Origin of the sequence: Streptomyces sp. NPDC029674, from assembly GCF_044903205.1 — a bacterium.
In the GTDB taxonomy this organism is placed as follows: Bacteria; Actinomycetota; Actinomycetes; order Streptomycetales; family Streptomycetaceae; genus Streptomyces.
In genome coordinates this window covers 502,601-559,600 of record NZ_JBJDPY010000003.1, presented here as the reverse complement: position 1 = coordinate 559,600, position 57,000 = coordinate 502,601, and the positions used below count along the sequence as shown (strand labels likewise).

Below are 57,000 nucleotides of genomic sequence, written 5' to 3'. Positions count from 1 at the left end.
GGCCAGGAACTCCGTGACGCCCAGGTCCCCGCGCCACCGGAGGGCGTCGGCGAAGCGCGGGTCGTCGACCGTCGCGAGCCGCGCCAGCTCCGCCTCGCTCCACTCGGTGGGGACCTCGACGGTCTGGGCGACGCTCAGGACGCGGGCGGCCGGATGATTTCCGAAGCGGTGCCGGTCGTACGCCTCGTCCCGCATCGTCGCCAGGACCAGGACGCGGTCATGGATGAGCCGGGAGAGGACGCCGGGCGTGCCGGGCTCCGCGAGGTGGCCGTCGAGGTCGTCCAGCCACACCACGTGGGTGCGTGTGGCCTCCCGGCCCCGGAGCTGCTCCGGGAGGTCGCTCAGGTTCGCTCCGGCGCCCGCGACGAAGACCCGCGTGTCGTCGGGCACGCTCGCCCGCAGGGCCGCCCACGCCGTCGAGGTCTTTCCGGACAGGGGGCCGCCCGTGACGATGACGAGGCCGCCGTAGTGCGCGGCCTGCCTCAGGAGGACGGACAGCTCGTCGTCGCAGTCCCTGATGGCGTAGGGCGGCAGGGCCGTCGCACCGGGGAACCGGCGGGTGGGGCGCACGCCGAGGCCGAGGCGGCGGAGCCCGTCGATGCGGGGCCAGCCGTCGGCGGCGGCGTGCTGGGGCGCGGGCGGCGCGTTGACGGTGACCGAGCCGATGGAGTCCGCCTGTACGACGGCGGCCTGGGTGCCGCCGGTGACGGAGTTCCGCGCGGCGGGGCCGGCCTGCGCCTCGGCCTCCTTCACGCCCTCGGGCTGGGCGGCGGTGTACCAGGGTGTGAAGTCGGTGGCGAAGTCCCCGGTGGCGTCGGCAGTGTCGACCGCAGCGCCGGGAGCGAAGCCGGCCACGATCTGACGGAGGCGTTCCGTCAGGGGCGGGCCACCGGCTCTGAGGTGGTGGCTCAGCGCAGCAGTCCAGAGCTGCCGCAGTTGGGCCGAGGCGGCAGACCTCCTGCGCGCCCGAAGCCTGTCGAGGGTGAGGTCGAGCTCGGCCCGGCTCTCTCTGTCAGACGAATCCCGGAAGAACTCCGTGAACCCATGCCGAACCGACCGCCATCGAGCCTCGTCCGCCCACATCGCCCCCACGAGGAGATCGGCCGCCTCGGCGGCCAGCTCCTCCAACTCCGTTGCCACGCAAGCCCCCACGCCCATCGAACCGCCTGGAGGGGCAACGGTACTAAGCGCCGACCCCTTCGGCCGCCCGCACCGCGTCCCGATAGGCCCGCGCGGCCACGCGCAGAGCCGCCTCCGGGTCGACGCCCGCCGCCTCGGCGCGCAGGGCCAGCGCGAGGAGTTCGTAGCCGACGCCCTCCCCGGTGGGCACCGCCACCTCGAGGCCTGCCGTCCGCACCCGGGACGCCAGCTTCGCGGCGAGCGCGAGGCCGGGCTGGCCGAGGGGGATGCCCTCGGTCACCGATGTGCGCCGCTTCTCCTCCGCCTTCGTGCGGAGCCAGTGCGCCTTCACGTCCTCCGGCGTGTCCGCCGAGTCGTCACCGAAGACGTGCGGGTGGCGGTGGATGAGCTTGTCGACGATGCCGCCCGCGACGTCGTCGATGGAGAACGGGGCGTCGCCCGGATCGCCGGAGGCCTCCTCGGCGATCCGCGCGTGGAAGACGACCTGGAGCAGGACGTCGCCGAGCTCCTCGCGCAGCTCCTCCCTGTCGCCCTCCTCGATCGCCTCGACGAGCTCGTACGCCTCCTCGATCGCGTACTTCGCGAGGCCCTTGTGCGTCTGCTGCGAGGACCACGGGCACTCCTCGCGGATCCGGTCCATGACCTGGACCAGGTCGAGCAGGCGCGCGCCCGGCAGGTCGTACGAGGCGGGCAGGAGCTCCAGGTCCGGCATGGCGACGCGGCCGGAGCCCGCGAGCCGGGCCAGGCCGTCCGTGAGTGCCGGGTCGCCCTCGGCGGTGGCGACGACGAGCACCGTGCGGCCGCCCGCGCAGGCGTCGACCAGTTCCTCCGCGGTGGGCACGGCCTGCTCGACGCGCACGCCGGCCTCGCGCAGATACGGCAGCTGCGGGTGGCCGGCGTCGGCGCACAGCACCTCGTCGGCGCCGTGCAGCGCCTGCCAGGCGGGCCAGGACAGGAGGCCGGGCGCGACCCGGTGGCTGGTGGTCAGCAGGATGACGCGGCCGGCGGGCGCGTCGGCGGGGTCGGCCGGGGGCGGGGTCTCGGTCTCGTTCACCCGTCGAACGTAACCCAGCCCGGTCCGGCCCACGGCCAGTCCCCCGCCGTCCCCTCCTGTACCGCTACTGCCGCTACTGCCCCTACGCCGGTTGTTCCTCCGGCGACGCGCCCGCGTCGGTGACCTCGCGCACCCACGGCGTCTTCGCGTCCGCGCGCTTGTTCTTCTCGACGTCCCATGCGCCGTAGCGCGGGTTCAGGTCGATGTCGAGCTTCTTGGAGGCGGCCGTCAGGGCCTTCCAGAAGACGGCCTGGCCCTCGGGCGACTGCATGTCCGCGTTCAGCTTCTTCGCGAGCTTCTGCGCCTCGATCTCCGTGCGCAGGCTGTCGTCGAGGCGGGACGGGGCGACGCCGTACTGCTGCAGCCAGGACTGCTCCAGGGCCTTCCTGCCGCCCTCCTGCTGCTCCATGGCGGCCCGCATGGTCTGGATGTCGCGGCGTGTGACGCTCACTCCGGCGTCGGTGGCCGCGCGGTGCAGGACCTTGTCCAGGACCATCGTGTGCAGGGTGCTGCGGGTGAGGCCGCCGGACTTGGCGATGGCCTGCGAGTACTGCGCGTCGTCGGGGATGGCGGCCCGCTGCGCCTCGCGCACCTCGTTCACCCGTCCCTCCAGCTGGGCGACCGTGATGCGGTCGCCGCCGACGACGGCCGCGGCGCCTGGGTGCGCGTCGCTGCCGCAGGCGGTGAGGAGGGGCGCCGCGGCGAGCGCGGCGGCGGAGAGGATGAGCGCGGTGCGGCGGCTGTTGCGGCGGTGCAAGGTGGGGCCTCCCTGCTACGAGTTTGTGCGTCGGTGCACAAAGTCCGGCAGTGATCGATGGTAGGCAGTGGCCGTCTTCTCGGCCAGCCATTCGACCAACGATTCGGCGGGAGTTCGGGCACCCGGCACCACTCCACCGCCCGTCGCTAGGGCGTGTCTTTCGGATCAGCCCGGGCCCGCGACGCCTGGCACGGCGCCTCGCGGCGTTGTCGCATCACCCACGGACACCCAGTCCGCGGGCGATGCTCCGCCTTGCGATGCACCGCACCAGACGCCGCGGGCTGACCGGACCGATCCAAAAGACACGCCCTAGCCGCGCACCTGTCCGAGCCACTGCAGCGTGCGCCGGATCTCCGCCGGGAACGGGTGGCCGGGTCCGTGCAGCAGCTCCGCGTCGTGCAACAGCCGGACCAGCGTGTCGTGGGCGGCGTGCCGGTCGCCGAGGGCGAGGAGCAGCTGGCCGATGCGGCGGCGGATCTCCAGGGACTGGTGGCGGTCCTCCGTCGCGTACTGGTTCTCGTAATAGGGGAGCAGCGCGCGGTACTCGGCGAGGGCCGCGGCCGGTTCGCCGAGCTGCTCCAGGCACTGAGCGGCCTCGTAGCGGAACTGGAGGGAGTGCGGGTCGGCCTGGCCGGACTCGGCGGCGCGCTCGTCGGCGAGGCGCCGCAGCTCGGGCAGGGCGCGGCGGTACTGGCCGTCGTCCATGAGCGTGGCGGCGTACTGCTTGCGCAGGGTGCGGACGACGGGTGAGTGCTCGCCGTGCTTGGCGGCGGCGGCCGGGAGGATCGCGCCGAGGATGTCGACGGCCTGGGTGATGCGGCCCTCGCCGAGGAGCCGCTTGACGTCCTCGACGGCTTGGGCGACGTCTTGCTGGGGCGGGGCGCCGGGCGGCTGCGAGGGCATGTCGGGGGTGGCGGCGGGCGTCGCGACGCGGTCCGGCCAGGGGGCGTGCGGGCGCAGGAAGGGGCGGGTGGGGTCGAGGGGCCGGCCGGAGGGGGTGCCGCGGCCGGGCAGCAGCGGTGCCAGCTCCGCGTAGACCTCCTGGGCGCTGCCGTGCCGGTGCTGGGGGTCCTTGGCGAGCAGCCGCAGGACGAGGGCTTCCAGGGCCTCCGGCACCTCGGGGCGGAGCCGGCGGACCGGCAGCGGCGGTTCGTAGAGGTGGCGGTGGAGGACGCCGAGCGCGGTGGAGCCGGAGAACGGCACATCGCCGCTGAGGAGTTCGTGCAGCAGCACGCCGAGCGCGTAGAGGTCGGTGTACGGGCCGACCGCGCCGCCCATGGCCTGTTCGGGGGCCATGTAGGCGGGGCTGCCGATGGGTGATCCGGTGTGGGTGAGGCGGGTGGTGTCGGTGTCCATGACCGAGGCGATGCCGAGGTCGAGGATGGAGACGGTGCCGTCCTGTTTCACCATGACGTTCCGCGGCTTGAGGTCGCGGTGGACGATCGGCACGGCGTGCACCGCGGAGAGCACGGCGCACAGCTGGGCGGCGACGGCGACGGCCCACTGCCAGGGGTAGGGGTCGTGCTCGGCGAGGTGGTCGCCGAGGTCCGCGCCGTCGACGTACTGCATGACGAGGTAGAGGTCCTCGCCCTCGCTGCCCGCGTCGTGGACGGTGACGAGGCCGGGGTGGTCGACCTGCGCGGTGACGCGGCACTCGCGCACGAAGCGGCGGCGCAGCTCCTCCGCCTCGGCGCCGGCGACCCGGTCGGGCCGCAGCAGCTTGACGGCGACGCGCCGGTCGAGGCGCTGGTCGTACGCCGTCCAGACCTGGCCCATGCCGCCCTGGCCGATGAGCGTGGAGAGTTCGTACCGCCCCGCGACGACCCGCACGGTCAGCTGCCGCCTTCCTGCTTGCGCAGGTAGTCACTCAGCTCGTCGAGCTCGGCCCTGACCTGGTGGATGCGGGCGGGGGCGGGACGCGCGGGCGGCGGGGTCTGCTGATACGGCGCCGGGGCGGCGGCCTGCGGATATCCGTAGGAGGCCTGCGGCTGGGGCAGGGGCTGCGGTTGGGGCATGGGCTGCGGCTGGGGCTGCGGCGGTACGTAGCCGGTGAACTGCGGCTGCCGGTACGGGCTGAAGTGCCGGATGTCCGCGAACAGGTAGTAGGCGACGGCGGCGACCATCGTGGAGAGCATGACGATCATGCCGGCGCTGCCGGGGCCCTGGAACTTCTCCTCGCCCGGGTCGACTCCGATGAGCACGAGGGCGAGGATGTCGAGCGCCGTCACGAGTCCGAGGACGACCCAGTCGTACGACTTGCGGGTCACGAGGGCGAGCCGGAGCATCGCGGCCCACGAGAGCAGGCCGCACGTCAGTACCGCGAGCACCACGAACAGCACGCGCAGCGTCACATGCGTCCCCCTGGAGGGCAGCTGCGGTTGCTGCGGCGCGTAGCCCTGGCCGTGCATGGCTGCTCCTGGTGCCTGATGAACGAACGAGTGAGGGTTCGAGCGTATAGGCCTACCGGTACGACCGGTCCCGGGTGTACCGAACCGTTGCCGTACTGGTCAGTCGTGCTTGTCGTACTGGTCGGTCGTACTGGTCACGCGGTCCCGGGCGGAAGGGTTCCCTCCGTCAGACCGTCGTGCATGCCGCGCACCAGCCTGTCGCCGAGCCGGGCCGCGTGGCGCAGCGCGTCCTCGAAGTCGGCGAGCCGCCGGAAGCGTTCGCTGTAGCCGTGCTGTCCGGCGAGCGGCAGCCGGGGCAGCTGGAGGCGGCGGACGTCGAGCCGGGCGGCGGTCGACGCGTAGCTGCTCGCCTGGCGGTGGTTGGCGGTGCCGCGCAGGAACCCGGCGAGGAACCACGGGTCGAGCGCGGCCGGGTCGGGGCGGAGCAGGGTCAGGCCGCGGCCGAGGGCGGCGCCCGCGGTGGCCTCGTCGATCACGCGGGCCGCGGCGCCGCCGCCGAAGACGGGCACGACGACGTCGCCGGGTTCGGTGCGCACGGGGTCGTCGTCCGCCGTGCTCTCGTGGGCGGTGCCGGAGGGCGGGCCGCCGGTGAGCACGTCGTGGTCGGTGAGCACGGGGGTGCCGGCGGCGCCCGCGCCGGTGCCGGTGTGCAGGGACAGGGCGCCGGCGCGGGCCAGTTCGCCGACGGTGGTGAGCGGCGGGCGGGCGGTGCCGGCGGCGGACGGGGTGAGGTCGTCCGGCGGCGGCGCGAGGTCGGCGGCCCGGCGCAGCGCCTCGCCCAGGCCCTGTCGTACGGTCGCGAGCTCCGTGCCGCCGTCGGCCGCGGCGGGCGGCGGGAGGCGGCGCGCGGGCGCCAGGTCGACCTCGTCGTCGAGGAGTTCGAGCACGGGCACGCAGCGGGCGGTGCCGGGGCGTTCGTCGAGGGTGCCGTGCCGCTCGACGTGCTGCCAGGCATCGAGCACGGCGTCCTGGACGGCGGGCCAGGACTGCCGGTCGCGGCCGTCGGCGGCGAGGAGGCCCGCCGTCTCCACGAGCAGCAGCTCGGGCGCGGGCCGCGCCGCGGGGTCGGGCCTGCGCAGCACCCATACGTGCAAGGGCAGGTTGTACGGGGGCGCCGCGCCGGCCGGCAGGGCGATGACGGCGCGGAGCGCGCCGCGGCGCAGCAGGTCGGCGCGGATGCGGCGGCCCGAGCGGCGGGACGCGGCGGCGGGCGGCATCAGCAGGACGGCCGTGCCGCTGTCGGTGAGGCGGGCCAACGCGTGCTGGACCCAGGCGAGTTCGGACTCGGCGCGGGCCGGGAAGCCGTACTCCCAGCGGGTGTCGTAGGCCAGCTCGTCGTGGCCCCAGTTGCGTTCGTTGAACGGCGGGTGGCAGAGCACGGCGTCGGCCTTGTGGCCCTCGTAGGCGTCGGCGCGCAGGGTGTCGGCGGCCATGGTGCGCACGGTCGCGTCGGAGTGCAGGGCGAGCCGGAGCGCGGTGAGTGCGGCGAGCTCCGGGGCGCTGTCCTGGCCGTACAGGTACTGGTCGGGGCGGGGCGGGACGGCGCGCAGCAGGGCGCCGGTGCCGCAGGCGGGGTCGAGGACGGTGCGGGCGGGGGCCCGGCTCTCGGCGATCCGGGCCATCAGTTCGGCGGGCCCTGTCGGGGTGAGCGTGTACTGGCGCGGGTTGGCGTCAATGTGCCGGCCGAGCAGGAACTCGTACGTCTGCTTCGCGCCCAGCTCGGCGGCGAGCTCGGCGACGCCGCGCAACAGCGGGGCGGACGGCAGGAGTTCGGCGGGTTCGGGGACGCGGACGGCGCGCCTGCGCCGCACCCCGAACCGCATCGCCACCACCTCGTCGAGCTCGTCCGGCAGGAGCTGCGCCATCCGCTCGTCGGAGACGGCGCTCACCGAGAGCCAGGCGGGCGGCTTGTCACGGATGAGGAGCAGGACGCAGCCCACGTGCAGGAGGGCGGTGACGGGGCCCGCGGGGTGGCCTGCGAGCTGCTGCCAGACGCGTTCGCGGAGCGGGACCTCGACGAGTTTGCCCTGGCCGCGCAGCCACCGTTCGACCTCGGTGAGCGCGAAGGAGGGGCTGGTCTCGGTGCCGCCGACGGGTTTGGGGAAGTCGCCGTGGCGCCGGCGCCAGTTGCTGACGGCGGCGCGGCCCACCCCGGCGAGCCGGGCGATTCCGGCGGCGGTCACTTCGGTCGCGTCGTCCCGCGGCGTCATCTGGCAGCTCCCCTCGGCGCGCGGGGTCAGTCGCGCGCCGGGTCGAGCATACCCAGGGAGATCACCGGCACGGCCCGATTCACGGCGTTAACCAAAGATCCATCAATTCTCGTGTTGACTCGGTTCACAGAATCCTGCTCTGATGTCCCCACCGAACGACTTCCCTGGGGGGATCTCCATGCGCCACCACCGCCGCCACCTGCGCCGTACCGCCGCCCTCACGGCCTGCCTCGTCGCCGCGACCGTGGGCCTCACCGCCTGCGGCTCCGAGAAGGACGACAAGCCGAAGGAGCCCTTCGCGGGCATGTCCGGCACCGAGATCGTCGACAAGGCCGTCAAGGCGACGAAGGGCGCCGAATCGCTGAAGCTGGCGGGTGAGGTCTCCGACGACGAGGAGAGCGGCCCGATGAAGATGAACCTGGCCCTCGACACCTCGGGCAAGTGCGCGGGCAAGCTGGCGGTCGGCGACGAGGGCTCGTTCGACCTGATCGTCCCCGGCGACAAGACGGTCTACGTGAAGTACGACGAGAAGTTCCTGCGCGCCCAGAGCAAGGGGCAGCCGAAGGACGAGACGGACGCCGTGGTCGACATGCTCGCGGGCCACTGGGCGAAGACGAAGGCGACGGGTGCCGACGCGAAGGACATCGCCGGCATGTGCGACCTCGACACGCTGCTCGAGGACTTCGGCGACGTCAACTCCGGGGCGCGCAGGGGTGCGACGACCACCCTCGACGGCACCCCCGCCATCAAGATCAACGCGCATGACGCCAAGGACAAGTACACGCTCTACGTCGCCACCGAGGGCAAGCCGTACCTGCTGAAGATCATCGACAGGGGCGTCGCCGAGCCGGAGCACCTGACGTTCAGCGACTACGACAAGCCGGTGAAGACGGCGCCGCCCGCGGGCAAGGTCCTCGACATCGACAAGCTGGGCAGCTGACGCCACCCCCCGCGGACGGAACACCCGCTCAGAGCGTGTGCCGCACCCACACGTTCGGCTCGACGTACACGCCGTAGCCGCGCGCCGGTTCGCAGTGCACCGGCACGAGCGCGCCCGGCACCTCCACCGGACCCTCCTCGTCGAACGGCAGCCCGGTCCACTCCCGCCACTGCGCGGTCGAACCGGACACCGTCATGGAGGCGTGCGCGACCTTCTCGATGACGCCGCCCGCCCGCACGTGCACCCGCAGCCACGGGTCGTGCGGCAGGCCGTCCTCGCGGGTGCGGTACGCGTACTCGTCGATCCGCGCGGCCGGTTCGAGGTGCTTGGCGTTGGGGCGTACGGGGGCGACGACCTCGGTGAATCCGTGGGCCCGGGCGTTCTCCCGCATGGCCGCGAGCATCATCCCGGAGACGCCCTTGCCGCGCGCCGCCTCGTCGACGGTTATCTCGATGGCGCTCACGGTGTCGGGCGTCTTGCCGTGCCGCAGGTCGGAGAACGCCCACAGCAGGACCTGGTCCCAGCCGCCGTCGGGCAGTGCGCCGTCGCCGCGGGAGCGGAGGGCGAACGGCACGCTGAAGGCGCGGGCGACGACCTTGCCGTCGGCGTCGCCGTCGGTGGCGACCAGGACGTACTCCGGGAGTTCCTTGACGATCCGGCCGATCAGCGACCAGCCGACCGGGTCATGGAGGATGAACTCCGGCCAGTCCTCGGCCATGTGCCAGAGCGGGTCGCCGAGCTCCGGACGCTCGGCGAGGGTCGTGATCTTGAGGTCCATGCGGCGCAGGGTACGCATCCTGCGGGGGCGGGCGGTATCGGTTTTCCCTGCGGCACGTGACGGGTGACGGGGCGCCCCGTCACGGCGCGCCCCGTCAGGGGCGCGGGGAACTGCGCGAGCGGGCCAAGGCGACCCGCAGCCGCCGATGAGCCCGCCGTGGGCAGACGCGTATGCGGGCCTGCGGCGCGACACGGACGACCGGGCCCCGTCAGGGGCGCGGGGAACTGCGCGACCAGCCACCGACGGCCTGCGGCGGCCAACGGCCGGAGCCCCGCAGACGCGTCTGCCCGCAGTGGGTTCGTCGGCGTCTGCGGGCCGCCCTGGGCTGGTCGCGCAGTTCCCCGCGCCCCTGAAAGGCCCCTTCGGGGCCTTACCGGGCGCTGAAGCGGGGCGGCGCCTCCGTCGGGGAGCCGCCCGACGGGAGCTTCTCGGCGGGGCACCCGCCCAGCACCTTCCTCATCGCGTCCCGTTCCGCCGCGGTCACCCACACCCCGTACTTCTTCTTGACCGCGACCTGCGCGGCCACATACGTGCAGCGGTAGGACTTGTTCGGCGGCAGCCAGGTCGCCGTATCGCCGTCGCTCTTGCCCCGGTTGGTGCCCGCGTCGACGGCCAGGAGATTGAGCGGGTCGTTGGCGAACGCTATGCGCTTGCTCGGCTCCCAGCGGAACGCGCCCTTCTGCCAGGCGTCCGAGAGCGCCACGAGGTGGTCGATGTCGACCTGGCTGCGGCCGCGCCGGAACGTCACTTCCCTGCCGGTGTACGGGTCGGGCGCGAGCTTCCCGGCGACCACCCGGCACTCGCCGCCCTGGTACCGGACCTCCTTCAGGTCCCGCTTGAGGATGTCGTCCCGGGTCGGGCAGTGGTTGGAGTCGGTGTCGGCCCACGCGCTGCCGAACCGGTCGCGGTCGTAACCGGTCTTGGGCGCGCGGCCCTTGACGGTGAGCGTGTCGACGGCGGCGAGCGCGGACCCGGCCGCGGCGTCGGCCCCCGCGCCGCCGCCCGCCTTGTCCTCGGTACCGGTCTCGCAGCCGGTGAGCAGCGCGGGGACGGCGACCAGCGCGAGCAGGGCCGAGGTGGTACGACGGTTCACCGGACCACCACCGTGTCGCCGAGGGCGACTCCGGCGGGCGTCACGACGTCCGTGTGGATGCCGATGCACATGCCGCGGACGGCGGTGAGGGTCTTGAGGACGCGGTTGTCCACGGGGAGGCCGGGCTGGGCCTGAGTGACCATCACGCACCGCTTGACGCGCTTGATCCCGCGCAGCCGCAGCGGCTCCGCCCCTTGCCCGCCGCCGATGACGATCTCGCGGCCGAGCCAGCTCTCCTCGACCCAGGGTTCGTCGGTCTCCACGACGATGTTCTTGCGCAGCCGCCGTACGTCGACGGGGTCGGCGTCGCCGAGCAGGTCGCCGAGCGCGCGCAGCGAGGCGGTGCCGACGAGGGAGACGGCGGAGACGTCTTTGTGGCCTTCCGGCTGGACTTCCGCCTGGCCTTCCGGCCGGTCTTCCGGCCGGCCGTCCGGCCCCTCCCGGACCAGCTCGACGCCCTCGCCGAAGCGTTCGGGGACGCGGGGGTCGCCGGGTCGCAGCGTGACGCCGTCCGGCGCGGTGACGACGGGCAGACCGTCCTCGTCGTACGCCGCGAAATGCTCGAGCAGTCCGGGGATGCGGCGGAAGCGGGCGTGGTTCTTCCCGCTGGCCAGCTTGCCGTCGGGGAACCGCAGGGCCCACAGCCGGTCACCCACGGCACCGCGCTCGTGGAACTCCAGCCGGTCGTGCTCCTCGCCGAGCATCGACTTCACCGGAAAACGGCGCAGACCCACGACCTTGAGCGTCACTGCGCTCTCCCCTCCCCTGGGCGGACTCTCACGTCCACCACCGTAACGGCCGTGAGAATATCTCCTGTTCACGCCCGTATCGGGAGAATCATGCACCGAAGACCCATGCACCCGGAGACCCATGCACCAGCGCTCGCCCCGGCTCGTCCTCCTGTTCGCCGCAGTCGCCCTCACCGCCACGGCGTGCGGCTCGCCCGGCGACTCGTCCAGCGACTCCTCCTCGCCTTCCGCTCCTTCCGCGAGTACGTCGCCGTCGGCGAGCGCGTCCGCCGTCCCGGAGGGGCGCGGGCTGCAAGGGCCGGCAGCGGCCTTCTTCCTGAGGAGCCTGCGGAAGAACTATCCGGACCTAGACCGGATCAGTGACGACGCGCTCGTGGCCGAGGGCGACGCGTTGTGCACCATCCGGGGCGCCGCGCTCGGCGAGCAGTTCACGAAGTCGATGCGGCGGCTCGGCACCACCAAGAAGCAGACGTCCCGCATCCTGGGCACCGCCCACGGCCTGTGCCGGGACAGGGAGGACCAGTTGTACCGGGACTGACCCGATTACCTCCGCGGTAATCGACCGTTCTCCCCCTCCCCGGCAGGATCGGACTCATCAGCCGCGAGCGCCGACCCCAAGGAGAGTCCCATGAGCACGGAGACCACTGACATCGCCGTCCACACCCGCTCCGTCGTCCAGGAGTTCCTCCGGGCCCGCCTCGCCGGGGACACCGAGCGCATGGTGGAGCTCTTCGCCGACGACGTCGACTGGCTGCTCGCCGAGAACCCAGCCGTCCCGTGGATCCGGCCGCGCTCCACCGGCGCGGAGTGCGCGGCCCAGTCCGCGGAGCTGGCGGAGCACACCGTCGCCGAGGACGCCCGCGCCTCCCTGGACACCTTCCTCGTCGACGGCACCGACGCGGTCCTGTTCGGCCACGTCTCGGGCACCGTCCGCGCCACCGGCAAGTCCTTCGAGGGCCCCTTCGCCCTGCGCCTCACGGTGGAGAACGGCCGGATCACGCGCCACCACCTCTACGAGAACAGCCTCTCGATCGCCGAGGCGTGCACGGCAGCGTGAACGCGGCCCTCTCTCCCCTCCCCCTCACTCGTAACGGGGCAGCCCCTCCGTGGAGATGGTCCACTCGGCGATGGTGACGTCCTCGCCGTAGAGGAAGTCCTTGCGGGTGGCGTAGCGCGGCCCGTCGGGCGTGGAGTGAATGTCGGAGAGGACGGCTCCGGAGCCGGTGCGCGGGTCGAAGATCGCGTACACGGGAATGCCGAGGAGCGGATAGTCGCGGGTCTTGCCGACCCAGTCGTTGTCGGGGTTCGAACGGGAGACGATCTCAATGGCGGCGATGAGGGTGCGGGGGTTGAAGGAACCCTGGCCTTCCATGTCCACCTGGGCGATCACGATGATGTCCGGGAGCCGCATGATGTTCTCCGGCTCGTCCTCGACATCGGGCGCCCCCGTATGTGCCAGGAGCTCGTCCGGCATGACCCGCTCCAGACGGCGGCTGATCTGAGCCGAAGTGAATTCGTGGAGCCGGTTCGGCGCCATCATGTCGTGGACGATCCCTTGCTTGGTGATCTCGAATTTGCCGGGAAGGGTGTCGTCCATCGACTGAACGAAGTCCCGCATGGCGCGATAGACGTGATGGGACGCGGCCCGCCGGGCGTCACCTGAGGCGATGGTCATGGCGTGCGCTCCTCGTCTGTGCCCAGGGGCAAGGGTCGTCACGTTCATGCTAGGCGGCCCGCCGCAGGCCGGGGCGGCAGTCGCGGCACCGCCCGGGCGTCGGGGCCCGGAAGGCCCGGTCGCATCCCTCGCAGTTCTGGAGCGGATCGGGACGGGCCGGGGCGGCTCCGGCCGGCCCCGCGGGCAGGGGCGGTGGCAGCAGCGCGGTGAGCCGGTGGGCGAGGAGGGCGGCCGGGTGCCGCAGATCGTCGGGGAGCGCGGCCGCGAGAGTACGGCGTACGGCATCGGGGGCGGCCCCGCGCTCCAGCCAGGCGGCGGCCGCGGGGGTGAGACGGCGGACGTCCCGCTCGGCGAGGAGCAGGCGGGGGTCGTGGTGGCGCAGGCCGGAGAGGAGTTCGGTGGCGGCCCGGTGCCGGTCGAGGTCGGGGGTGTCGGGCTCGGGGAGGGGCTCGCGGGGAGGCGGCACGCGGTCGGCCCGTGCGGGCTGCTCCGGAGCGGGAGCGGGAACGAGTGCCGGCTCGGCGTCGGGCCGCGTACCGGGCTGGTTGTACGACACCGTCCGGGTGACGACCTCACCCCCGGGCAGCCGCTCCCGCGTCCGGGCGAGATATCCGTGCCGCTCCAGCTCACGCAGGGCCCCGGCGATGCGGTGCTCGCTCTCCGGGAACCGGGCGGCGAGGAACTTGATGCCGATGCGGGCCCCGGCGGGCAGCGACTGGATGTGCACGGCGAGCCCGATCGCGAGGAGGGAGAGCTCGCGGTGCTGGGCGAGGTGGTTGCCGACGACCGTGTAGCGGGCCGTGTGCCGGGCGTTGACGTGAACGACACCGGATCGGGGGGTGTCGGCGGGTACGGAGGACTTGGCGCGCGAGGGCGCGCTAGGGTGCTGGAAAGCCATCAGGAAGGGGCTTACTTCCTAGTTGGTCAGGCCCTCGGTCGGGATGCCAGTCCCGCCGGGGGCCGTCGCATGTCTGTGGTTGTCGCGGCGAGCATATGCCCGCGAACAGGCAGGAAAGCCAGCTCAGTTGGTGAATGTCACCCGCGTGAGTGACGGGCGCCGATGCGTCGACGGGTGGTTTGGTGGGGAGGTATTTCCCCAAAGGCTTTCAAGCTTTTATGTCGTGGCGCACCGGTTCACGGTCGACCGGGTCGCGGACGTCCGCGACCCGGTCGGCTTCTGCCCCTCACCCGCCGGGCCGGTCCACCGGCTCGGGGTGTCGTACGAGCCACTCCTGGAACTCGCGGTGGCGGAACTGGTACGCGATGCCGGAGGTCCGCATCAGTCCCGCGGTCACCGTCCAGTCGAGGAACCGCGCCAGTCGGAAGCGGAGTTGGTGGTGTGAGGCGAGGAAAACGAGGTAGCCCACCCAGTCCCGCTGCAGCGCGAGGAGTCCCACCAGGAGCAGGCTGCCCATCACCGCGTCCGCGGTCTGGGCGCCGCCGGTGGTCACCGCGCCGGTGACCGGAACGCCCACGCACAGAACGAAGGTCCACCAGCCCGCTCTGACAGGGCCGGCCGGTCCGACCGCCGTGCTGTCCAACTGGCCCGCGGACGACCATGTCAGCACCGCCAGGCAGAGCCAGCCGAGCAGCAGCAGGAACAGCGGGTTGCCACCACCGCCACCCACCGCCTCGGGAAGCGCCTGCCAGGCGCCGGCCGCCAGGAGCGCTCCCGCGATGTAAGGCGGGATCCTGCGAGCACTCGTCCGGAAGAACCGTCGCATCCCCAGCCGCCAGAGCGGACTGCCCAAGGACGGCATCGCGATCTCCGCGGTCATCGACACCGCGTTCCTGCCGCGCGTCTCCTCGATCAGCGAGCCGGCCACCACCGCGAGCGTGAACGCGGACATCAGCATCATGTCGACGTCGGACCACGGCAATGACCGTGCGAGCACCAGGGCCGGGGGTACGGCGGCCAGTGCCAGGCCCGCGCAGACCACGGCGCGTACCCGGCGCGTCGGCAGCCGTTCCCCGAGCCGGTGCAGCACCAGGTCGGTCTCGGCCGCGCTGCCCGTGCCCAGCAGAACGGCCAGCCGGTGCAGGCGGAGGTGGATGTCGTACGGCCGGTAGCGGTCGGGTGCTCTGGGCGCGCTGCTCACCGACGCCTCGATGAACCGGCCCAGGAGCAGATCCGCGATCTCGCCCACGGTCGCGGCGGGCACCATCTCTCCCGGATCGCCGTAGCGTTCGTACACCACACTGGCCAGGGTCAGCCGCCACGGCGTCGACAGCGCCGTCGCCAGCACGCCCTGCGGCGCCGCCCCGAGCTCGTCCAGGACCGGCTGCCACGGGCCGGGCCGCCGCGCCGCGCCGCGCTGCCCGAGGAAGCGGATCGCCTGCTCCGGCGTCACCGGGTCGATGTCGATGCGGGCGGCGTCGAGGATATGGCTGCCGTCGGACTCCAAGTCGTCGTACCTGTGCGTGCGGCACGTCAGGACGAGCGGGGCGGGATCAGTGCCGTACTGGTAGGTGGCGAGTGCCTCCAGGGCCCGGCGCGCCCTGGACTCCGTCACGGTCACGTCGTCCGCGTCCATCTCGTCCAGGCCGTCGAGCACCGGGAGGACCATCCGCCCGGCCATGACCGCCCGGGCGGACCTCGGCGGCAGTCCGAAGTCCCGCTCCAGATGGCGGACGACCCAGTCGGACAGCAGCTCGTCCCCGTCCCAGTCGGCGAGCGCGATGAGCACGGCGACCGGTTCGTCCTCCGCCCGCGTCCGGTTGAGCTCCATGACCAGCTTCCTGGCCAGGACGGTCTTGCCCGCTCCCGCCGCCCCCGTGACGACCAGGCGGCGCGGCCGCAGCGCGCGGTAGTCCTCGACCACCCGCTCCAGCTGCCCGGCCGGGGTGGCCGGCAGCTCCGCCGCGCGGGCGTGGGCGTAGGGGCGGAAGGTGAACGTCACGTCGATGGCCGCGAGGTCGCCGCCGAGGCTGTGCGTCCACTGCGGTTCGCCGACCGAGTGGACTTCCCTGGCGAGTCTGGCGACCGCGGCCGCCTGGTCCTCGCGCGCCCCCGGCCTCGCCCACAGCAGCGCGACCAGCGCGACGACGAGGCCCGGCAGACCGACGACCATGGAGACCAGGCCGCTGCGGTCGGACACGCCCAGGGGATCGTGCTCCGGAACCAGTACGTAGACCAGTGCCCCAGCGACCAGGAAAGCGGTCGCCCCCACCCAGACCATTCCCGTCCCGCGCCCCCCGGCTGCCATGGTGGACATAGTGCCGCAGGACGCGGGAGGCGAACCCTAAGATCCCAGGATCGACGTCAGGAACTCCCCGACCCAGCCAAGCAGTTCCCGCCCGACCAGCGGCTTGCCGCCGACCTTCGCCGTCTTGGGGCGGGGGACCAGGATCTGGTTCGCGGTCGGCTTGATGACCGTGCCGGGGTAGAGGCGCTTCAGCCTCAGCTCCTGCGACTCCCGCAGATCGACCGGCGCGAAGCGGATGTTGTTGCCCTGGAGGACGATCTCGCCGACGCCGCAAGCTCGGGAGAGCATGCGGAGGCCCGCCACCAGGAGGAGGTTCTCCACCGGCTCCGGCAACTTGCCGTAGCGGTCGGTGAGTTCCTCGCGTACCGCCTTGATGTCCTCCTCCGTGTTGGCGGAGGCGATGGCGCGGTAGGCCTGGAGGCGCAGGCGCTCGCCGGGCGCGTAGTCGTGCGGGACGTGCGCGTCGACCGGGAGCTCGATCTTGACCTCCAGGGGCGGCTCCTCCTCCACGCCCCCTTCCAGGGACGCCCGGTAGTCGGCCACGGCCTCGCCGACCATGCGGACGTAGAGGTCGAAGCCGACGCCCGCGATGTGGCCCGACTGCTCGCCGCCGAGGAGGTTGCCCGCGCCGCGGATCTCCAGGTCCTTCATCGCCACGTACATGCCCGCGCCCATCTCCGTGTGCTGGGCGATGGTCGCGAGGCGTTCGTGGGCCGTTTCCGTCAGAGGCTTCTCCGGGGGGTACAAGAAGTACGCGTAGCCTCGCTCGCGGCCTCGGCCCACTCGGCCGCGCAGCTGGTGGAGTTGGGAGAGGCCGAAGTTGTCGCCTCGCTCCACGATCAGCGTGTTCGCGTTGGAGATGTCGATGCCCGATTCGACGATCGTCGTCGAGACGAGCACGTCGAACTTCTTCTCCCAGAAGTCGACGACCACCTGCTCCAGGGCCTGTTCCGACATCTGGCCGTGGGCCGTGGCGATGCGGGCCTCGGGGACGATGTCGCGGAGGCGGGCCGCCGCGCGGTCGATCGATTCGACGCGGTTGTGGATGTAGAAGACCTGGCCCTCGCGGAGCAGCTCGCGGCGGACCGCCGCGCCGATCTGCTTCTCCTCGTACGGGCCGACGAAGGTCAGGACCGGGTGGCGCTCCTCGGGCGGCGTGGTGATCGTGGACATCTCGCGGATGCCGGTGACCGCCATTTCGAGCGTACGGGGAATGGGGGTCGCCGACATGGTGAGGACGTCGACGTTTGCGCGGAGCTTCTTCAGCTGCTCCTTGTGCTCGACGCCGAAGCGCTGCTCCTCGTCGACGATGACCAGGCCCAGGTCCTTGAACTTGGTCTCGGAGGAGAAGAGGCGGTGCGTGCCGATGACGATGTCCACCGAGCCGTCGCGCAGGCCCTCCAGCGTCGCCTTCGACTCCGTCTCCGTCTGGAAGCGGCTCAGCGCCTTCACGTTGACCGGGAACTGCGAGTACCGCTCGGAGAACGTGCCGAAGTGCTGCTGGACGAGGAGGGTCGTGGGGACCAGGACCGCTACCTGCTTGCCGTCCTGCACCGCCTTGAACGCGGCGCGGACCGCGATCTCCGTCTTGCCGTAGCCGACGTCGCCGCAGATCAGGCGGTCCATCGGGACCGTCTTCTCCATGTCCTCCTTGACCTCGGCGATGGTGGTGAGCTGGTCAGGCGTCTCCACGTAGGGGAAGGCGTCCTCCAGTTCGCGCTGCCAGGGGGTGTCGGGGGCGAAGGAGTGGCCGGGGGCCGCCATGCGCGCCGAGTACAGCTTGATGAGGTCGGCGGCGATCTCCTTGACCGCCTTCTTCGCGCGCGCCTTCGTCTTCGTCCAGTCGGCGCCGCCGAGCCGGTGCAGCGTCGGGGCCTCGCCGCCGACGTACTTGGTGATCTGCTCCAGCTGGTCGGTGGGGATGTAGAGCCGGTCGCCGGGCTGGCCGCGCTTGGCGGGGGCGTACTCCACGACGAGGTACTCGCGCGTCGCGCCCTGGACGGTGCGCTGCACCATCTCGATGTAGCGACCGACGCCGTGCTGCTCGTGGACGATGTAGTCGCCGGTCTCCAGGGTCAGCGGGTCGATCGTCTTGCGGCGGCGGGCCGGCATGCGCTGGCCGTCCTTGCCGGCCGCCTTCTGGCCGGTCAGGTCGGTCTCGGTGAGGACGGCGAGCTTGAGGGCCGGGTCGATGAAGCCGTAGTCGATGGAGCCGCAGGAGACGTGCACCAGCGAGGGCGTCAGTTCGCCGAGGTCGCCGTCGAGGCGGGCCGCGATGCCCTCGCCGCCGAGGACCTCGACGGTGCGGGCTGCGGGGCCGTGTCCCTCGGTCACGTAGACGGTGCGCCAGCCGTCGGCGAGCCAGCCCTTGGTGTCCGCGAGGGCCTTCGCGGTGTCGCCGCGGTACGTCTCGGGGGCGTGCATGCCCAGCTTGAGGGTGTCCGCGCCCAGGTCTTCATCGGCGGCGAAGGGGCTCACCGACCACCACATCATGCCGAGGTCGCGCGCGTGGTCCCGGACGTCCGCGATGCCCCACAGCGACGCCGCGTCCACGTCGATGGGCGCCTCGCCGCCACCGGCCGTCGCCGCCCAGGACGCCTGGAGGAACTCCTGCGACGTCGCCACCAGGTCGGCCGCACGCGTCCGCACCCGCTCCGGGTCGCAGACCACGGCCATGGAACCCTCGGGCAGCACGTCGAGCAGCAGCTCCATGTCGTCCACCAGGACGGGGGCCAGCGACTCCATCCCCTCGACCGCGATGCCCTCGGCGATCTTCCCGAGCAGCTCACCGAGCTCCGGGTGGAGCTCCGCGAGGGCGGCGGCCTTCTCCCGTACCTCGTCGGTGAGGAGCAGCTCGCGGCAGGGCGGCGCCCACAGGCCGTGCTCGGCGACTTCGAGGGAGCGCTGGTCGGCGACCTTGAAGTACCGGATCTCCTCGACGTCGTCGCCCCAGAACTCCACGCGCAGCGGGTGCTCCTCGGTGGGCGGGAAGACGTCGAGGATGCCGCCGCGCACGGCGAACTCGCCGCGCTTCTCGACCAGCTCCACCCGGGAGTACGCGGCTGCCGCCAGCGCCTCCACGACCTGGTTCAGGTCGGTGCTCTCACCGCTGCGCAGCGCCACGGGCTCCAGGTCGCCGAGCCCCTTGACCTGCGGCTGGAGGACGGAGCGGACCGGCGCGACGACCACCGAGACCGGGCCGGTCTCCGGGTCGTCCGTGCGGGGGTGGGCAAGGCGGCGCAGCACGGCGAGGCGGCGGCCGACCGTGTCGGAGCGGGGCGAGAGGCGCTCGTGCGGCAGCGTCTCCCACGACGGGTACTCGGCGACGCCGTCCGGCGGCAGGATGGTGCGGAGCGCCGCGGCCAGGTCCTCCGCCTCGCGGCCGGTGGCCGTCACGGCGAGGACGGTGCGGCCGGACTCGCGGGCCAGCGCCGCCACCGCGAAGGGCCGGGCCGCGGGCGGTCCGACCAGGTCGATGTGCGTGCGGTGGCCGTCGGTCGCGGCCTTGACCGCTTCGGCGAGTGCCGAGTCCTTGACGACAGCGTCGAGCAGACCGTGCAGGCTCATTGAAGGCTTTCCGTCCAAGTACCGGGGTGAGCCGGAGTGGGTGGGCAACGCGAACCGCCCGGCACGTCGCACGGGCCGGGGGTCTCCAGCGTACGACTCCGGGGTGATCGGCGCGGCATGGTACCGGCGGGCCCGGCGTGCCCCGGCGGTCCTGGCCGCGCGCTCCCTCCCGCACAATGACCGGAACCGCGCCGGAAACCACCGCACGGAATTCTTTCCCCGCCACGTAAACCGGACGCGTGCCCCAGGCGTACTTCCTTCGAGGACCACGCACCGCACGCACCAGGAGACCACTTGACCGACGAGGAGTTCGAGGCGTTCTACGCGCACTCCGTGCGACCCCTGGTCGGGCAGGTGTATCTGATGACGGGCGACCTCCACGAGGCGCAGGACGTCGTCCAGGAGGCCTTCGTCCGCGCCTGGGCGCGCCGCGCACGCCTCGAGCGGGACGCCGGGCCCGAGGCGTGGATCAGGACCGTCGCCTGGCGGCTCGCCGTCAGCCGGTGGCGGCGGCGCGGGCGGACCGCGGACGCCTGGCGGCGCCACCACGGGGAGCGGGCCGCCACCGTGCCGGAGCCGGAGCCGGGCACGGTCGCGCTGGTCACCGCGTTGCGGCGGCTCTCCGAGCGGCAGCGGCGGGTGGCGGTCCTGCACTACGTGTGCGACCTCAGCGTGCAGCAGGTCGCCGCGGAGACCGGGATCGCGGCCGGGACCGTGAAGTCCCATCTGTCCCGTGCCAGGGCGGCCCTCGCGCCGCATCTCGACGACGCGCCCGCCGACGCCGCGCCCACCTCGGAGGAGCACCGTGCCTGAGCCCCACTCCCCGGCCGACGACGGCCTCGCCGTCGCGCTGAAGCGGGCCGCCGCGTCGGGCGGCAGGCTCGCCTCGCCGGTCCCCGCCGGACAGGTCTCCGCGCGCGGTGCCCGCCGCAGGCGCCGGACCTACGCGGCGGGCGCGGCGCTCGCCGTCTGCCTGGTGTCCGGGGGCGCGGCGGTCGCCGCGCTGCAGCTGGGCCGCGGGGGCGAACCGGTAGGGCCCGCGGTGCCGCCGAGCCCGACGAAGTCCGCCTCCCTCCCGGAGTCGTCCTCCTTCCCCGACCGGTCGTCCTCCTTCGCCGACCGGTCACCCTCGCCCGGACGGGACTCGCCTCCGCCGACGGGTACGCCGTCGACCTCCCTGCCGCCGCTTGATTCCGCGACGCCGACCACACCGACCACCGCTCCGTCGGGGGACTGACTTCTTTGATGCGCACCACCACTGCACGGGGCTCCGCCCCGGACCCCGCTCCTCAAACGCCGGAGGGGCTGGATCACTCCGCCTCCCACGACCTCATACCGGAGCGGAACCGGACCGCACCCGCCCCCGACAGGGCGAGACGTCTCTGGGACCGCGCCCCCTACCTGCTCGCCGCCGGCCTGTTCGCCGCGTACGCCGTCGTGTCCGTCAGCCGGTTCCGGCGGCTTGAGACGCGCTCCTGGGACCTGGGGATCTTCGAGCAGGCGGTGCGCGCGTACGCGCACCTCCAGGTGCCGGTGGCCGACCTCAAGGGGCCCGGCGCCAACATCCTCGGTGATCACTTCAGCCCCGTCACCGCCCTCCTCGCGCCCGCCTACCGGGTCTTCCCCTCGCCGGTCACGCTGCTCGTCGCGCAGGCGCTGCTCGTCGCCGTCTCCACCGTGCCCGTGACCTGGGCGGCGACCCGGCTCCTGGGGCGCGGTCCGGGGCTCGCGATCGGGGTCGCGTACGGGCTGTCGTGGGGGCTCCAGCGCGCCGTCGACTTCGACTTCCACGAGATCTGCTTCGCCCTGCCGCTGATCGCGTTCTCCCTGGAGGCGCTGCTGCGGCGGCGGTGGCGGGCCGCCCTGCTCTGGGCGCTGCCGCTCGTCCTCGTCAAGGAGGACCTGGGTGTGACGCTCGCGGCGATCGCCGTGGTCGTGGCGGTCCGGTGCCGCCGAACGGACCCGAAGGCCCTGCCGTACGCCCTCGGTGTCGCCGCGTTCGGCGCGGTCGCCGCCCTGGTCACGCTCACCCTGGTCATTCCCGCGTTCAACACGGTCGGCGGGTACGACTACTGGGACAAGGTCGGCGACGCGGGCGGCGCCGCCGGGGTCCTCGACGGGGCCGGCACCAAGCTGCGCACCCTCGCCTGGCTGCTGATCCCCACCACCGGGCTGCTCGCCCTGCGCTCGCCGCTGCTCCTGGTCGCGCTGCCCACCCTCGGCTGGCGGTTCCTCTCCGCCGACGACCACTACTGGGGCACCGACTGGCACTACAGCGCCGTCCTGATGCCCGTCGTGATGCTCGCCCTGGTCGACGCCGTGGACACCGCGCGCCGCAGCGCGAAACCGTGGCTGCGCCGGTACGCGGACCTGTTGCCGGCCTGCGCCGCCACCGCCGCGCTGGCCCTCACGACGTCCCTGCCCCTGGCGGGCGTCACCGAGCCGGGGACGTACGCGAAGAGCAAGGAGGTCGCCGCCGTCGAGCGGGTCCTCGACCGCGTCCCCGACGGCGCGACCGTCGAGGCGAACATCGGGCCGATCAGCAGGCTGACCTCGCGGGCCCGTGTCTTCTGGGTGGGCGCGGCCGACCCGGTCGTGCCCGAGTACATCGCGCTCGACGTCCGCTCCGGCTGGACGAAGGACCCGGTCGCGTACGCGGGCAAGCTGCATCCGGGCGCGAAGTACGTCGCCGAGGACGCCGCGTACGGGTACGTGCTGCTGCGCAGGGACGGATGACGCCGCCGGCCCCGGCGGGTGCGCGATGCGCGCCCGCCGGGGCCGGTCTCCCCCGCACCCCCGTGGCGGTGGCTACTCGGTGGCGATGGCGTTGAGGACGTTCATCCGGCCGGCCCGGAAGGCCGGGACCAGGGCCGCGAAGAGCCCCACGAACGCCGAGCCGATGAAGACCGCGATGATCGTCGGCCACGGGATCTCCAGGACCTTCAGGCCCTCCAGGGCCAGAAGCTTCTGGGCCGTGGCCCCCCAGCCCATGCCCAGGCCGAGGCCGAGGAGGGCGCCGAAGAGGGCGATGACCACCGACTCCAGGCGGATCATGCGGCGCAGCTGGCGGCGCGAGAGGCCGATGGCCCGCATCAGGCCGATCTCGCGGGTGCGCTCGACCACGGAGAGGGCCAGGGTGTTCACGACGCCGAGGATCGCGACGATGATCGCCAGGCCCAGCAGGCCGTAGACCATGTTCAGGAGCTGGCCGACCTGGTCCTTCAGCGTCTGCTTGAAGTCGGTCTGGTCCATCACCTTGTACTGCGGGTACGCGTCCAGGGACTTCTTCAGCGAGGCGTACGCGGCGTCCTCCTGGCCCTTGGTGGCCGAGGCGAACATGATGTCGTTCTGCGGCATCCGGTCCGCCGGTACGTACTGCTCCAGGGTCGTGATGTTCAGGTACATCGCGCCGTTGTCGACGGTGCCGTCGTCCTTGGTGATGGCCGCGAGCCGCAGCTCGGCCGTCTTCCCGTGCTCGAAGGCGACCTTCAGCTCGTCGCCGACCTTCAGGCCGTGCTTGTCGGCGAACTCGTCGCCGACCGACATGGCGTTCTTCCCGTACGCGGCGGACAGTTCACCGGCGACCGTCTCGCGGCGCAGGTCCTTGGCGTACGTCGGGTCGGCGGCGCTCAGCCCGACGCCGTCCACGGCCTTGCCGTCGGGCGTGGTCAGGTCCGCCTCGATCTGCTTGTAGCGGGTGATGTGCCCGATGTGGTCGGCCTTCCCCAGGGCCTCGGCGGCCTTCGGCGTGATGGAGATGCCGGGCTGCGTGGGCTGGACGATGAAGTCCGCGCCGACCGACTTGTCGAGCTCGTCCGTGGCCGAGGCGACCATCGAGGAGCCGACGACGGAGAGGCAGGCGACCAGCGCGAGGCCGATCATCAGGGCCGCGCCGGTGGCGCCGGTGCGGCGCGGGTTGCGCAGGGCGTTGCGCTCCGCCATGCGGCCGACCGGGCCGAACACCCGCAGCAGCACCGCGCTGAGGACGCGGACGACGCCGGAGGCGAGCACCGGGCCGATGACGACGAAGCCGATGAGGGTGAGGACGACACCGCCGCCCAGGAAGAGGGAGCCTTCCTTGGCCTTGTCGGCCTGCGAGGCGGTGTAGAGGGCGAAGACGCCGGTGCCGGTGAGGACCAGGCCGATGACGGCGCGCAGCGCGCTCGCCCTGCCGTCGGCGGGGGTGCCCGCGTCGCGCAGCGCGGCCATCGGTGAGACCTTGCCGGCCCGTCGTGCGGGGAGGTAAGCGGCGAGGACGGTGACGACGATGCCGAGGACCATGCCGACGACGGGTGTCGTCCAGCTGACGGTGAGGTCGCTGGTGGAGAGTTCCATGCCGATGCCGGCCATGAGCTTCATGAGGCCGACGGCGAGGCCGATGCCCGCGCCGACGCCGAGGACCGAGCCGAAGACACCGAGCAGCAGCGCCTCGACGAGCACCGAGCGGTTGACCTGCTTGCGGCTGGAGCCGATGGCGCGCATCAGGCCGATCTCGCGGGTGCGCTGGGCGACCAGCATCGAGAAGGTGTTGATGATGAGGAAGATGCCGACGAGGAAGGCGATTCCGGCGAAGCCGAGCATCGCGTACTTCATGACGTCCAGGAAGCTGCCGACGTCCTTGCGGTTGTCGTCCGCGGTCTCCTTCTGCGTCTTGATGTCGTACGCGGCCTTGTCCAGGGCGGTCGCGACCTTCGCCTTCAGCGCGGTGTCGCTGACGCCCGCGTCGGCGGTGAGGTTGACGTGGGTGAACCGGCCGGTGGTGCCGAGGAGTTCGCGCTGCGCGGTCGCCGTGTCGAAGTAGACGATCGCGGCGCCGGGGTTGGTCACCTTGAAGGTGGCGATGCCGGAGATCTTCGCGGTGTGGTCGCCGGTGGCGGCGATGGTGCGCAGCTCGTCGCCGATCTCGAGGCCGTGCTTGTCGGCGGTGTCGGCGTCGACCATCACCTCGGTGGGGCCGCGCGGGGCGTGGCCGGAGGTGATGTCCATCGAACGCAGGTCGTTCCGGGTCCAGTTGCCCGCGATGGTCGGGCCGCCGTTGGTGGGGCCCATGTTCTTGTTCTTCGCGTTGACGACGGTCACGCTCTGGCTGCTGACGGAGCCTTCGGCGGCCTTGACGCCCGCGACCTTCCCGGCCTCCTTGACGACGGAGGCGGGCATCGACTCGGGCCTGCCGCTGCGCGGCGTCTCGCCCGCGTCCTTCGCGGACTTGGGGGTGACGGTGACGTCGGCGGAGGTCGCCGCGAAGAGCTTGTCGAAGGTGGTGCTCATCGTGTCGGAGAAGACGAGCGTGCCGCAGACGAACGCCACCGACAGGACCACGGCCACCGCGGAGAGCGCCATGCGTCCCTTGTGCGCGAAGAAGTTGCGCATCGAGGTCTTGAGGACGGTCATGAGGTGCGCCCCCGCGCGTCGAAGGACTTCATGCGGTCGAGGACCTGGTCGGCGGTCGGGTGGTGCATCTCGTCGACGATCCGGCCGTCGGCGAGGTACAGGACGCGGTCCGCGTACGAGGCGGCGACCGGGTCGTGCGTGACCATCACGATGGTCTGGCCGAGGTCGGTCACCGAGCGGCGCAGGAAGCCGAGGACCTCCGCTCCGGCGCGGGAGTCGAGGTTTCCGGTCGGCTCGTCGCCGAAGATGATCTCCGGTCGCGAGGCGAGGGCGCGGGCCACGGCGACGCGCTGCTGCTGGCCGCCGGAGAGCTCGGTCGGGCGGTGCTTGAGGCGCCCGGCGAGGCCCACGGTCTCCACGACCTGGTCGAGCCAGGCCCGGTCGGGCTTGCGGCCCGCTATGTCCATCGGGAGCGTGATGTTCTCGAGGGCGTTCAGCGTCGGGAGGAGGTTGAACGCCTGGAAGATGAAGCCGATCCGGTCCCGGCGCAGCTGCGTGAGCTTCTTGTCCTTGAGGCCGGTGATCTCGGTCTCGTCGAGGTAGATCTGCCCCTCGCTGACCGTGTCGAGGCCCGCGAGGCAGTGCATGAGGGTGGACTTGCCGGAGCCGGAGGGCCCCATGATCGCGGTGAACTGCCCGCGTGCGATGTCCACGTCGATGCGGTCGAGCGCGACGACGCGGGTCTCCCCGCTGCCGTACGCCTTCACGACCTGGCGCGCCCGTGCCGCCACGGCCGTACGCCCTCCAGTGCCCCCGTGCCTGGGTGTGGTCACAGCCGTTGTCACGGTAATTCTCCTATGTCGGTCATGCGGTGAGTCGGGCGCGTTCGCCGTGCGAACAAGTCTGGTGTCGCGAGGGGGTCCGGCGCGCTGGTGCTCAGCGCAGTCTTTTCCGGGGGAAAACCCCACCCCCGCCGGTGCGGTGCGCCGTAAAGCCAATCTAAGGACCGGCCGGGGCCCGCTCATCCTCCAGCGGGACGAACGCTCCCCAGTCCGTTGTACGGAGGTTCCCCTAGGGGATCTCCACCCGTCGGTGGAGATCGACTCAGGGTCGCCGTCACCCTGCCCCGCACCCTCGCCGGGTGAGAAAGTGGCCCGCAGCAACCGCGTGCAGGGGGAAGGAAGTTACGTGGGCACCAAGGAAGCGATACGGGGCAGGGGCGCGGTCGTCGCCGCGCTGATGCTCGCCATGGCGCTGGTCGCCGTCGACTCCACGATCGTGTCGACCGCCGTCCCGCAGATCGTCGGCACGCTCGGCGGCTTCTCGATCTTCTCCTGGCTCTTCTCCGGCTACCTCCTCGCGGCCACCGTCACCCTGCCCGTCTACGGCAAGCTCTCCGACACCTTCGGCCGCAAGCCCGTCCTCATCACGGGCTGCGTGCTGTTCCTGCTCGGCTCCGGGCTCTGCGCGCTCGCCTGGAACATGGAGTCGCTCATCGCCTTCCGCGTCGTGCAGGGCCTCGGCGGCGGCGCCGTCCAGGGAACCGTGCAGACCCTCGCCGCCGACCTCTACCCGCTCAAGGAACGCCCCAAGATCCAGGCGAAGTTGTCCACCGTGTGGGCCACCTCCGCCGTCGCCGGACCCGCGATCGGCGGCCTGATCACCTCCTACACGGACTGGCGCTGGATCTTCCTGATCAATCTGCCCATCGGCGCGGTCGCGCTCTGGCTGATCGTGCGCCACCTCCACGAACCCGCGCGCGAGACCGTCCCGCGCGGCCGCGTCGACTGGCCCGGCGCGCTCGCCGTCTTCGCCTGCGGCGGCACGCTCCTCACCGCGCTCGTGCAGGGCGGCGTCGCCTGGGACTGGCTGTCGGCACCCTCCCTCGCCCTCTTCGCCACCGGCCTCGCACTCGTCGCCGTCGTCGTCCTGGTCGAACGCCGGGCCGCGGAGCCGATCATCCCCGGCTGGGTCTGGCGCAGGCGCACCATCGCCGCGGTGAACCTCGCCCTCGGCGCGCTCGGCCTCCTGATGGTCGCGCCGACCGTCTTCCTGCCCACGTACGCCCAGTCCGTGCTCGGACTCGCCCCCGTCGCCGCCGGCTTCGTGCTCTCCGTGATGACGCTGAGCTGGCCGGTCTCCGCCGCGCTCAGCCAGCACGTGTACCGCAGGATCGGCTTCCGCAACACCGCGGTCACCGGCATCTCCGCGGCCGCGCTGATCCTCTTCGCGTTCCCGCTGCTGCCCTACCCCGGCACCGCCTGGCAGCCCGCCCTGCTCATGCTGCTGCTCGGCGCGGCCCTCGGCATCTTCCAGCTGCCGCTGATCGTCGGCGTCCAGTCCACCGTCGGCTGGGCCGAGCGCGGCACGGCCACCGCGTCGGTCCTCTTCTGCCGCCAGGTCGGCCAGACACTGGGCGCGGCCCTCTTCGGCGCGGTCGCCAACGGAGTGCTGAGCGCGCGCCTCGACGGGGCCGGGTCGCTCGACTCGGTGGCCCGCATCCTGGACGACCCGGGATCGGTGGCCGACCCCGAGCCACTGCGGCGGGCCGTCGACTCCGCCGTCGACGCGGTGTACCTCGGGGCGGGCTGCGCCGCCGTACTCGCCCTTCTCGTACTCCTCTTCCTGGCCCCGCGCCGCTTCCCGGTCCTCCAGGAGGCACAACTGGCGCCCCAGCAGGATCAGTTGGCATCCACACAAAAGACCGACTGACTTGGTTCCCCGAAAACCCCGCACACCACCCTTACTTACAAGTAACGTCTCGGCTCCTCTCGCTCCCTGCGGTCCGCACCACCGGACCGGAAGCCGCGCAAGGAGAACCGGGATGACCCACCCTCCGTACGATCCGCAGCACCCGCACCTCACCTACCCATGGCAGCCCCCACCCCCACCGCCCCCGCCGCCCGCGCCCCGCCTCCCCCGCCACCCCGCGCCCGGCCGCCACAGCGACCTGCGCAAGCTGCGCGGCGCCTACCGGCGGCAGCGCAGGATCGCCACCCTCACCGCGCTGGGCTACTTCACGCTCTTCCTCGTCCTGTCCGCCTTCGCGCCGTCCCTGCTGACCGGCACCGTCACCGGCGGCCTGACCACCGGACTCCTGCTCGGCCTCGGCCAGCTCCCCGTCACCTGTGTCGCCCTCCTCGTGTACGAGCGCACGGCACGCCGCCGCCTCGACCCGCTGTCCCGGCGACTGCGCGCACAAGCGGGCGGGGGCCCCGCATGAGCGACCAGGCGCAGACCATGTCCCTGGTCGCCTTCACCGTCGTCGTCACCCTCACGCTGCTGCTCTGCGTCCTGACCGGACCCGACCGCGACGACCTCGACGAGTTCTACACCGGCTTCGGCGCGCTCTCCCCGATGCGCAACGGCCTCGCCATCGCGGGCGACTACATCTCCGCCGCCACCGTCCTCGGCACCACCGGCGTCATCGCCCTCCTCGGCCACGACGGCGTGGTCCTCGCCCTCGGCACGGCACTCTCCCTCACCCTCCTGATGTTCCTGCTCGCCGAACCCCTTCGCAACGCGGGCCGGTTCACCATGGGCGACGTCGTGGCGCGCCGCATGCCGGGCCGCGCCGTGCGGATCGCCGTGTGCGCGGCCACCCTGGCGGCGCTGCTCCCGCTCATGCTGGTCCAACTGGCGGGCGCGGGCGACCTCCTGGCCTTCCTCCTCGGCTTCACCGACGACGGCCTGAAGACCGGCTGCATCGTCGCGCTCGGCGCGCTGATGATCAGCTACGCGGCGATCGGCGGCATGAAGGGCACCGCCCTCATCCAAATCATCAAGATGGTGATGCTGCTCGGCTCCGGCGCGGTGGTCGCCGCACTGATCCTGCGCCGCTTCGACTGGGACCCGGGCGCCCTGCTGGCCGCCGCGCAGCGCGGCAGCGGAGCGGGCCCGGCCTACCTCCGCTCCGGCCTGCAATTCGCTCAGAGCCCCAACCCCCGCCTGGACATGATCAGTTCCGAGCTGACGGTCGTCCTCGGCGGCGCGGCGCTCCCCCACGTCACCATGCGCATGTACACAGCGCGCGACGCCCGCGAGATACGCCGCTCCATGTCCTGGGCGGTCTCCTCGGTCTCCCTCTTCGTCCTCGTCATCACCGTCGTCGGGTTCGGCGCGACCGCGCTGATCGGCGGCGCGGCGCTCGCGAAGGACGACCCGCAGGGCAACACCGCCTACCTGCTCGGCTCCCGCGCGGCGTTCGGCGCCCACACCTCGACCGCCGAGACGCTGCTCTTCACGACGGTCACCACGGCACTGTTCCTGACGCTGCTCGCCTCCGTGGCCGGCATGATCCTCGCCTGCGCCAACTCCCTCGCCCACGACGTCTTCGCGCACGGCCGCGCCTGCTCGCCCCGCCGCGAGATGACGCTGGCCCGCGCCTCCGCGCTGGCCGTCGGCGCCCTCGCGATCGTCCTCGCGGTCCTCGTCAAGGACCACAGCCTCCAGCCCCTGGCCACCCTCTCCTTCTGCCTGGGCGCCTCCGCCCTCGCCCCCGCCCTGGTCTACAGCCTCTTCTGGCGCCGCTACACCCGCACGGGCCTGCTCTGCACGCTCCTCGGCGGCACGCTCGGCGCGACGATCCTGATGACGGGCACCAACCTGGTCTCCGGCAGCCCCGGCGCCGCCTTCCCGAACCACGACTTCACCTGGTTCCCCTTCACCACGACCGGCATCGCCTCCATCCCCCTGGGCTTCCTCCTCGGCTGGCTCGGCACCCGCCTCTCGGACCGCGACGAGTCGCAGGACCACCGCAAGCGGTACGAGGAGGTGGAGGGCTGGATCCTGGCGGGGGCGCTCCGAAGAGGGAGGTGACGGTGCCGGAACCGGTGCCTAGGGCGTCTCCTCCGCCGGTGCCCGGCCCGTCAGGGCGGCGAGGCTGCTGCGTACGTGGTTCATGTGGGCCCGGACCTCGTCCCACTGCTCGCCGTGTTCGCGCAGCAGCCGTTCCGTGTCGCGGGCCAGGCGTTCCTCGACCAGGACGGCCTCCGCGACCAGCTCCGCGCCGCGGGCCTCCGCGTCCTCCTGGCGGTGCCGCGCGGACTCCTCCGCCTCGGCGAACGCGCGCTTGGCCTCGGAGAGGCGGGCCTCCGCGGCGGCCACCCGCTCCGCGTCCCGCGCGTCCGACGCCGCCTCCCGCTCCGCGATCTCCCGCTCGGCGGCCTCCCACCGCTCGCCCTGTTCCTTCTGCTGCTCGGCGAAGAGCCCCTCGCACCGCTCCCGCATCTCCCGCAGCGCGGCCAGCGCCTCACCGCGCCACGCCTTCACGTCCCGCCGGGCGGAGATCCGCGCCTCGTCGGCCGTCGCCCGGTCCGCGAGGAGCCGCTGCCTTACCCGCTCGTCCGTCTCGGCCCCGACCTTCTCGGCGTGCTCGCGCGCGGCCTCCCGCGCCTCCCGCGCCTCGGCCTCGGCCGTCTCGCGCAGGTGCTGCGCCTCGGCCTCCGCGGCCTCACGCAGGGCGGCGGCCTCCGCCTCGGCGAGCGTCAGGATCTGCCGGGCGCGCTCCCCGAGCGTCTCGTACGTCTGGGGAGCGAGGCGCGACACCGCGTCCCGCAGATGCTCGGCCTCCGCCTCCATGTCCTTGGCGAGAACGGTCAGCCGAGCCGCCCGCTCCCACGCCCCGTCCCGCTCCCGCGAAAGACCCGCGGCGTACGCCTCCACCTGCTCGGGACGGTAGCCGCGCCCCCGCACGGTGACGAAGCCGTGCGGCGACGACGGTGCACCGCTGCTGCTCATCCTTGGACCACCTCTCCGACGTACGCCCACCCCACCCGGTCAAGGATGCGGCAAATGGCGCCAGAAGTCGGAATCGGGGCGACATTCCCGCCGCCCACGCCCCGAATGGACGAGGCGCCCGCCCCGGACTCCGGAGCGGGCACCTCGTACGGCGGAGGGCTACAGCAGCCCGTCCCACATCTGCTCGAGCAGCACCGACCACCAGCTCTCCGGCGACGCGAGCGCCGCCGGGTCGAGGGCGGCCAGCTGGTTCTGGAAGTCGACGGTCCAGCGGCCCGCCTGCTCCTGGTTGAGCCCGAACCGCAGCCGCCACATCCGGCCGAGCAGCGCCATGCAGCGCGCGAACTCGGGCAGCCCCGTGTTCACGAACTGCGGCGGCACGGGCGCCCCGCCCGGACCCGCCTCCACCGGCACCGCCACGATGTTCGCCGTGCCGTACTGCACGCACAGCGCACGCCCGAAGTCACTGCCCATCACCAGGTACGAGCCCGCGTCGGACGCCGGCTGCACACCCCGCTCCTGCGCCAGCTCAGCCAGCGTCGGCACGGGACGCCCCGGCTGGGCCTGCGCCCAGAAGAACGGCCCGAAGTCGACGGGCAGACCCGCCACCACGAGGGTGTGCGCCACGATGTCCGGCACGCCCTGCCGGGACACGGCCCGCTGGTCGAACCGGAAGATGCCAGGACCGAAGGCCGCGGCCAGCTCCTGCGCGACGCCCTCCGGCGGGATCGGCGGGGCGGGCGGCAGCTGCTGCAACGGGGCCCGCACGGGTGCCGGGCGCGCCGGGCCGTCCGCGACCTGGTGCAGCTCGCCCTGGTGCGCGAGGAGCTGCTGCATGCCCTGGCGGCGGGACGCGTGGTCCTTCCCGTACGGGGCGATCGACGTGATCCGCGCCTGCGGCCAGGTCTCCCGGATCATGCGGGCGCAGTACGCGCCCGGCAGCTCGCAGGACTCCAGCTCCGTGTGGAGTTCGAGCACCTGCTGCGGCGGCACGTTCATGCCGCGCAGCTCGTGCAGGATCTGCCACTCCGGGTGCGGGGTGCCGGGCGCCGAACGACGGATGAGCTGCTGCTCGGATCCGTCGGCCGCGCGGTACCGCAGCACGGCCTGGTAGCCGGGTCCGACGGTCGGCTGCCCGGTGGGCTGCTGCGGATAGCCGTACGGCTGACCACCGGGTACGCCGGGAGCGCCGGGACCGGGGCCGGGGTGGCCCGGCGCGGGCGGCGGCATACCGGGCGCACCCGGACCGCCGACCGCGGGACCGGCCAGCATCGTCGCGGCGTGGTGGACGCCGCCGCCGGGGGGCGGCGGGGTGCCGGGGGCGCCCGGAGCACCGGGGGCGCCGGGCGGACCGGGGGGCTGCGGGGCGCCCGGAGCGCCAGGGGCACCCGGCGGCTTCAGCCCGCCGGGACCGCCCATGCTCGGATCGGCCAGCATCGTCGCCGCGTGGTGCACGGCACCCGGAGGCGTACCGGGAGCACCGGGCGGCCCGGGAGGTCCAGGCTGACCGGGCTGGCCGAGAGCACCGGGCGGACCGGGGGGCTGCGGCGCACCCGGAGCACCCGGAGCGCCAGGGGCACCCGGCGGCTTCAGCCCGCCGGGGCCACCCATGCTCGGATCGGCCAGCATCGTCGCCGCGTGGTGCACACCGCCCGGGGGCGTACCCGGAGCGCCGGGGGCGTTCGGAGCGGCCGGCGGCTGAGGTCCGTCCGGGCCGAGCGAGGAGACGAGCTGCGTCGGTACGTAGCCACCGGCGGGGGTGCCGGGAGCGCCGGGTCCCGAAGGCGGCGGCGTGCCGCCACCGGGCGCGCCCGGCGGGGCGGGAGGCGGCGGCGTACCCGCTCCGGGCCCCTCCGCCTTGCTGGTGGCGGCGGACGCGATGTCCCCGGCGTTCGGGGCGGACGGCTGAGGCGGACCGGCCGGCGGCCCGGCAGGAGCGGCGGGTCCCTGCGGGTACGCGTACGCGGGAGCGCCGGGGGCGCTCGGCGGCGGGGGCGTCGGCGAACCGGCGGGAGCGGCCGGCCCCGGGGCGGCGGGACCCTGCGGATACGCATACCCGGAGGCATCGGCAGCGCTCGGCGGCGGGGGCGTCGAACCAGCAGGCGGCTGCGGCGCGTTGGCGGACGACGGACCGGCAGGAGCGCCCGGCCCGGAAGCAGCGGGACCCTGCGGATACGCGTACCCGGGGGCGCTCGGCGGCGGGGGCGTCGGCGAACCGGCGGACGGCGCACCGGCAGGAGCGGCCGGCCCGGAACCGGCCGGACCCTGCGGATACGCGTACCCGGAGGCACCGGGAGCGCTCGGCGGCGGGGGCGTCGAACCAGCAGGCGGCTGCGGCGAGTTGGCGGACGACGGACCGGCAGGAGCGCCCGGCCCGGAGGCGGCGGGGCCCTGCGGATACGCGTACCCGGAGGCACCGGCAGCGCTCGGCGGCGGAGGTGCCGACGAACCGGCGGGGCCCTGCGGGTACCCGTACGCGGAGGCACCCGCCGCGCTCGGCGGCGGAGGCGTCGGCGAACCGGCGGGCGGCTGCGGCGAGTTGGAGGGCGGACCGCCGGGGGCGGACTGGGCCGGTGCGGCCGGGGCCGCGGGCGTGCCCGGTGCCGGGGTGTCCAGGGCCGGAGCGATCGCCGTCGCCGGAAGCTGGCTGCCCCCGTGCATCAGGGCGGTCTTGGCGTCCGGCGCGGCACCCTGCGACGGGGCGTCGCTGTCGTCCAGGCCGGTCAGCGGCGGCGCGAACACCGTCGCGGGCAGCGGCACCGAATGGTCGTCGCCCGTATCGGCGTTGGTGTCCGTACCGGCCCACGGAGTCGCCCCCGCGGGCACGCCCGGCGAGGTCGCGGGCAGGCTGTCGTCGCGCTCGGGCACGTCGTCCTCGACGGAGTCGGCGGCCGCGGGCCACGACGTACCGCCACCCGGAGGGGCGGGCGCGGCAGGCGTCTCCGGAACCGCGGACGCCTCCGACTCCGGCGAAGCCCCCGCCCCCGTCCCGGAACTCCCCTTCTCTGCCCGCCGGTCCGGAATGCCCAGCTTGTCCGCCGCCTCCTGGAGCCACTCCGGAGGCGTGAGCAGGAACGACGTCTGGTTCAGGTCGACCCGCTCCGGGGGCGCCGGCACCGCGTCCTGCGGCGCCGCGTCCGGGAGGCCGTACTCCTCCTCGTACCGGCGAATCACCTCGCCCACGGGAAGCCCGGGCCAGAGCGTGGCGTCGCCGCTGTCCCGTGCGATGACGAGCCGCTGCCCGCCGCCGTCGGACACCGGGCCGTTCTCCCGGTCCTCGGCCCACACCACGAACCCGAGGTCGAACTCCCGGACCCGCACCTCACGGTGCTGATAGCCCGGTACGTCGCCGTTGATCCACTCCTCGGCGCGCTCCTGCGCCTGCGCGAAAGTCACCATTGTCGCGTCACTCCCCACCCGGCACGGAGACGGCGTGCGCGAAGCCGCCGTCCACCATCAGGTTCGCCACGGTCTCCAGCTCCGGCGGGTTGCCCGCGAGCCGGGACAGGAATACGTCGAAGTCGTCGCCGCACGGCAGCAGCAGCCGCCGCACGCGCTCGGCCGGCGGCCACCCGGCCGCCTCCGAGACGTCCCGCGCGTCGTCGTACGCGCAGAACCACACCGAACCGATCCGGTCACCCTTGACCTTCACGGCGAGCAGGCCGCCCTGCACGAAACCGACCCCCAGGTAGTCCTTGGTCAGGTGGTCGCGCAGGCACTTGTTGACGTACACCAGGTCGTTGACCGCGGCCTCGTCCCGCACCGTGAAGAACGGCTGGTCGACGAGGAGTCCGAGCTCGGCGTCGAGCGCGGCGCCGACCGGCGCGCAGCCGCCCGCCGCCTTCAGGAAGGAGCGGTAGGCGCCCGGCAGCCGGTACCCCAGGTCCTCCTCCACGCCCTGCACCTGCTGCTCGGTCACCGCGACGGAGGCCTTCGGCAGACCGAAGTGCGCGGGACGCGTCTCCTGGAGCGGGCGCGTGCCCCTCTTCTCCTGGTCCACGGCCGTCGTCGCGATCCCGCCGTGGTGCCGAAGGAGCGCCTTCACCTCGACGGGGACCAGCTCCAGACGGCGGCTGTTCGGCGCGTGGTGCCAGGTCCAGCCGTGCGGGGTCGCCACCGCGGGGATGGTGTCCCACAGTTCGTGGCCCGCCGCCGCCATCGCCGCGTTCGCCGACACGTAGTCCGTCAGGCGCAGTTCGTCGACACCGAAGCCCTCCGGCGGTTCCGCGATCTCCGCGGTCGCACGCGCATACGACGAGAAGTCCGGGAAGCCGTGCTCGTCCACCCGCACACCTCTGGGGTGGCGGGCGGCACGGACCGGGTCCGGGAAGTGCACGACCTGCCCGGCGTAGGCCGCGTTCGGCGGCGCGGACTGCTGCCCCAGCCGACCTGTCGTCATGGCGGTTGCCCCCTGCGGCACTGTGGAAGGTTCTGGTTCTGGTCCTGCGATGTCGACACAGCCTATGCGCAAGAACGGCACCGGTCACCGGGCCTCCGGTTCCATGACCACCAGCCACCGGAGGGTCACCGGACGGTCACCGTGCGACGGATCCAGACGGAAAGCCAGGCGTGTCGCAGTGCCCCAGCTTCCGCACCACCCGCCCCATTTGGCAGGCTGTCCCCCGCAACGCGGGGGCGTGGCACACGCGGTGACCCCGCGAGCAGGGGGAGGGAAGAGCGCAATGCAGACGGCACAGAGCGGCATGTCCGGCCACACGCTGTCCACGACGGCGGCCACGACGACGAACGACACCACCGCACGGGGGCACGGTCCGGCCACCGTCCCGACCCCGGGGGACGCACGCGCAGGCGACCCGCGTACGGGGACCCCACGCGCGGACGACCCACGTGCGGGCGCCCCACGTGGGGATGACTCGCGTACGGGTGCTTCACGCACAGGAGACCCGCGCGGGGGCGATCCCCGCGCAGGAGACCCGCGCGTCGGCTGGAGCGCCACCACCGCCACCACCGCCCACGCGCCCATCCTGCGCCAGCGCCGCGACGGCATCCTGCCCACCGTCGCCGCCGCCCTCTCCGTACGCGGCCAGACCACCCTCACCTGCACCGCGCGCCGCGGCGACGAGCCACCCACGCTCCACCCGCTCGTCCAGGACTTCCTCGACGCCCTCACCAGCGGCCAGCGCGAACGCTTCACCGGCCGCTGCGCCGAGGCCATCCTGATCTCCCGGCACCTCACGGCGGCCGACGCGAGCCGCTCCAAGCGCGCCTCGCGCAAGCCCATGACCAACGGCGAGGCCCGCAAGGCGCTCAAACACGCCAAACTCACCACCCGCCGCATCCGTGAGGACGGTGACCCGCTGCACGGCGCCTTCGCCCAGCCCTGCCGCTCCTGCACCGCCCTCACCGCGCACTTCGGCGTCCGGGTCGTCGACCCCACGACGAGCGAGGCCTGACCGCCGCCCGGCCGACCACCCACCACGACCGCCCGCACCACCGCCCCCACGACCGAACGAGGGCCACCCGATGCACCCCGAACACCCCGCCACGGCCACGTCCGCCGCCGGCGGCAGCACACGCTTCCCCGTCCCCGTCGACGCCGCCCTGCGCGCGGCCGGCTGGCGCCCCGGGCGCTGGGACATAAAGCAGGCCGAGATCTGGGCCGACGCCCTGCGCCGCCACACCTCACCGGCCGGCCACCGGCACACCGTCTTCCCCGCGGCCGTCGAGGCGTGGGCGGAGTTCGGCGGCCTGCACATCACCCCGCAGGGGCCCGGCCGTCAGATAGCGCCCGCCACCGCACACCTCGATCCCATGTACGGGCTCCACCTCGCCCGCACCCTCGGCGACCTGGGCCGCGCCCTCGGCACGGAGGTGTGCCCCATCGGCGAGGAACCCGACAACCAGGCGCTCCTTGCCATCGACATCGAGGGCCGCGTCTACAGCCTCGATCACAGCGGCGACTGGTTCCTCGGCGCCCACCTGGACCAGGCCCTCGCGACCCTCATCACCGGCGCCCAGCCCATCCGCCTGTCGGCGACCGCGCACCTCTAGAACGGGGTACGCCGCCCACGTACGCCTAGCCCGCCACCACGGCCGCCGCCGGAAGCACCGCCGAGACGCGGAAGCCGCCGCCGTCCGTCGGGCCGGAGACGAAGACTCCGCCCAGGCCCGTGACCCGCTCCTTCATTCCCACCAGGCCGTTGCCGCCGCTGGGCAGGCGGGCGGCGTCCGCCGTTCCGTCCGGCTCCGGCGGCGGCTCGTTCTCCACCTGCATGGCGATCTCCGCGCCCCGATACGCAAGCCGTACGTACGTCTTCGCGCCCGCCGCGTGCTTATGGACGTTGGTCAACGCCTCCTGCACCACCCGGTAAGCGGTCTGCTCCACATCGGCCGAGCAGTCGCGCGGCTCACCCTGCACGGACAGGTCCACCGCCATGCCCGCCGCCCGCGACTGGCCCACCAGCTCCTCCAGCTCCGCCAGACACGGGCCGTCCTCGTCGACGGCGCGTGACGCCGCCGCGGCAGCAGCGAACCCCACCGCGGCGAGCGGCAGCGGCTCGGCGGGCTTCGCGCTCTTCGTGCCGTCCCCGGTCCGCAGCACCCCCAGCATCTCGCGCAGTTCGGTGAGCGCCTGCCGGCCCATGTCACCGACGAGCGCCGCGTTCCGCACGGCTTTCTCCGGGTCCTTGCGGGCCACCGCCTGGAGCGCCGCCGCGTGGACCACCATCAGGCTCACCCGGTGCGCGACGACGTCGTGCATCTCGCGGGCGATCCGGGTCCGCTCCTCGTTCCGTGCCCACTCGGCCCGCTCCTCGGCGCGCTCGGCGAGCAGCTGGAGCTCCCGCTCCAGACTGTCGGCCCGCTCCCGCATGCCTTCCACGAGACGGCGCCGCGCGCCGACGTACAGGCCGAGCAGTACGGGCGGCGCGGTCACCCCTATCGCGGCGGTCACCGCGAAGAACGGGATGAACTCGCTGCCGATCGACGGGCTGCCCTCCGCCATGTCCTGGTTGGCCCGCACCAGCGCGACGACCAGCGTCCCCGCCATCGACATGCCGGCGAGGGCGCCCGTGATCCGGCGCGGCAGCTCGGAGGCGGCGAGGGTGTAGAGGCCGACGACCGTCAGCAGGACGCCCATCTGCGCGGGCGTGATCGCGATCGATATCAGCACGACGGCGACGGGCCAGCGCCGCCGGATCAGCAGCGCGGCACCCGCGAGCACCCCGAAGCCGACGCCCACCGGCACGGGCAGTCCCGCGTCGCGCGCGAAGGCTACGCCCTCCGCCCCGCACTCCGCCGCGGACAGCACCCCGAGCCCCGCGTCCAGCGCGGCCCCGCGCCACCGCTCCCACCACCACGGCCCGGTCATGGCCGTGGTGCGGTCGTCCCCCGTCGTGGTCATGCCTTCCAGCGTACGGGCGTTCCGCCCCGGTTTTCCGGCGAGTTTCCCGCTCGGTGATCCAGCACACGCCCCGTTCGACCGAAAGCGAAACCTGCCGGTATCCCTCGAACTGTTGAACCCTTTACGGTTCCGCCCCGGACGTCCGCATTCCGGTTGAGCGGCCCCGACACCGGCGGGGAGTTGTACCGTCGCGTCGGAGGCACTCGGTGGGGCATAGTGTTGGGTGCCGATTCGGCGACCTGGCCAAATGTCCGGTTCAGCCGTTTCATTCCCCCGTGGTGTAATTGGCAGCACTGTGGCTTTTGGTGCCATCTGTCCGGGTTCAAGTCCTGGCGGGGGAGCCAGCCGTTCCGGGTCCTGACCTCCAAGGTCGGGACCCGCCCTCATTTCCACCCCACAACGCCCCGGTATCCTGCGGATGTCCTCCTCCAGAGGAACCCCAACCCATCCGAAGCCGAAGGGCATCCCCGTGAGCGCAACCTGCCCGGCAGCCGTCGTCGTCCTCGCAGCGGGTGAGGGCACCCGTATGAAGTCGGACCTGCCCAAGGTCCTGCACGAGATCTGTGGCCGTTCCCTCATCGGGCACGTGCTCCACGCCGCCTCCGCGCTCTCGCCCGAGCAGCTCGTCACCGTCGTCGGCTTCCAGAGCGAGCAGGTGAGGGAGCACCTGGGCGCCGTCGCGCCGCAGGTACGCACCGCCTACCAGGCCGAGCAGAACGGCACGGGGCACGCCGTCCGCATCGCCCTGGAAGAGCTCGGCGGCCCGGTCGACGGCACCGTCGTGGTGGTCTGCGGCGACACCCCGCTCCTCACCGGCGCGACGCTGCGCAAGCTCGCCGCCGTGCACAGCGACGACGGCAACGCCGTGACCGTGCTGACCGCCGAGGTGCCGGACGCGACCGGCTACGGCCGCATCGTGCGCGACAGTGCGAACGGTGCCGTCACGGCGATCGTCGAGCACAAGGACGCCACCGAGTCCCAGCACGCGATCCGCGAGATCAACTCGGGCGTCTTCGCCTTCGACGGCCGGCTCCTCGCGGAGGCGCTCGGCAAGGTGCGCACGGACAACAGCCAGGGCGAGGAGTACCTGACGGACGTCCTCGGCATCCTGCGCGAGGCCGGGCACCGGGTGGGCGCCGCCGTGGCGGACGACCACGAGGAGATCGCGGGCATCAACAACCGCGTCCAACTGGCGCAGGCGCGCCGGACGTTCAACGACCGGCTCCTGACGGAGGCCATGCTGGCCGGCGTCACCGTCGTCGACCCCGCCTCGACGTGGGTGGACGCCACGGTCACCTTCGAGCGGGACGCGGTCGTGCACCCGGGGACGCAGCTGCACGGCGTCACGCACGTGGGCAAGGGCGCCGAAGTGGGCCCCAACACGCGGCTGAAGGACACCACGGTGGGCGCGGGCGCCCGGGTCGACAACAGCGTGGCGGACAGCGCGGAGATCGGCGAGCGGGCGAGCGTCGGCCCGTTCGCGTATCTGCGCCCCGGCACCCGGCTTGGGACCAAGTCCAAGGCGGGTACGTATGTGGAGATGAAGAACGCGACGATCGGCGAGGGGTCGAAGGTGCCCCACCTGTCGTACGTGGGCGACGCGACCATCGGCGAGTACTCCAACATCGGTGCCGCGAGCGTCTTCGTGAACTACGACGGCGAGGCGAAGCACCACACGACGGTGGGGTCCCACTGCCGTACGGGTTCGGACAACATGTTTGTGGCTCCTGTCACGGTCGGGGACGGCGCGTACACCGCCGCCGGGTCCGTGATCACGAAGGACGTGCCGGCCGGTTCGCTGGCCGTCGCCCGGGGCCAGCAGCGGAATATCGAGGGCTGGGTGGCCCGTAAGCGTCCGGGGAGCGCGGCCGCGAAGGCGGCGGAGGCGGCGTCCCGGGAGCCGGCCGGCGAAAGCTGACCGGAAACAGGTGCGTCTGACACGGCGTACCGTGATAGTGCACATTCGGCCGACTCGACGCACCGGGACGCGTGAGTACGGCAGCGGGAAGAACTCTCTGAGGAGACAGTGCTGTGACCGGGATCAAGACGACCGGCGAGAAGAAGCTGATGCTCTTCTCCGGCCGCGCCCACCCCGAGTTGGCCGAGGAGGTCGCACACAAGCTGGGTGTCGGCATCGTGCCGACGAAGGCCTTCGATTTCGCCAACGGTGAGATCTACGTCCGCTACCAGGAGTCGGCGCGCGGCGCCGACTGCTTCCTGATCCAGAGCCACACCGCTCCGATCAACAAGTGGATCATGGAGCAGCTGATCATGATCGACGCGCTGAAGCGCGCGTCGGCCCGCTCCATCACCGTCATCGTGCCGTTCTACGGTTACGCGCGACAGGACAAGAAGCACCGTGGGCGTGAACCGATCTCGGCGCGTCTGGTCGCGGACCTGATGAAGACGGCGGGCGCGGACCGCATTCTCACGGTCGACCTGCACACGGACCAGATCCAGGGCTTCTTCGACGGCCCGGTCGACCACCTCTTCGCCCTGCCGATCCTCGCGGACTACGTGGGCGCGAAGGTCGACCGCTCGAAGCTGACCGTGGTCTCCCCGGACGCCGGCCGCGTGCGCGTCGCCGACCGCTGGTGCGACCGCCTCGGCGCCCCCCTCGCCATCGTGCACAAGCGCCGCGACAAGGACGTCGCCAACCAGGTCACCGTGCACGAGGTCGTCGGTGAGGTGGAGGGCCGCGTCTGCGTCCTGGTCGACGACATGATCGACACGGGTGGCACCATCTGCGCCGCCGCCGACGCGCTGTTCGCGCACGGCGCGGAGGACGTCATCGTGACGGCCACGCACGGTGTGCTCTCGGGCCCCGCCGCGGACCGTCTGAAGAACTCGAAGGTGAGCGAGTTCGTGTTCACGGACACGCTGCCGACGCCGGGCGAGCTGGAGATCGACAAGATCACGGTGCTCTCGATCGCGCCGACGATCGCGAACGCGGTGCGTGAGGTCTTCGAGGACGGTTCGGTGACGAGCCTCTTCGACGAGCAGTAGAAGAGCGCGGTAGAAGATCCTTTTGGTGCGGCCTCCGTCGCCGAGTAGACTGCTGAAGTTGCTCGGCGAGGGAGGCCGCACTTTTCTGTGCGGCTGTCCGTTATCGACGCGCTCTTCGTAGCAGGCCGTTCGTGGCCGGGTGACCGACTCTTTTTCCGTCACTGCATATACGAGGAGTGCACATGTCCGAGGTGAAGATCACCGCCGAGACCCGTACCGAGTTCGGCAAGGGTGCCGCCCGTCGTCTGCGTCGCGCCGACAAGCTGCCCGCCGTCGTCTACGGCCACGGCATGGACCCGGTCCACATCGCCCTTCCGCACCACGACACCCTGATGGCGCTGAAGACCTCGAACGTCCTGATCAACCTGGACATCGACGGCCGCAGCGAGCTCGTCATCCCGAAGGCCGTCCAGCGTGACGCCCTGCGCATCGGCATCCTCGAGCACGTCGACCTGCTCATCGTGAAGCGCGGCGAGAAGGTCACCGTCGAGATCCCCGTCCACACCGAGGGCGACCTGGCGCCGGGCAACAACCTGCTCGAGCACGTCCTGAACACCCTCCCGGTCGAGGCCGAGGCCACCCACATCCCGGAGTCGGTCACCGTCTCCATCGCGGGTCTGGACGCCGGCGACGCGGTCCTCGCCAAGGACATCCCGCTGCCCGCCGGCTCCACGCTGGCCGTCGAGGACGACACCGTCGTCCTGCAGATCCTCTCCGCGCAGGCCGAGGAGGCCCCGGCCGAGGGTGCCGAGGGCGACGCCGCCGCCGAGGCCTGAGCCTCGCGACGCACATTCGGCACGGCAGCCGCCGCTCCCTCGGGGGGCGGCGGCTGCCGTGTATCAGGCAGTGACGCGCGTATGAAGGAGACATGCACGTGACGACCGACGCCAGCGCGCCCTGGCTGATCGCGGGCCTCGGCAACCCGGGCCCCGACTACGCCATGAACCGGCACAACGTGGGCTTCATGGTGGCCGATCTGCTCGCGCACCGCATGGGCGCCAAGTTCAAGCGGGCCGGCAAGGCCCAGGCGCAGGTGGTCGAGGGCCGCATCGGTCCGCCCGGCCCCGCGAACCGCCGGGTGATCCTCGTGAAGCCGATGTCGTACATGAACGTCTCCGGCGGCCCGGTGACGGCGCTCCGCGACTTCTACAAGGTCCCGACCGAGCACATCGTCGCCGTCCACGACGAGCTGGACATCGACTACGGCACGCTGCGGCTGAAGCTGGGCGGCGGCGACAACGGCCACAACGGCCTCAAGTCGATGACGAAGGCGATGGGCCCCGACTACCACCGCGTGCGCTTCGGCATCGGCCGCCCGCCGGGCCGGATGCAGGTCGCGGACTTCGTCCTGAAGGACTTCTCCGCGACGGAACGCAAGGAACTCGACTACTTCGTGGACCGAGCGGCCGACGCGGCGGAGGCTCTGATCATCGAGGGCTTGGAACGAGCCCAGAGCACGTACAACTCCTGAGGACGCTCACACTGCGTCGCCGGGCAAGCCGGTGCCGCCCAGGGGCGCGGGGAACTGCGCGACCAGCCACGACGAGCCCGCAGCCGAGACACAAACAGGGCCCCGCACCACCCAAGTGGCGCGGGGCCCTGTCACATGAGCCGAGGGCAGCTCAGCCGGTGTTACGCAGCCCAGCCGCCACCCCGTTGACGGTGAGAAGCAACGCCCGCCCGAGCAACGGATCAGGCTCCTCCCCCGCGGCAGCCGCATCCCGCTGCCGCTTCAGCAGCGCGACCTGAAGATACGAGATCGGGTCCAGATAGGCGTCACGGATCGCGAAGGTCTGCTGGAGCGCCGGGTGGGACCCGAGGAGCTCGTCGCTGCCGGTGATGCGCAGCACCTCGCGCACCGTCAGCTCGTGCTCCTCCTCGATCGTGTCGAAGACGTGCTTGAGCTCGTCCGGCACGAGCGTGTCGACGTAGTGCCTGGCGATCCGCAGGTCCGTCTTCGCGAGCGTCATCTCGACGTTGGAGAGGAAGTTGCGGAAGAAGTGCCAGTGCTCGTGCATCTCGTCGAGGACGGTGTCCAGGCCGGCCTCGCGCAGGGCCTTCAGGCCCGAGCCGACGCCGAACCAGCCGGGCACGATCTGCCGGGACTGGGTCCAGCCGAAGACCCACGGGATGGCGCGCAGGCCGTCGAGCGAGACGCCCGAGCCGGGGCGCCGCGACGGCCGGGAGCCGAGGTGCAGGTCGGCGAGCTGGTCGACCGGGGTCGACGCGAGGAAGTACGTCGGCAGGTCCGGGTCCTCGACGAGGCGCCGGTACGCGGAGTGCGCGGCGTCCGAGACGACGTCCATCGCGGCGTCCCAGCGGGCGAGGGCCTCGTCGGACTGGCGGGGGGCGGTGTGCAGGGCGGAGGCCTGCAGCGTTGCCGCGACCGTCAGCTCCAGGTTCTCCCTCGCCAGCGAAGGCACCAGGTACTTGTCGGAGATGACCTCGCCCTGCTCGGTCACCTTGATCTCGCCCTCCAGGGTGCCCCAGGGCTGGGCGAGGATCGCGTCGTGGGAGGGGCCGCCGCCGCGGCCGACGGTGCCGCCGCGGCCGTGGAAGAGGCGCAGCCGGACGCCGTAGCGGTGCGCGACGTCACGCAGGCGCCGCTGGGCGCGGTGGATCTCCCACTGGCTCGTCGTGATGCCGCCGAACTTGGACGAGTCCGAGTACCCGAGCATGACTTCCTGCACGTCACCGCGGAGCGCGACCAGACGCCGGTACGACGGGTCGGCGAGCATCTCGTCGAGGATGACGTCGGCGGCGCGCAGCTCGTCGGTGGTCTCCAGGAGCGGCACGATGCCGATCTTCGCCCAGCCGGCGTGCAGGTCGATGAGTCCGGCCTCGCGGGCGAGGACGGCGGCCGCGAACACGTCGTCGGCGCCCTGGCACATCGAGATGATGTACGACTCGATGACCTCGGGTCCGAAGACTTCGAGGGCCCTCTTGACGGTGAGGAAGACGCCGAGGGTCTTCTCGCCGGCGGCGTCCACGGGGGCCGGGGAGGGGCCGAGGGGGCGCCGGGACCTGAGCTCCTTGGCGAGGAGCTTCTGCCGGTACTCGCGGGGCATGTCCGCGTACCGCCAGGACTCCTCGCCGAGGCGGTCGAAGAGCTGGCCGAGGGCGTGGTGGTGGGCGTCCGCGTGCTCGCGTACGTCCATGGTGGCGAGCTGGAGGCCGAAGGCGGCCAGCGTGCGGATGGTGCGGTTCATCCGGCCGTCGGCGAAGAGGGCGCCCTTGTGCTCGCGCAGCGAGGTCTGGATGAGGGTGAGGTCCGCAAGGAGCTCGCTCGTGCCGAGGTAGTCGCGGCCCGGCTCGTGCGGGGTGCCCTTGGCCAGGCGCTGCTTGGTGTTCTCCAGCTTCTGCCGGATGCAGGTGGCCTTGAGGCGGTAGGGCTCCTCGGCGTTGAGGCGCTTGTAGCGGGGGCTGATCTCGGGCAGCCGCTCCAGGTCGCTCTGGAGGGAGGCCCTGAGCTCGTCGGTGGCTCCGGTGTAGCGGATGGAGTTGGAGAGGAAGCCGCGGAGCTCGTCGATCATGTCGAGCGCGTCGTTGATGCCGTGCTCGTGCTGGAGGATCAGGACGTCCCAGGTGACCTGCGGGGTCACGTTCGGGTTGCCGTCGCGGTCGCCGCCGATCCAGGTGCCGAAGCTGAGGGGCCGGGTGCCTTCGGGGAGCTGGACGCCGACGCGCTCCAGTTCGGCGGTGAGGTCTTCCAGTACGTCCCCGACGGCGCCGGCGTGCAGCTCGTCGAGGTAGTAGATGGCGTTGCGGGCCTCGTCGGCGGGCTCGGGGCGGACGACGCGGAGTTCGTCGGTCTGCCAGACGAGGTCGATGTTCTCCGCCAGTCGGGTGTCGTGGCGGCGCCGGTCGGACTCGATGACCGGGGTCTCCAGGAGCTCGGCGACGCGGCGGAGCTTGTTCAGCACGGAGCGGCGGGCGGCCTCGGTGGGGTGCGCGGTGAAGACGGGGCGCACGTTGAGGTGCTGCACGGTCTGGCGCAGGTGCTCGGGGTCGGCGTCCTTGAGGCGGTCGGCGGTGCGGGCGAGGAGACCGCCCTCGGCGGCGCGCCGGGCGCGCAGCTCGCGGCCGCGGTGGACCTGCTCGGTGACGTTCGCCAGATGGAAGTAGGTGGAGAAGGCGCGGACGAGCTTGGCCGCGGTCTCCAGCTCCGTGCCGCCGAGGAGCTTGGCGGCGGCCTCGCCGTCCTCGCGCGTCAGACGGCGGACCTTTTCGACCAGTTCGAGGAGTTCGGGACCCTCTTGGCGTACGAGGGTCTCGCCGAGCAGGTCGCCGAGGCGGCGGATGTCGGCGCGCAGCTCGGTGCTGGCGGTGCTTGTGGCCTGCTGGCCCTGGTCGTCGGCACTGCTCACAGGTGCGGCTCCTTGCAGTGTTGAAGCGCTTCAAGACTGGGAGGGGTTCCGGTGGGAAACCGGGGAGATACAGAGCGGACCGCGCTGTCCGACCGTGTCCAAGGATAGGTGTCACTTGGGGCACGGAGCTCGCGGGCTCTTGCCCAGGAGCTCCGCACTGCCATACTTACGTCGCCGTAGGTTACGGAACCGTAGGTAACGTGGTATCGCAGCCGTTGCAGGAACCGTGCCCGTGCACTGCTCCCACCTCAGCCCTCGACCCCATAGGGGACGTGCCCATGACGACAACCTCCGATGCGTACTCCGACTCCGATGTGATCGAAGACGCTCCGCGGGCCACCGGATCGGCCGATCCGGTGGTCCCGGCGACGCTGGGCGGCGAGCGGAAGCGCTCGCTCGAACAGGTCGCCCTGCTCCTCTTCATCACCGTCCCGTTCCTCGCCCTGGTCGCGGCGGTGCCGCTGGCCTGGGGCTGGGGGGTGAGCTGGCTGGACCTCGGCCTGCTCGTCTTCATGTACTTCCTGGGGTGCCACGGCATCACCATCGGCTTCCACCGCTACTTCACGCACGGCTCCTTCAAGGCGAAGCGGCCGCTGCGGATCGCGCTCGCGGTGGCGGGGTCGATGGCGGTGGAGGGACCCGTGGTGCGCTGGGTGGCCGACCACCGCAAGCACCACAAGTTCTCCGACGCGGACGGCGACCCGCACTCCCCGTGGCGTTTCGGCGAGACGGTGCCGGCCCTGATGAAGGGGCTGTGGTGGGCGCACATCGGCTGGATGTTCGACGAGGAGCGGACGTCGCAGGAGAAGTACGCGCCGGACCTGGTCAAGGACCCGGCGATCCGCCGGATCTCGCGGCAGTTCCTGATGTGGACGGTCGTGTCACTGGCCATCCCGCCGCTGGTCGGCGGCCTTGTCACCATGTCGTGGTGGGGCGCGTTCACGGCGTTCTTCTGGGGCTCGCTGGTCCGCGTCTCGCTGCTGCACCACGTCACGTGGTCGATCAACTCGATCTGCCACGCGGTGGGCAAGCGCCCCTTCAAGTCGCGTGACCGCTCGGGCAACGTGTGGTGGCTCGCGGTGCTGTCCTGCGGCGAGTCCTGGCACAACCTCCACCACGCCGACCCGACGTCGGCGCGGCACGGCGTGATGAAGGGGCAGATCGATTCGTCGGCGCGGATCATCCGCTGGTGCGAGCGGCTCGGCTGGGCGTACGACGTGCGGTGGCCGTCGAAGGCGCGCATCGACTCCCGCCGCCGGCCGCAGGCCGCTGACGCGGCATGATGGACGACGTGGCGACCGACTCCAGCAATTCAGGCCCTGCCGGCAAAGAGAAGCAGCCCCGGCGCACCCGCCGGACCCGGATGACGGGTGCCGAGCGCCGGGAGCAGCTGCTCGACATCGGTCGCACGCTGTTCGCCGCCAAGGGGTTCGAGGGCACGTCGGTGGAGGAGATCGCCGCGAAGGCCGGCGTCTCCAAGCCCGTCGTGTACGAGCACTTCGGCGGCAAGGAGGGGCTGTACGCGGTCGTGGTGGACCGCGAGATGCGGCAGCTCCTGGACATGGTGACGGGGGCGCTCACCGCCGGGCACCCCCGGGAACTCCTCGAACAGGCGGCGTTCGCCCTCCTCGACTACATCGAGACGTATACGGACGGCTTCCGCATCCTCGTCCGCGACTCTCCCGTGGCCCAGTCCACGGGCACCTTCGCCTCCCTGATCTCGGACATCGCCACGCAGGTGGAGGACATCCTGGGCCAGGAGTTCAAGGGCCGCGGCTTCGACCAGAAGCTGGCGCCGCTGTACGCGCAGGCGCTGGTCGGCATGGTCGCGCTGACGGGCCAGTGGTGGCTGGACGCGCGCAAGCCGAAGAAGGCGGAGGTGGCGGCGCATCTGGTGAATCTGGCGTGGCACGGGCTGGACGGGCTGGAGCCGAAGCCTCGTCTGATAGGCCACCGTAAGAGCTGACGTCGCCGCCGTCACTCCTCGTCCGGCTCCAGGAATTCCAAGCGGTTGCCCACCGGGTCCTCCGAGTAGAAGCGGTGGTGCCCGGGGAGGTCGTCGTCCCAGACGACCTGCGCTCCCCGGGCCGCGAGCCGTCGCGCGTACGCCTCGATGCCGGTGACCCGCAGCCCGGGGTGGGCCTTCCGCGCGGGCCGGAAGTCGTCCTCGATCCCCAGGTGCAGGCGTACCCCGCCCGCCTCGAACCAGCACCCGCCGCGGGCCGCGAGCACCGGCGGCTTCGGCACCTCCCGCATGCCGAGCACCCCGCAGTAGTACGCGCGCAGCTCCGGCTCACTGCCCGGCGGGGCCGCCAGCTGGACGTGGTCGACGGCCGTGAGCATCAGGCGTCACCCGCCTTGCGGGCGACCGCGAACACCCGCCGGAACGGGAAGACCGTGCCGTGAGTGGTCCTCGGGTAGGCCACGCGCAGCAGCTCGGCGTACTCCGCGAGGAACGCCTCGGTCGCCCCCCGGTCGTCCGCAAGGGCTGTCAGGACCGGGCGCAGGCCCGTGCCCTTGACCCAGTCGAGGGCGGGGTCGGCGCCCTGGAGGAGGTGCTGGTACGTCGTCTCCCAGGCGTCGACCTCGCAGCCGAGGTCCGCGAGGCGTTCCAGGTACGCCCCCGGCGGGAGTACCGCGTCCCCGTGGCGCAGGACGTCGCCGAGGCGGTCGCGCCAGCGGGGGGACGCGGCGAGGTCGCGCATCAGTACGTGGCTGGGGGCGTCGAAGTTGCCGGGGACCTGGAAGGCGAACGTGCCGCCGGGGGTGAGGGCCGCGATCCATGCCGGGAATGAGTCGGAGTGGCCCGGCACCCACTGCAGGGTGGCGTTGGAGAGGATCAGGTCGTACGTGCCGGGGGGCGGCGTCCAGTCCGTCGCGTCGGCGGGGGCGAAGTCGAGGCGGCCGCCGCCCACCGTGGGGCCCGCCAGCTCGTCCGCCCGGGCCAGCATCTCCGGGGAGTTGTCGAAGCCGGTGATGTGCGCGGTGGGCCAGCGGTCGGCGAGGAGCCGGGTGGCGTTGCCCGGGCCGCAGCCGAGGTCGGCGACGCGGGGCGGCCGGTCGGCGGCAGGAAGTTCCGGCACCCGGGCGAGCAGGTCGAGGAAGGGGCGGGACCGGTGGCCGGCGTGGCGCAGGTACTGCTGCGGATCCCAGGTCGGGGCGGCTGCGGGCATGGTGCGGGCCTCCTCGGGTGACGGGGTCTGTCGCCATCCTGAACCCATCCTGAACGCCCGGATATCTTGACGTCAAGAGACTTCACGTCGACAGACCCCCTACACTGATCGTCATGGAGGACGAGGTCGATCGGCTGGTCGCAGCGTGGCGCCGGGAGCGCCCTGACCTCGACGTGGAACCACTCGAGGTACTCAGCCGCGTGAGCAGGCTCGCGCGGCACCTGGACCGGGCCCGCAGACTCGCCTTCTCGGAGCACAACCTGGAGCCGTGGGAGTTCGACGTCCTGACGTCGCTGCGGCGCGCGGGCGCGCCCTACCAGCTCTCCCCCGGCCAGCTCCTGACCCAGACGCTCGTGACGTCCGGCACGATGACCAACCGCATCGACCGCCTCGCGAAGAAGGGCCTCGTCGAGCGCCTGCCCGACCCGAGCGACCGGCGCGGCGTCCTCGTGCGCCTCACCGCGGAGGGCCGGGACCGCGCGGACCAGGCCCTGGCCGGACTCCTGGAGCAGGAGCGGGCGATCCTCGCCGAGCTCTCCCGCGCCCAGCGAGGTGAACTGGCCGGGCTGCTACGCCAGTTGACCGCCCCGTTCGACAACATCCCCGGCTAGGTCGGCCGGTCCGACGCCCGCGCGCCGGGCGAGCGCCACAGCGGCGAGGGTGGAGTGGACACCCAGCTTCCCCAGCACGTTCTGCATGTGCGTACGCACGGTGTGCGGGGAGAGGTACAGGCGCTCGGCGACGGCCTTGCGGCCCAAGCCCGCCACCATGCAGCGCAGCACCTCGCGCTCGCGCGGGGTCAGGGACTCCACGAGGCGCTCGGACTCGGTGCGGTGCTTGCGGGCGGCGGTGAGCTCGCGCAGGACGCCGGTGAGCAGGGCGGGCGGCAGATGGGTCTCGTCCCGTAGTACCCCACGTATGACCGTGAGCAGCCGGGACAGGGAACAGTCCTTGGCGACCCAGCCGGAGGCACCGGCCTGGAGGGCGAGGGCCGCGCGGCGCGGGTCGTCCTTCTCGGCGAGCACGACGGTGCGCACGGCGGGCTGGCCCGAGCGGACGCCGGCGACCAGGGAGATACCGTCGACGAGCCCGTCGGCGTTGCCCTCCTGGACGGGGACGGCGGGCCTGGTGTTCTGGAGGGCGCTCGCGGTGCTGCCGAGGTCGGCGTCGACGAGCAGCACGTCGTATCTGCGGCCCTCGGTGACCGCCCGCTCCAGGCAGCGCAGCGCGGCGGGACCGCTGCCGGCCGCGGACACGTCGACGTCGGGCTCGGCCGCGAGCGCGGCGGCCAGCGACTCGGCGAAGATGCGGTGGTCGTCGACGACCAGAACTCGGATACGAACCACAGAAACCCCCTTCCCCACGCTCCTGCAAGGAGCAGGGGATACCCCGTCATCGGAGAACGGCTGGTGCGGGTACGGCGCCCGGTGCGGGGGTCGACGCGGTCGCACGGCCGCCGCCGTGCAGTGACCGCCACCCCCACGCCGGGCGTCGTACCCGACTGTCTCGCCCCCTGATCAGTGCCGGCCCCCACCGGCACTGCCCTTCAGAGTAGGGCCGGACGCCGGAAGCGGAAGGAGATTTGCAGAACTGATTGGCCGACGCGTTTATGGTGAGCCGTATGTTTCGTATGGAGACGGGAGTCGACAGAGAGCGGCTGGGTCTGCTTCGTTCGCGGCTGCGCGAGACGAACACGGCGGCGTCTCCCGAGCTCCGCGCCCTGCGCGGGACCCAGGATGACCTTGAAGTCCCCCTGGCGGTCTGGGCGTTGGACGAGGCCGGCGCCCTCGCGGCGGGCCTCGCCGCCCACACCTGGGCCCGCTGGCTGCACGTGAATTACCTCTGGGTCGACGACCGCCACCGCGGCGCGGGCCTGGGCTCGCGCCTCCTCGCGGAGGCCGAGCGGATGGCCCGCGAGGACCGCGACTGCCTCAACTCCCGTGTGGAGACATGGGACTTCCAGGCCCCGGGCTTCTACCGGAACCGCGGCTACGAGCTGGTGAGCGTAATCCCCGACTACCCGGAGGGCGTCAAGGAGTTCACGCTCACCAAGCGGCTGGGCTAGCTAGCTCTCCCGGCGCGCCCCCGCCGACGCCACCGCCGGGAACACCCTCGGTGTCGTGAAGCCCGCCGCGGCGAAGGCCTCCAGGACCGACTTCGTCACCGTGTCCTCGTCCGCGGACTCCACCAGGACGACCGCCGAGCCGCCGAAGCCGCCGCCGGTCATCCGGGCGCCGAGCGCGCCCGCCGCGTTCGCGGAGGTCACCACGAGGTCCAGCTCCGGGCAGGAGATGCGCAGGTCGTCGCGGAGCGAGGTGTGGCCCTCGGTGAGGACGGGGCCGATGGCGCGGACGTCGCCGGCGTCGAGGAGGGCGATGACCTGCTCGACGCGGTGGTCGTCGGACACGACGTGGCGGACGTAGCGGCGGACCTTGTCGTCCGTCAACTGAGCCAACACCGAGTCCAGTTCGGCGTATGGGATGTCGCGCAGGTGCGAGACTCCGAGCGCCCGCGCGCCCGCCTCGCAGCCGGCGCGCCGCTCCGCGTAGGCGCCGTCCCCGAGGGCGTGCTTCACGCGGGAGTCGACGACCAGGAGCCGCAGGCCGTGGGCCGCCAGGTCGAAGGGGACCTGGCGTATGGAGAGGTCACGGCAGTCCAGGTGCAGGGCGTGGCCCTCCGTGGCGCACGCGGAGGCCATCTGATCCATCACGCCGCACGGCACGCCGACGAAGGCGTTCTCGGCGCGTTGAGCGAGGACCGCCAACTCGGGCGCGGACAGGCCGAGTTCGTACAGGTCGTTCAGGGCCAGTGCCGTCACGACCTCCAGGGCGGCCGACGAGGACAGGCCCGCGCCGGTCGGCACGGTCGAGGCGAGGTGGAGGTCGGCGCCCCCGGAGACGTCGTGGCCCGCCTCCCGCAGCGCCCACACCACACCGGCCGGGTAGGCGGCCCAGCCGCCCTGCCCGTACTGCGACAGGGGTGTCAGGTCGGCCACGCGCAGTTCGGCGACCGGCGCGTCGATGTCGGCGGAGTGGAGCCGCAGGACGCCGTCGGTGCGGCGCGCCACCGCCGCGACCGCGGTGTGCGGCAGCGCGAGCGGCAGCACGAAGCCCTCGTTGAAGTCGGTGTACTCGCCGATGAGGTTGACCCGGCCGGGGGCCGACCAGACCCCCTCCGCCTCGTATCCGTACAGCTCCGCGAACTGCGCCACTACGTCCATCGGTTATCCCTCAATCACGGTTATCGCTGGGCGAACGCCCACGCGTCGGCGACGATGCCCGCGAGGTCCGCGCGGGACGGGTTCCAGCCGAGCTTCTCGCGCGCGGTGGCGGCGGAGGCGACGAGGACCGCCGGGTCGCCGCCGCGGCGCGGCGCCACCACCTCGGGGATGGGGTGCCCGGTGACCCGGCGGACGGTCTCGATGACCTCGCGGACGGAGAAGCCGTTGCCGTTGCCGAGGTTGCAGATGAGGTGCTCGCCGGGGGTGGCGGCCTCGACGGCGAGGAGGTGCGCCTCGGCGAGGTCGGCGACGTGGATGTAGTCGCGGACGCAGGTCCCGTCGGGGGTCGGGTAGTCGTCGCCGAAGACGCTGATCGCCTCGCGCCTGCCCTGCGCGACCTGGAGGACGAGCGGAATGAGGTGCGACTCGGGGTCGTGGCGCTCGCCGCAGTCGCCGAACGCGCCCGCCACGTTGAAGTAGCGCAGCGAGACGGCGGCCAGGCCGTGCGCGGCGGCCTCGCCGGTGATCATGTGGTCGACGGCGAGCTTGGAGGCGCCGTAGGGGGAGGTGGGGGCGGTCGGGTCGGTCTCCGTGATGGGGGTGTTCACGGGCTCGCCGTACGTCGCGGCCGTGGAGGAGAAGACGAGCCTGCGCACGTCCGCGTCGCGCATCGCGGCGAGCAGCGCCATCGTGCCGCCGACGTTGTTGTCCCAGTACTTCTCGGGCTTCACGACGGACTCGCCGACCTGGGAGAAGGCGGCGAAGTGCAGCACGGCGTCGTACGAGGAGTCCAGCCACTTGGCGGCATCGCGGATGTCGCCCTCGATGAAGGCCGCACCCGAGGGAACGCCCTCGCGGAAGCCGGTCGAGAGGTTGTCGAGGACCGTCACCTCGTGCCCGGCCTCGATCAGGTGCTGGGCCACCACACTGCCCACGTAGCCCGCTCCACCGGTGACCAGGTACTTACCGCTCATGAACTCGCTACCTCTCGCAGTCGCTGGGCCGCGGCTTCCGGCGGCACGTCGTTGATGAACACGCTCATGCCGGATTCGGAACCCGCGAGGAACTTCAGCTTGCCCGAAGTGCGGCGAATCGTGAAAAGTTCGAGGTGCAGGGCGAAATCATCACGATTGATCCCCTCATATCCGTCGAGGGTGCCGAACGGTGCCTGGTGCCAGGCGGAGATGTAGGGGGTGGGTGACTCCCCCGACTCGTCGAAGATCCGGTCGAAGCGCCTCAAGAGTTCCAGGTAGATCTGTGGAAACTCTGTGCGCGCCGCCTCGTCGAGCCCGAGCAGGTCGGGCACCCGGCGCTTGGGGTAGAGGTGCACCTCGTAGGGCCAGTGCGCGGCGTACGGCACGAAGGCGGTCCAGTGCTCGCCCTCCAGGACGACCCGCCCCCCCGCGCTCTCCTTGGCGACGATGTCGTCGAAGAGGTTGTGGCCGCCCGACGCCTCCTTGAACGCGGCGAGCGAGCGGAGCATCAGGTCCGTGCGCGGGGTGACGAAGGGGTACGCGTAGATCTGCCCGTGCGGATGGCCGAGGGTCACGCCGATCTCGGCGCCGCGGTTCTCGAAGCAGAAGACCTGCTCGACGGAGGGCAGGTGGGAGAGCTCGGCGGTGCGGTCGGTCCAGGCCTCCAGGACGAGTCCGGCCTGTTCGGGGGTGAGGTCCGCGAAGGACGCGTCATGGTCGGAGGTGAAGCAGACGACCTCGCAGCGGCCCGCGTCGCCCGCGAGCGAGGGGAAGCGGTTCTCGAAGACCACGACGTCGTACGCGGAGTCGGGGATCTCGCTGAGCCGGTCCCCGGCGGAGGGGCAGAGCGGGCACTCGTCGGCCGGCGGGTGGTAGGTGCGGCCCTGGCGGTGGGACGCGATGGCCACGGAGTCGCCGAGCAGGGCGTCCTTGCGCACCTCCGATGTGGTGGCGACGGGCGCGAGCGGGCGCCGGTCGACGGCGTCGCGCACGGCGTCGTCGCGTACGTCGTAGTAGATGAGCTCACGACCGTCGGCGAGACAGGTCGAGGTCTTCTTCACGTCCGGGGCTCCTCACCACCTACCCAACAGAACCGAACATAACAAACCACAAGCCAACAGGAACGTCAACGATCACAATCAAACAAAGAACACCAACAGAACTGTTCAGTTATTGAAGTGAGAGGCGTAGGTTCCGGTCTGATCCGTTCGCGCAACGAAGCGAGTTCACATGCAGTCCCCCACAACAACCCTGGCCGAGGGGCTTCGGCTGCCCACCAACGGCCTCGACTACGCGATCCTGGCCATCTACTTCGCCGTGGTCCTCGGCATCGGCTTCGCAGCCCGGCGCTCCGTGAAGACCAGCCTCGACTTCTTTCTCTCGGGCCGCTCCCTGCCCGCCTGGGTCACCGGTCTCGCCTTCGTCGCCGCGAACCTGGGCGCCACCGAGATCCTCGGCATGGCCGCCACCGGCGCGCAGTACGGCGTCGCGGTCGTCCACTGGTACTGGATCGGCGCCATCCCGGCCATGGTCTTCCTCGGCCTGGTCATGATGCCGTTCTACTACCGCAGCAAGGTCCGCTCCGTCCCCGAGTTCCTGCTCCAGCGCTTCGACAAGTCGGCGCACCTGCTCAGCTCGGCGCTCTTCGCCTTCGCGGCGATCCTCATCGCGGGCGTGAACCTCTACGCCCTGTCGATCGTCGTCGAGGCGCTGCTCGGCTGGCCGCAGTGGGTGGCGATCGTCGTCGCGGGGCTCTTCGTGCTCGCGTACATCACCATCGGCGGTCTCTCCTCGGCGATCTACAACGAGGTCCTGCAGTTCTTCGTGATCCTCGCCGCGCTGATACCCATCTGCGTCATCGGCCTGAAGAAGGTCGGCGGCTGGGACGGCCTCACCGGCTCCATCGAGAGCCGGCACGGCGACAACTTCATGACCGCCTGGGGCGGTACGGGCATCGGTGACGCCAACCCGCTCGGCGCCAACTGGCTGACGATCATCCTCGGCCTCGGCTTCGTGCTCTCCTTCGGCTACTGGACGACCAACTTCGCCGAGGTGCAGCGCGCCCTGTCCGCGAAGAACCTCTCCGCCGCCCAGCGCACCCCGCTGATCGCCGCCTTCCCGAAGATCTTCATCGTCTTCCTGGTGATGATCCCGGGCCTGGTCGCCGCCGTCCTCGTGCCGAAGATCGGCACGCCGGGCTCCGACCTGACGTACAACGACGCGATCCCGTACCTGATGCAGGAGTTGCTGCCCAACGGCGTGCTCGGCATCGCGGTGACCGGTCTGCTCGCCGCGTTCATGGCGGGCATGGCGGCGAACGTGTCGTCCTTCAACACCGTGTTCACGTACGACATCTGGGCGAAGTACGTGGTCAAGGGCCGCGAGGACGGCTACTACCTGAACTTCGGCCGCCTCATCACCGCGATCGGTGTGCTCGCCTCGATCGGCACGGCGTTCATCGCCTCGTCGTTCTCGAACATCATGGGGTACCTCCAGACCCTCTTCTCCTTCTTCAACGTCCCGATGTTCGTGGTCTTCATCATCGGCATGTTCTGGAAGCGCGCCTCGATGAAATCCGGTGTGTGGGGCCTGGTCGCGGGCACCACCGCGGCGATGGTCAACTACTTCTGGATCTACAAGCAGGGCGTCATCGACATCCCGACCGACCAGGGCGCCAACTTCGTCTCCGCGATCGTCGGCTTCGTCGCGGGCGCCGTCGTGATGGTCGTCGTCACGCTCTTCACCGCGCCCAAGCCGGAGGCCGAACTGGCCGGTCTGGTCTACGGCACGGCGTCCCCGGGCCTGGAGGGCGCCGACGACGAGGGTGCGGAGGCGGGCGACGACGCCTGGTACCGCAAGCCGGCCCTGCTCGGCTGGGGCGCCGTCGTCCTCGCCGCGGCCTGCTACCTGCCGTACTCGCTCTAGCCCCCGATCGGAGGACCGAAGACATGTCCGACCTGCACAAGCACGTCTCCGACCTGGAGGCCAAGTCCGCGACGGCGGCCCGCCTCTTCGACATCCGGCGCATCATCGGCGGCCTGTTCGTCGTCTACGGAGTCATCGTGACGATCGCCGGGATCACCGCGTCCGACGCCGACCTGAAGAAGGCCGAGGACATCAACATCAACCTGTGGACGGGCCTCGGCATGCTCGCCCTCGGGCTCTTCTTCCTCGGGTGGATGTGGCTGCGCCCGACCATCGCGCCCGCACAGGAGCCGGAGAGCGACTGACGTCCCGTGCGGGGCCCGGGTTCACCGCGGTGACTCGGGCCCCGCCGGCATGTCCGCGCTGTTCGCGTACATCGTCGCGGGGCGCTCGGCGCGCTCCAGGAGGCCCGTGCGCGCCGCGAGCGCGGCGGCCTCCAGGCGTGAGCCGACGCCCAGTTTCATCAGGACCCGCTGCACATGCGTACGCGCCGTGCTGGGCGCTATCCCCATCCCGGCGGCGATCAGCCGAGTGTCTTCGCCGTCCGCGACCCGCACCAGGACCTCGACCTCGCGGGGCGTCAGCATCTGGAGGAGCCGCTGCCCCTCGTCGTCGGGCTGCGCGGCCGGATTGAGCAGCTCGCTGAAGGCACCCTGCAACAGCTGGGGCGCCACGGCGGCCTCCCCGGCGCGCGCCTTCATGATGGCGCGCTCCACTCCTTCGATGCGCTCGTCATGGCGTACGTAACCGGACGCGCCGGAGGCGAACGCGGCGGCGATGCCGCGCGGATTCGGCACCGGTCCGAGCACCACGACCGCCACCTGCGGCCGCTCCCGCTTGATCTTCACGACCGGGTCGAACATGCCCGGCTCGGCAGGCGTCGCCGTACCCAGGAGGCAGACCTCCGGGGCCCTGCTGATGACCAGTTCCGCCGCCCCCGCGGCGGGCGCGGCGGCAGCGAGCACCCGGTGCCCGCGCAACTTCAGTGCCGAGGCGAGTGCCTCGGCGAGCAGTCGGTGATCGTCGACCACCATGAGCCGCACACCCATAGCAACCCCCCACTTCCCCGCGGGCCCCCCGACCCTTCATCCCCCGGAAGCTACACGCTTGTTCGACGTTGCGCGCCCCCTACCCGTGAGAAGCGGCCCGGAATGCCGAAATCCCTGCCCTTCGGGGGCGCTGGGAAGTACTGAGGGGTACGCGGACGGGGGGGGGCGCCCCCCCCCGGGGGGGGGGGGGGGGGCCCCCCCCCCGGGAAACGCCGGGGCGCGCGCCAAAAAACCCGGTTAACCCCAGCAAACACAAAAAAAAAAACCATATAGGTG

48 protein-coding genes and 1 tRNA gene (1 of these 49 running past the window's edge) are annotated in these 57,000 nt (G+C 72.1%); 22 read left to right on the top strand and 27 right to left on the bottom strand.

The features are described 5' to 3' along the window. From ACI2L3_RS09940 to ACI2L3_RS09915, 6 genes are all read right to left on the bottom strand, one after another. Positions 1-1,140, bottom strand: the 5' portion of a protein-coding gene (locus tag ACI2L3_RS09940) for a sel1 repeat family protein (RefSeq protein WP_404751809.1). 786 nt of this gene lie to the left of the window's left edge; 1,140 of the gene's 1,926 nt are visible here — the first part of the coding sequence; it begins with the start codon at positions 1,138-1,140; its stop codon lies beyond the left edge, outside the window. Positions 1,141-1,183: 43 nt separating this feature from the next. Continuing rightward, positions 1,184-2,194, bottom strand: a complete 1,011-nt coding sequence (locus tag ACI2L3_RS09935) for a nucleoside triphosphate pyrophosphohydrolase (RefSeq protein ID WP_404751808.1) — start codon at positions 2,192-2,194, stop codon at positions 1,184-1,186. 82 nt (positions 2,195-2,276) lie between these two features. Next, positions 2,277-2,951, bottom strand: a complete 675-nt coding sequence (locus ACI2L3_RS09930) for a SurA N-terminal domain-containing protein (RefSeq protein ID WP_404751807.1) — start codon at positions 2,949-2,951, stop codon at positions 2,277-2,279. Between the two features lie 309 nt (positions 2,952-3,260). Next, positions 3,261-4,787 (bottom strand): protein kinase, encoded by a 1,527-nt coding sequence (locus ACI2L3_RS09925; RefSeq protein ID WP_404751936.1) that lies wholly within the window; start codon positions 4,785-4,787, stop codon positions 3,261-3,263. Next, the gene (locus ACI2L3_RS09920) at positions 4,784-5,359 is read right to left on the bottom strand and encodes a hypothetical protein (protein WP_404751806.1); all 576 of its coding nucleotides are present in this window, start codon (positions 5,357-5,359) and stop codon (positions 4,784-4,786) included. Before ACI2L3_RS09920 ends, ACI2L3_RS09925 begins: the two co-directional genes overlap by 4 nt. Before the next feature lie 134 nt (positions 5,360-5,493). Beyond that, complete coding sequence (locus tag ACI2L3_RS09915) at positions 5,494-7,569, bottom strand: N-6 DNA methylase (RefSeq protein WP_404751805.1); 2,076 nt, start codon at positions 7,567-7,569, stop codon at positions 5,494-5,496. Positions 7,570-7,711: 142 nt separating this feature from the next. Between ACI2L3_RS09915 and ACI2L3_RS09910 the strand changes: the two genes are divergently transcribed. Continuing rightward, the gene (locus tag ACI2L3_RS09910; protein ID WP_404751804.1) at positions 7,712-8,509 is read left to right on the top strand and encodes a hypothetical protein; all 798 of its coding nucleotides are present in this window, start codon (positions 7,712-7,714) and stop codon (positions 8,507-8,509) included. Between the two features lie 28 nt (positions 8,510-8,537). Here the strand turns inward: ACI2L3_RS09910 and ACI2L3_RS09905 are convergent, their stop codons facing one another. From ACI2L3_RS09905 to ACI2L3_RS09895, 3 genes are all read right to left on the bottom strand, one after another. Continuing rightward, the gene (locus ACI2L3_RS09905; RefSeq protein ID WP_404751803.1) at positions 8,538-9,287 is read right to left on the bottom strand and encodes an N-acetyltransferase; all 750 of its coding nucleotides are present in this window, start codon (positions 9,285-9,287) and stop codon (positions 8,538-8,540) included. A 370-nt stretch (positions 9,288-9,657) separates the two neighbouring features. Continuing rightward, positions 9,658-10,380, bottom strand: a complete 723-nt coding sequence (locus tag ACI2L3_RS09900; protein ID WP_404751802.1) for an HNH endonuclease family protein — start codon at positions 10,378-10,380, stop codon at positions 9,658-9,660. Continuing rightward, positions 10,377-11,129, bottom strand: coding sequence for an MOSC domain-containing protein (locus ACI2L3_RS09895; protein WP_404751801.1), 753 nt, complete (start codon positions 11,127-11,129; stop codon positions 10,377-10,379). Before ACI2L3_RS09895 ends, ACI2L3_RS09900 begins: the two co-directional genes overlap by 4 nt. A gap of 121 nt (positions 11,130-11,250) precedes the next feature. On the opposite strand from ACI2L3_RS09895, the gene ACI2L3_RS09890 reads away from it, so the two are divergent. Further along, positions 11,251-11,667, top strand: a complete 417-nt coding sequence (locus ACI2L3_RS09890) for a hypothetical protein (protein WP_404751800.1) — start codon at positions 11,251-11,253, stop codon at positions 11,665-11,667. A 90-nt stretch (positions 11,668-11,757) separates the two neighbouring features. Then, the gene (locus tag ACI2L3_RS09885) at positions 11,758-12,186 is read left to right on the top strand and encodes a nuclear transport factor 2 family protein (protein ID WP_404751799.1); all 429 of its coding nucleotides are present in this window, start codon (positions 11,758-11,760) and stop codon (positions 12,184-12,186) included. A gap of 24 nt (positions 12,187-12,210) precedes the next feature. Here the strand turns inward: ACI2L3_RS09885 and ACI2L3_RS09880 are convergent, their stop codons facing one another. From ACI2L3_RS09880 to mfd, 4 genes are all read right to left on the bottom strand, one after another. Then, positions 12,211-12,804, bottom strand: coding sequence for a Uma2 family endonuclease (locus ACI2L3_RS09880; protein ID WP_404751798.1), 594 nt, complete (start codon positions 12,802-12,804; stop codon positions 12,211-12,213). Between the two features lie 49 nt (positions 12,805-12,853). After that, complete coding sequence (locus tag ACI2L3_RS09875; protein WP_404751797.1) at positions 12,854-13,702, bottom strand: helix-turn-helix domain-containing protein; 849 nt, start codon at positions 13,700-13,702, stop codon at positions 12,854-12,856. 286 nt (positions 13,703-13,988) lie between these two features. Further along, complete coding sequence (locus tag ACI2L3_RS09870) at positions 13,989-16,010, bottom strand: NACHT domain-containing protein (RefSeq protein ID WP_404751796.1); 2,022 nt, start codon at positions 16,008-16,010, stop codon at positions 13,989-13,991. A 36-nt stretch (positions 16,011-16,046) separates the two neighbouring features. After that, the gene (gene mfd, locus ACI2L3_RS09865) at positions 16,047-19,577 is read right to left on the bottom strand and encodes a transcription-repair coupling factor (RefSeq protein ID WP_404751795.1); all 3,531 of its coding nucleotides are present in this window, start codon (positions 19,575-19,577) and stop codon (positions 16,047-16,049) included. A gap of 294 nt (positions 19,578-19,871) precedes the next feature. Between mfd and ACI2L3_RS09860 the strand changes: the two genes are divergently transcribed. From ACI2L3_RS09860 to ACI2L3_RS09850, 3 genes are read left to right on the top strand one after another with little or no spacing between them, the layout of a single operon-like run. Further along, a complete protein-coding gene (locus ACI2L3_RS09860) occupies positions 19,872-20,390 on the top strand; it encodes a SigE family RNA polymerase sigma factor (RefSeq protein ID WP_404751794.1) in 519 nt (172 codons plus the stop codon). Then, on the top strand, positions 20,383-20,814 hold the full coding sequence (locus tag ACI2L3_RS09855; RefSeq protein WP_404751793.1) for a hypothetical protein: 432 nt from the start codon (positions 20,383-20,385) through the stop codon (positions 20,812-20,814). Before ACI2L3_RS09860 ends, ACI2L3_RS09855 begins: the two co-directional genes overlap by 8 nt. 8 nt (positions 20,815-20,822) lie before the next feature. Further along, entirely contained in the window at positions 20,823-22,313 is a 1,491-nt protein-coding gene (locus tag ACI2L3_RS09850) for a DUF2079 domain-containing protein (protein ID WP_404751792.1), read from the top strand. Positions 22,314-22,385: 72 nt separating this feature from the next. On the opposite strand, the gene ACI2L3_RS09845 is transcribed toward ACI2L3_RS09850, so the two are convergent. Both ACI2L3_RS09845 and ACI2L3_RS09840 read right to left on the bottom strand, forming a co-directional pair. Beyond that, positions 22,386-24,968, bottom strand: a complete 2,583-nt coding sequence (locus ACI2L3_RS09845) for an ABC transporter permease (protein ID WP_404751791.1) — start codon at positions 24,966-24,968, stop codon at positions 22,386-22,388. Continuing rightward, positions 24,965-25,753 carry an ABC transporter ATP-binding protein gene (locus ACI2L3_RS09840; protein ID WP_404751790.1) on the bottom strand — a complete coding sequence of 263 codons (789 nt, stop codon included), beginning with the start codon at positions 25,751-25,753 and terminating at the stop codon, positions 24,965-24,967. Before ACI2L3_RS09840 ends, ACI2L3_RS09845 begins: the two co-directional genes overlap by 4 nt. A gap of 394 nt (positions 25,754-26,147) precedes the next feature. Between ACI2L3_RS09840 and ACI2L3_RS09835 the strand changes: the two genes are divergently transcribed. The 3 genes from ACI2L3_RS09835 (at position 26,148) to ACI2L3_RS09825 (ending at position 29,726) form a co-directional block, all read left to right on the top strand. Next, positions 26,148-27,620 carry an MDR family MFS transporter gene (locus ACI2L3_RS09835; RefSeq protein WP_404751935.1) on the top strand — a complete coding sequence of 491 codons (1,473 nt, stop codon included), beginning with the start codon at positions 26,148-26,150 and terminating at the stop codon, positions 27,618-27,620. Positions 27,621-27,732: 112 nt separating this feature from the next. Continuing rightward, complete coding sequence (locus tag ACI2L3_RS09830; protein WP_404751789.1) at positions 27,733-28,131, top strand: DUF485 domain-containing protein; 399 nt, start codon at positions 27,733-27,735, stop codon at positions 28,129-28,131. Next, positions 28,128-29,726, top strand: a complete 1,599-nt coding sequence (locus tag ACI2L3_RS09825) for a cation acetate symporter (protein ID WP_404751788.1) — start codon at positions 28,128-28,130, stop codon at positions 29,724-29,726. Before ACI2L3_RS09830 ends, ACI2L3_RS09825 begins: the two co-directional genes overlap by 4 nt. 18 nt (positions 29,727-29,744) lie before the next feature. Here ACI2L3_RS09825 and ACI2L3_RS09820 read toward each other — a convergent pair whose 3' ends face one another. From ACI2L3_RS09820 to ACI2L3_RS09810, 3 genes are all read right to left on the bottom strand, one after another. Then, on the bottom strand, positions 29,745-30,647 hold the full coding sequence (locus tag ACI2L3_RS09820; RefSeq protein WP_404751787.1) for a cellulose-binding protein: 903 nt from the start codon (positions 30,645-30,647) through the stop codon (positions 29,745-29,747). Positions 30,648-30,806: 159 nt separating this feature from the next. Next, positions 30,807-34,046 (bottom strand): SUKH-4 family immunity protein, encoded by a 3,240-nt coding sequence (locus ACI2L3_RS09815; RefSeq protein WP_404751786.1) that lies wholly within the window; start codon positions 34,044-34,046, stop codon positions 30,807-30,809. Between the two features lie 7 nt (positions 34,047-34,053). Next, entirely contained in the window at positions 34,054-35,046 is a 993-nt protein-coding gene (locus ACI2L3_RS09810; protein WP_404751785.1) for an SMI1/KNR4 family protein, read from the bottom strand. Between the two features lie 319 nt (positions 35,047-35,365). On the opposite strand from ACI2L3_RS09810, the gene ACI2L3_RS09805 reads away from it, so the two are divergent. Beyond that, positions 35,366-36,061, top strand: coding sequence for a YwqJ-related putative deaminase (locus ACI2L3_RS09805; RefSeq protein WP_404751934.1), 696 nt, complete (start codon positions 35,366-35,368; stop codon positions 36,059-36,061). 70 nt (positions 36,062-36,131) lie between these two features. Continuing rightward, on the top strand, positions 36,132-36,659 hold the full coding sequence (locus ACI2L3_RS09800) for an SUKH-3 domain-containing protein (protein ID WP_404751784.1): 528 nt from the start codon (positions 36,132-36,134) through the stop codon (positions 36,657-36,659). Between the two features lie 25 nt (positions 36,660-36,684). Here ACI2L3_RS09800 and ACI2L3_RS09795 read toward each other — a convergent pair whose 3' ends face one another. Then, entirely contained in the window at positions 36,685-38,010 is a 1,326-nt protein-coding gene (locus tag ACI2L3_RS09795; RefSeq protein ID WP_404751783.1) for a sensor histidine kinase, read from the bottom strand. A 269-nt stretch (positions 38,011-38,279) separates the two neighbouring features. On the opposite strand from ACI2L3_RS09795, the gene ACI2L3_RS09790 reads away from it, so the two are divergent. From ACI2L3_RS09790 to pth, 5 genes are all read left to right on the top strand, one after another. Further along, positions 38,280-38,354: transfer RNA gene (locus tag ACI2L3_RS09790), tRNA-Gln, on the top strand. 125 nt (positions 38,355-38,479) lie between these two features. After that, complete coding sequence (glmU, locus tag ACI2L3_RS09785) at positions 38,480-39,928, top strand: bifunctional UDP-N-acetylglucosamine diphosphorylase/glucosamine-1-phosphate N-acetyltransferase GlmU (RefSeq protein WP_404751782.1); 1,449 nt, start codon at positions 38,480-38,482, stop codon at positions 39,926-39,928. A gap of 113 nt (positions 39,929-40,041) precedes the next feature. After that, positions 40,042-41,016 (top strand): ribose-phosphate diphosphokinase, encoded by a 975-nt coding sequence (locus ACI2L3_RS09780; protein WP_404751781.1) that lies wholly within the window; start codon positions 40,042-40,044, stop codon positions 41,014-41,016. 182 nt (positions 41,017-41,198) lie between these two features. Beyond that, positions 41,199-41,792: a 50S ribosomal protein L25/general stress protein Ctc gene (locus ACI2L3_RS09775; protein ID WP_362998572.1), complete on the top strand. Its 594-nt coding sequence runs from the start codon at positions 41,199-41,201 to the stop codon at positions 41,790-41,792. Between the two features lie 92 nt (positions 41,793-41,884). Next, positions 41,885-42,487, top strand: a complete 603-nt coding sequence (gene pth / locus ACI2L3_RS09770) for an aminoacyl-tRNA hydrolase (RefSeq protein WP_404751780.1) — start codon at positions 41,885-41,887, stop codon at positions 42,485-42,487. Between the two features lie 151 nt (positions 42,488-42,638). Here pth and ppc read toward each other — a convergent pair whose 3' ends face one another. After that, the gene (gene ppc / locus ACI2L3_RS09765) at positions 42,639-45,383 is read right to left on the bottom strand and encodes a phosphoenolpyruvate carboxylase (protein WP_404751779.1); all 2,745 of its coding nucleotides are present in this window, start codon (positions 45,381-45,383) and stop codon (positions 42,639-42,641) included. Positions 45,384-45,661: 278 nt separating this feature from the next. Between ppc and ACI2L3_RS09760 the strand changes: the two genes are divergently transcribed. Next, a complete protein-coding gene (locus ACI2L3_RS09760) occupies positions 45,662-46,666 on the top strand; it encodes an acyl-CoA desaturase (RefSeq protein WP_404751778.1) in 1,005 nt (334 codons plus the stop codon). Then, positions 46,663-47,349 (top strand): TetR/AcrR family transcriptional regulator, encoded by a 687-nt coding sequence (locus ACI2L3_RS09755; protein WP_404751777.1) that lies wholly within the window; start codon positions 46,663-46,665, stop codon positions 47,347-47,349. Before ACI2L3_RS09760 ends, ACI2L3_RS09755 begins: the two co-directional genes overlap by 4 nt. An 11-nt stretch (positions 47,350-47,360) precedes the next feature. Here ACI2L3_RS09755 and ACI2L3_RS09750 read toward each other — a convergent pair whose 3' ends face one another. Then, on the bottom strand, positions 47,361-47,726 hold the full coding sequence (locus ACI2L3_RS09750) for a VOC family protein (protein WP_404751776.1): 366 nt from the start codon (positions 47,724-47,726) through the stop codon (positions 47,361-47,363). After that, positions 47,726-48,556, bottom strand: a complete 831-nt coding sequence (locus ACI2L3_RS09745) for a trans-aconitate 2-methyltransferase (protein ID WP_404751775.1) — start codon at positions 48,554-48,556, stop codon at positions 47,726-47,728. Before ACI2L3_RS09745 ends, ACI2L3_RS09750 begins: the two co-directional genes overlap by 1 nt. 113 nt (positions 48,557-48,669) lie before the next feature. Between ACI2L3_RS09745 and tamR the strand changes: the two genes are divergently transcribed. Continuing rightward, a complete protein-coding gene (gene tamR / locus ACI2L3_RS09740; protein ID WP_362376856.1) occupies positions 48,670-49,167 on the top strand; it encodes a MarR family transcriptional regulator TamR in 498 nt (165 codons plus the stop codon). On the opposite strand, the gene ACI2L3_RS09735 is transcribed toward tamR, so the two are convergent. Next, positions 49,126-49,902: a LuxR C-terminal-related transcriptional regulator gene (locus ACI2L3_RS09735; RefSeq protein WP_404751774.1), complete on the bottom strand. Its 777-nt coding sequence runs from the start codon at positions 49,900-49,902 to the stop codon at positions 49,126-49,128. The two genes, tamR and ACI2L3_RS09735, sit on opposite strands and share 42 nt — an antisense overlap. Positions 49,903-50,165: 263 nt before the next feature. Between ACI2L3_RS09735 and ACI2L3_RS09730 the strand changes: the two genes are divergently transcribed. Then, the gene (locus tag ACI2L3_RS09730) at positions 50,166-50,621 is read left to right on the top strand and encodes a GNAT family N-acetyltransferase (RefSeq protein ID WP_404751933.1); all 456 of its coding nucleotides are present in this window, start codon (positions 50,166-50,168) and stop codon (positions 50,619-50,621) included. Here the strand turns inward: ACI2L3_RS09730 and galK are convergent, their stop codons facing one another. Genes galK through galT form a run of 3 tightly spaced genes read right to left on the bottom strand, consistent with a single transcriptional unit; the run spans position 50,622 to position 53,811 of the window. Further along, positions 50,622-51,776, bottom strand: a complete 1,155-nt coding sequence (gene galK / locus ACI2L3_RS09725; protein ID WP_404751773.1) for a galactokinase — start codon at positions 51,774-51,776, stop codon at positions 50,622-50,624. 20 nt (positions 51,777-51,796) lie between these two features. Continuing rightward, entirely contained in the window at positions 51,797-52,750 is a 954-nt protein-coding gene (gene galE / locus ACI2L3_RS09720) for a UDP-glucose 4-epimerase GalE (protein WP_404751772.1), read from the bottom strand. After that, positions 52,747-53,811, bottom strand: a complete 1,065-nt coding sequence (gene galT / locus ACI2L3_RS09715) for a galactose-1-phosphate uridylyltransferase (protein WP_404751771.1) — start codon at positions 53,809-53,811, stop codon at positions 52,747-52,749. The genes galE and galT overlap by 4 nt, the downstream gene beginning before the upstream one ends. Positions 53,812-53,980: 169 nt before the next feature. Between galT and ACI2L3_RS09710 the strand changes: the two genes are divergently transcribed. Continuing rightward, complete coding sequence (locus tag ACI2L3_RS09710) at positions 53,981-55,675, top strand: sodium:solute symporter family protein (RefSeq protein WP_404751770.1); 1,695 nt, start codon at positions 53,981-53,983, stop codon at positions 55,673-55,675. Positions 55,676-55,698: 23 nt separating this feature from the next. After that, entirely contained in the window at positions 55,699-55,980 is a 282-nt protein-coding gene (locus tag ACI2L3_RS09705) for a hypothetical protein (RefSeq protein WP_404751769.1), read from the top strand. 21 nt (positions 55,981-56,001) lie between these two features. Here ACI2L3_RS09705 and ACI2L3_RS09700 read toward each other — a convergent pair whose 3' ends face one another. Further along, positions 56,002-56,724, bottom strand: coding sequence for a LuxR C-terminal-related transcriptional regulator (locus ACI2L3_RS09700; protein WP_404751768.1), 723 nt, complete (start codon positions 56,722-56,724; stop codon positions 56,002-56,004). Between the last annotated feature and the right edge of the window lie 276 nt (positions 56,725-57,000).

Excerpts from the sequence above, each read along its gene's own strand:
- ACI2L3_RS09920 (WP_404751806.1), bottom strand. The coding sequence starts at position 5,359 with ATGCACGGCCAGGGCTACGCGCCGCAGCAACCGCAGCTGCCCTCCAGG.
- ACI2L3_RS09915 (WP_404751805.1), bottom strand. The coding sequence starts at position 7,569 with ATGACGCCGCGGGACGACGCGACCGAAGTGACCGCCGCCGGAATCGCC.
- ACI2L3_RS09910 (WP_404751804.1), top strand. The coding sequence starts at position 7,712 with ATGTCCCCACCGAACGACTTCCCTGGGGGGATCTCCATGCGCCACCAC.
- ACI2L3_RS09905 (WP_404751803.1), bottom strand. The coding sequence starts at position 9,287 with ATGGACCTCAAGATCACGACCCTCGCCGAGCGTCCGGAGCTCGGCGAC.
- ACI2L3_RS09890 (WP_404751800.1), top strand. The coding sequence starts at position 11,251 with ATGCACCAGCGCTCGCCCCGGCTCGTCCTCCTGTTCGCCGCAGTCGCC.
- ACI2L3_RS09885 (WP_404751799.1), top strand. The coding sequence starts at position 11,758 with ATGAGCACGGAGACCACTGACATCGCCGTCCACACCCGCTCCGTCGTC.
- ACI2L3_RS09880 (WP_404751798.1), bottom strand. The coding sequence starts at position 12,804 with ATGACCATCGCCTCAGGTGACGCCCGGCGGGCCGCGTCCCATCACGTC.
- ACI2L3_RS09875 (WP_404751797.1), bottom strand. The coding sequence starts at position 13,702 with ATGGCTTTCCAGCACCCTAGCGCGCCCTCGCGCGCCAAGTCCTCCGTA.
- ACI2L3_RS09870 (WP_404751796.1), bottom strand. The coding sequence starts at position 16,010 with ATGGCAGCCGGGGGGCGCGGGACGGGAATGGTCTGGGTGGGGGCGACC.
- mfd (WP_404751795.1), bottom strand. The coding sequence starts at position 19,577 with ATGAGCCTGCACGGTCTGCTCGACGCTGTCGTCAAGGACTCGGCACTC.
- ACI2L3_RS09850 (WP_404751792.1), top strand. The coding sequence starts at position 20,823 with ATGCGCACCACCACTGCACGGGGCTCCGCCCCGGACCCCGCTCCTCAA.
- ACI2L3_RS09845 (WP_404751791.1), bottom strand. The coding sequence starts at position 24,968 with ATGACCGTCCTCAAGACCTCGATGCGCAACTTCTTCGCGCACAAGGGA.
- ACI2L3_RS09835 (WP_404751935.1), top strand. The coding sequence starts at position 26,148 with ATGCTCGCCATGGCGCTGGTCGCCGTCGACTCCACGATCGTGTCGACC.
- ACI2L3_RS09830 (WP_404751789.1), top strand. The coding sequence starts at position 27,733 with ATGACCCACCCTCCGTACGATCCGCAGCACCCGCACCTCACCTACCCA.
- ACI2L3_RS09825 (WP_404751788.1), top strand. The coding sequence starts at position 28,128 with ATGAGCGACCAGGCGCAGACCATGTCCCTGGTCGCCTTCACCGTCGTC.
- ACI2L3_RS09820 (WP_404751787.1), bottom strand. The coding sequence starts at position 30,647 with ATGAGCAGCAGCGGTGCACCGTCGTCGCCGCACGGCTTCGTCACCGTG.
- ACI2L3_RS09815 (WP_404751786.1), bottom strand. The coding sequence starts at position 34,046 with ATGGTGACTTTCGCGCAGGCGCAGGAGCGCGCCGAGGAGTGGATCAAC.
- ACI2L3_RS09810 (WP_404751785.1), bottom strand. The coding sequence starts at position 35,046 with ATGACGACAGGTCGGCTGGGGCAGCAGTCCGCGCCGCCGAACGCGGCC.
- ACI2L3_RS09800 (WP_404751784.1), top strand. The coding sequence starts at position 36,132 with ATGCACCCCGAACACCCCGCCACGGCCACGTCCGCCGCCGGCGGCAGC.
- ACI2L3_RS09795 (WP_404751783.1), bottom strand. The coding sequence starts at position 38,010 with ATGACCACGACGGGGGACGACCGCACCACGGCCATGACCGGGCCGTGG.
- ACI2L3_RS09775 (WP_362998572.1), top strand. The coding sequence starts at position 41,199 with ATGTCCGAGGTGAAGATCACCGCCGAGACCCGTACCGAGTTCGGCAAG.
- pth (WP_404751780.1), top strand. The coding sequence starts at position 41,885 with ATGCACGTGACGACCGACGCCAGCGCGCCCTGGCTGATCGCGGGCCTC.
- ACI2L3_RS09760 (WP_404751778.1), top strand. The coding sequence starts at position 45,662 with ATGACGACAACCTCCGATGCGTACTCCGACTCCGATGTGATCGAAGAC.
- ACI2L3_RS09755 (WP_404751777.1), top strand. The coding sequence starts at position 46,663 with ATGATGGACGACGTGGCGACCGACTCCAGCAATTCAGGCCCTGCCGGC.
- ACI2L3_RS09750 (WP_404751776.1), bottom strand. The coding sequence starts at position 47,726 with ATGCTCACGGCCGTCGACCACGTCCAGCTGGCGGCCCCGCCGGGCAGT.
- ACI2L3_RS09745 (WP_404751775.1), bottom strand. The coding sequence starts at position 48,556 with ATGCCCGCAGCCGCCCCGACCTGGGATCCGCAGCAGTACCTGCGCCAC.
- tamR (WP_362376856.1), top strand. The coding sequence starts at position 48,670 with ATGGAGGACGAGGTCGATCGGCTGGTCGCAGCGTGGCGCCGGGAGCGC.
- ACI2L3_RS09730 (WP_404751933.1), top strand. The coding sequence starts at position 50,166 with ATGGTGAGCCGTATGTTTCGTATGGAGACGGGAGTCGACAGAGAGCGG.
- galK (WP_404751773.1), bottom strand. The coding sequence starts at position 51,776 with ATGGACGTAGTGGCGCAGTTCGCGGAGCTGTACGGATACGAGGCGGAG.
- galE (WP_404751772.1), bottom strand. The coding sequence starts at position 52,750 with ATGAGCGGTAAGTACCTGGTCACCGGTGGAGCGGGCTACGTGGGCAGT.
- ACI2L3_RS09710 (WP_404751770.1), top strand. The coding sequence starts at position 53,981 with ATGCAGTCCCCCACAACAACCCTGGCCGAGGGGCTTCGGCTGCCCACC.
- ACI2L3_RS09705 (WP_404751769.1), top strand. The coding sequence starts at position 55,699 with ATGTCCGACCTGCACAAGCACGTCTCCGACCTGGAGGCCAAGTCCGCG.
- ACI2L3_RS09700 (WP_404751768.1), bottom strand. The coding sequence starts at position 56,724 with ATGGGTGTGCGGCTCATGGTGGTCGACGATCACCGACTGCTCGCCGAG.